Source organism: Pseudomonas sp. MWU12-2020, from assembly GCF_023100605.1.
GTDB classification, from domain to species: domain Bacteria; phylum Pseudomonadota; class Gammaproteobacteria; order Pseudomonadales; family Pseudomonadaceae; genus Aquipseudomonas; species Aquipseudomonas fluorescens_H.
Window position 1 is genome coordinate 115344 of record NZ_JALMEX010000009.1, and the last position, 57161, is coordinate 172504.

The 57161-nt window shown below is 58.7% G+C and carries 54 protein-coding genes, 2 tRNA genes and 1 pseudogene (1 of these 57 only partly in view); 24 read left to right on the plus strand and 33 right to left on the minus strand.

The window, feature by feature from the left end; all coding sequences use genetic code 11:
• Positions 1-334: 334 nt before the first annotated feature.
• Both M0814_RS20300 and M0814_RS20305 read right to left on the minus strand, forming a co-directional pair.
• Positions 335-1564, minus strand: coding sequence for a hypothetical protein (locus M0814_RS20300; RefSeq protein WP_103485620.1), 1230 nt, complete (start codon positions 1562-1564; stop codon positions 335-337).
• A 35-nt stretch (positions 1565-1599) separates the two neighbouring features.
• Positions 1600-2049 (minus strand): YcgN family cysteine cluster protein, encoded by a 450-nt coding sequence (locus tag M0814_RS20305; RefSeq protein ID WP_103485621.1) that lies wholly within the window; start codon positions 2047-2049, stop codon positions 1600-1602.
• Between the two features lie 165 nt (positions 2050-2214).
• Between M0814_RS20305 and M0814_RS20310 the strand changes: the two genes are divergently transcribed.
• Positions 2215-2808 carry a nitroreductase family protein gene (locus M0814_RS20310; protein ID WP_003222603.1) on the plus strand — a complete coding sequence of 198 codons (594 nt, stop codon included), beginning with the start codon at positions 2215-2217 and terminating at the stop codon, positions 2806-2808.
• Between the two features lie 125 nt (positions 2809-2933).
• On the opposite strand, the gene M0814_RS20315 is transcribed toward M0814_RS20310, so the two are convergent.
• The 3 genes from M0814_RS20315 to rnd form a co-directional block, all read right to left on the minus strand.
• A complete protein-coding gene (locus M0814_RS20315; protein WP_003222601.1) occupies positions 2934-3866 on the minus strand; it encodes a D-2-hydroxyacid dehydrogenase in 933 nt (310 codons plus the stop codon).
• A gap of 118 nt (positions 3867-3984) precedes the next feature.
• Positions 3985-4278: a YcgL domain-containing protein gene (locus M0814_RS20320; RefSeq protein ID WP_003222599.1), complete on the minus strand. Its 294-nt coding sequence runs from the start codon at positions 4276-4278 to the stop codon at positions 3985-3987.
• On the minus strand, positions 4275-5408 hold the full coding sequence (rnd, locus tag M0814_RS20325; protein WP_103485622.1) for a ribonuclease D: 1134 nt from the start codon (positions 5406-5408) through the stop codon (positions 4275-4277). The genes M0814_RS20320 and rnd overlap by 4 nt, the downstream gene beginning before the upstream one ends.
• Before the next feature lie 267 nt (positions 5409-5675).
• On the opposite strand from rnd, the pseudogene M0814_RS20330 reads away from it, so the two are divergent.
• A pseudogene (locus M0814_RS20330) lies at positions 5676-6851 on the plus strand (cyanate transporter); the annotation flags it as partial.
• A 204-nt stretch (positions 6852-7055) separates the two neighbouring features.
• Positions 7056-7991 carry a LysR family transcriptional regulator gene (locus M0814_RS20335; protein ID WP_045122326.1) on the plus strand — a complete coding sequence of 312 codons (936 nt, stop codon included), beginning with the start codon at positions 7056-7058 and terminating at the stop codon, positions 7989-7991.
• Positions 7992-7994: 3 nt separating this feature from the next.
• Here M0814_RS20335 and M0814_RS20340 read toward each other — a convergent pair whose 3' ends face one another.
• The 7 genes from M0814_RS20340 to M0814_RS20370 form a co-directional block, all read right to left on the minus strand.
• Positions 7995-8360 (minus strand): 5-carboxymethyl-2-hydroxymuconate Delta-isomerase, encoded by a 366-nt coding sequence (locus tag M0814_RS20340; RefSeq protein WP_003222593.1) that lies wholly within the window; start codon positions 8358-8360, stop codon positions 7995-7997.
• Positions 8361-8413: 53 nt separating this feature from the next.
• Positions 8414-9622, minus strand: a complete 1209-nt coding sequence (locus M0814_RS20345; RefSeq protein WP_103485623.1) for a low temperature requirement protein A — start codon at positions 9620-9622, stop codon at positions 8414-8416.
• Positions 9623-9797: 175 nt separating this feature from the next.
• The gene (locus M0814_RS20350; RefSeq protein ID WP_103485624.1) at positions 9798-10718 is read right to left on the minus strand and encodes a LysR substrate-binding domain-containing protein; all 921 of its coding nucleotides are present in this window, start codon (positions 10716-10718) and stop codon (positions 9798-9800) included.
• 73 nt (positions 10719-10791) lie between these two features.
• The gene (locus M0814_RS20355; protein WP_103485625.1) at positions 10792-12888 is read right to left on the minus strand and encodes a DUF6311 domain-containing protein; all 2097 of its coding nucleotides are present in this window, start codon (positions 12886-12888) and stop codon (positions 10792-10794) included.
• Complete coding sequence (locus M0814_RS20360; protein ID WP_103485626.1) at positions 12885-13271, minus strand: GtrA family protein; 387 nt, start codon at positions 13269-13271, stop codon at positions 12885-12887. Before M0814_RS20360 ends, M0814_RS20355 begins: the two co-directional genes overlap by 4 nt.
• The gene (locus tag M0814_RS20365) at positions 13268-13978 is read right to left on the minus strand and encodes a class I SAM-dependent methyltransferase (protein ID WP_103485627.1); all 711 of its coding nucleotides are present in this window, start codon (positions 13976-13978) and stop codon (positions 13268-13270) included. The genes M0814_RS20360 and M0814_RS20365 overlap by 4 nt, the downstream gene beginning before the upstream one ends.
• A 3-nt stretch (positions 13979-13981) precedes the next feature.
• Positions 13982-14947, minus strand: a complete 966-nt coding sequence (locus M0814_RS20370) for a glycosyltransferase family 2 protein (protein ID WP_103485628.1) — start codon at positions 14945-14947, stop codon at positions 13982-13984.
• A 275-nt stretch (positions 14948-15222) separates the two neighbouring features.
• Here M0814_RS20370 and M0814_RS20375 point away from each other — a divergent pair, with 275 nt between their 5' ends.
• Complete coding sequence (locus tag M0814_RS20375) at positions 15223-15414, plus strand: DUF1508 domain-containing protein (protein WP_003222582.1); 192 nt, start codon at positions 15223-15225, stop codon at positions 15412-15414.
• Positions 15415-15567: 153 nt separating this feature from the next.
• Positions 15568-15774, plus strand: coding sequence for a hypothetical protein (locus M0814_RS20380; RefSeq protein ID WP_003222579.1), 207 nt, complete (start codon positions 15568-15570; stop codon positions 15772-15774).
• Between the two features lie 81 nt (positions 15775-15855).
• Here the strand turns inward: M0814_RS20380 and M0814_RS20385 are convergent.
• The 5 genes from M0814_RS20385 to dapA all read right to left on the minus strand — a co-directional run bounded on the left by M0814_RS20385 (position 15856) and on the right by dapA (position 19549).
• Positions 15856-15945, minus strand: a tRNA-Ser gene (locus tag M0814_RS20385).
• An 84-nt stretch (positions 15946-16029) separates the two neighbouring features.
• Entirely contained in the window at positions 16030-16743 is a 714-nt protein-coding gene (gene purC / locus M0814_RS20390) for a phosphoribosylaminoimidazolesuccinocarboxamide synthase (RefSeq protein WP_003222578.1), read from the minus strand.
• A 28-nt stretch (positions 16744-16771) separates the two neighbouring features.
• The gene (locus M0814_RS20395; RefSeq protein ID WP_003222576.1) at positions 16772-17533 is read right to left on the minus strand and encodes an MBL fold metallo-hydrolase; all 762 of its coding nucleotides are present in this window, start codon (positions 17531-17533) and stop codon (positions 16772-16774) included.
• A 4-nt stretch (positions 17534-17537) separates the two neighbouring features.
• Positions 17538-18653: an outer membrane protein assembly factor BamC gene (bamC, locus tag M0814_RS20400; protein WP_003222574.1), complete on the minus strand. Its 1116-nt coding sequence runs from the start codon at positions 18651-18653 to the stop codon at positions 17538-17540.
• Between the two features lie 17 nt (positions 18654-18670).
• Positions 18671-19549, minus strand: coding sequence for a 4-hydroxy-tetrahydrodipicolinate synthase (gene dapA / locus M0814_RS20405; protein WP_103485629.1), 879 nt, complete (start codon positions 19547-19549; stop codon positions 18671-18673).
• A gap of 325 nt (positions 19550-19874) precedes the next feature.
• Here dapA and M0814_RS20410 point away from each other — a divergent pair, with 325 nt between their 5' ends.
• Both M0814_RS20410 and M0814_RS20415 read left to right on the plus strand, forming a co-directional pair.
• Positions 19875-20435, plus strand: coding sequence for a glycine cleavage system protein R (locus M0814_RS20410; protein ID WP_003222572.1), 561 nt, complete (start codon positions 19875-19877; stop codon positions 20433-20435).
• A 10-nt stretch (positions 20436-20445) separates the two neighbouring features.
• Positions 20446-20919: a peroxiredoxin gene (locus M0814_RS20415; RefSeq protein ID WP_003222570.1), complete on the plus strand. Its 474-nt coding sequence runs from the start codon at positions 20446-20448 to the stop codon at positions 20917-20919.
• A gap of 121 nt (positions 20920-21040) precedes the next feature.
• Here the strand turns inward: M0814_RS20415 and M0814_RS20420 are convergent, their stop codons facing one another.
• Both M0814_RS20420 and M0814_RS20425 read right to left on the minus strand, forming a co-directional pair.
• Positions 21041-22111, minus strand: coding sequence for an AI-2E family transporter (locus M0814_RS20420; RefSeq protein WP_003222568.1), 1071 nt, complete (start codon positions 22109-22111; stop codon positions 21041-21043).
• A 32-nt stretch (positions 22112-22143) separates the two neighbouring features.
• Positions 22144-22383: a sulfurtransferase TusA family protein gene (locus tag M0814_RS20425; RefSeq protein WP_103485630.1), complete on the minus strand. Its 240-nt coding sequence runs from the start codon at positions 22381-22383 to the stop codon at positions 22144-22146.
• A gap of 98 nt (positions 22384-22481) precedes the next feature.
• Here M0814_RS20425 and M0814_RS20430 point away from each other — a divergent pair, with 98 nt between their 5' ends.
• Complete coding sequence (locus tag M0814_RS20430) at positions 22482-23915, plus strand: M48 family metalloprotease (RefSeq protein WP_003222564.1); 1434 nt, start codon at positions 22482-22484, stop codon at positions 23913-23915.
• Between the two features lie 79 nt (positions 23916-23994).
• Here M0814_RS20430 and M0814_RS20435 read toward each other — a convergent pair whose 3' ends face one another.
• From M0814_RS20435 to rpoE, 4 genes are all read right to left on the minus strand, one after another.
• Complete coding sequence (locus M0814_RS20435) at positions 23995-25425, minus strand: DegQ family serine endoprotease (protein ID WP_003222562.1); 1431 nt, start codon at positions 25423-25425, stop codon at positions 23995-23997.
• A gap of 210 nt (positions 25426-25635) precedes the next feature.
• Complete coding sequence (locus tag M0814_RS20440; RefSeq protein ID WP_103485631.1) at positions 25636-26598, minus strand: MucB/RseB C-terminal domain-containing protein; 963 nt, start codon at positions 26596-26598, stop codon at positions 25636-25638.
• A gap of 8 nt (positions 26599-26606) precedes the next feature.
• Positions 26607-27194, minus strand: coding sequence for an RseA family anti-sigma factor (locus M0814_RS20445; protein ID WP_003222558.1), 588 nt, complete (start codon positions 27192-27194; stop codon positions 26607-26609).
• Positions 27195-27224: 30 nt separating this feature from the next.
• The gene (gene rpoE / locus M0814_RS20450) at positions 27225-27806 is read right to left on the minus strand and encodes an RNA polymerase sigma factor RpoE (RefSeq protein WP_003172477.1); all 582 of its coding nucleotides are present in this window, start codon (positions 27804-27806) and stop codon (positions 27225-27227) included.
• 558 nt (positions 27807-28364) lie between these two features.
• Between rpoE and nadB the strand changes: the two genes are divergently transcribed.
• A complete protein-coding gene (gene nadB / locus M0814_RS20455; RefSeq protein ID WP_003222555.1) occupies positions 28365-29981 on the plus strand; it encodes an L-aspartate oxidase in 1617 nt (538 codons plus the stop codon).
• Here nadB and M0814_RS20460 read toward each other — a convergent pair.
• Entirely contained in the window at positions 29950-30402 is a 453-nt protein-coding gene (locus M0814_RS20460) for a protein YgfX (protein ID WP_103485632.1), read from the minus strand. The two genes, nadB and M0814_RS20460, sit on opposite strands and share 32 nt — an antisense overlap.
• Positions 30386-30640 carry a succinate dehydrogenase assembly factor 2 gene (locus tag M0814_RS20465; RefSeq protein WP_003222550.1) on the minus strand — a complete coding sequence of 85 codons (255 nt, stop codon included), beginning with the start codon at positions 30638-30640 and terminating at the stop codon, positions 30386-30388. Before M0814_RS20465 ends, M0814_RS20460 begins: the two co-directional genes overlap by 17 nt.
• Before the next feature lie 149 nt (positions 30641-30789).
• Here M0814_RS20465 and M0814_RS20470 point away from each other — a divergent pair, with 149 nt between their 5' ends.
• Positions 30790-31731, plus strand: a complete 942-nt coding sequence (locus M0814_RS20470) for a folate-binding protein YgfZ (RefSeq protein ID WP_103485633.1) — start codon at positions 30790-30792, stop codon at positions 31729-31731.
• Positions 31732-31766: 35 nt separating this feature from the next.
• Positions 31767-32588 carry an HDOD domain-containing protein gene (locus tag M0814_RS20475; protein WP_003222547.1) on the plus strand — a complete coding sequence of 274 codons (822 nt, stop codon included), beginning with the start codon at positions 31767-31769 and terminating at the stop codon, positions 32586-32588.
• Between the two features lie 152 nt (positions 32589-32740).
• Here the strand turns inward: M0814_RS20475 and M0814_RS20480 are convergent, their stop codons facing one another.
• Together M0814_RS20480 and M0814_RS20485 are read right to left on the minus strand one after the other, a co-directional pair.
• Positions 32741-34126: a sensor histidine kinase gene (locus tag M0814_RS20480; RefSeq protein WP_003222546.1), complete on the minus strand. Its 1386-nt coding sequence runs from the start codon at positions 34124-34126 to the stop codon at positions 32741-32743.
• The gene (locus M0814_RS20485) at positions 34119-34790 is read right to left on the minus strand and encodes a response regulator (RefSeq protein WP_003222545.1); all 672 of its coding nucleotides are present in this window, start codon (positions 34788-34790) and stop codon (positions 34119-34121) included. Before M0814_RS20485 ends, M0814_RS20480 begins: the two co-directional genes overlap by 8 nt.
• A gap of 236 nt (positions 34791-35026) precedes the next feature.
• On the opposite strand from M0814_RS20485, the gene M0814_RS20490 reads away from it, so the two are divergent.
• The 5 genes from M0814_RS20490 to M0814_RS20510 are packed head-to-tail and all read left to right on the plus strand — an operon-like array spanning position 35027 to position 40396.
• Positions 35027-36319: an OprD family porin gene (locus tag M0814_RS20490; protein ID WP_003222544.1), complete on the plus strand. Its 1293-nt coding sequence runs from the start codon at positions 35027-35029 to the stop codon at positions 36317-36319.
• 39 nt (positions 36320-36358) lie between these two features.
• The gene (locus M0814_RS20495; RefSeq protein ID WP_103485701.1) at positions 36359-37336 is read left to right on the plus strand and encodes a tripartite tricarboxylate transporter substrate binding protein; all 978 of its coding nucleotides are present in this window, start codon (positions 36359-36361) and stop codon (positions 37334-37336) included.
• Positions 37337-37394: 58 nt separating this feature from the next.
• Positions 37395-37853, plus strand: a complete 459-nt coding sequence (locus tag M0814_RS20500) for a tripartite tricarboxylate transporter TctB family protein (protein ID WP_103485700.1) — start codon at positions 37395-37397, stop codon at positions 37851-37853.
• Position 37854: 1 nt separating this feature from the next.
• On the plus strand, positions 37855-39369 hold the full coding sequence (locus M0814_RS20505) for a tripartite tricarboxylate transporter permease (RefSeq protein ID WP_003222538.1): 1515 nt from the start codon (positions 37855-37857) through the stop codon (positions 39367-39369).
• Positions 39362-40396, plus strand: a complete 1035-nt coding sequence (locus M0814_RS20510) for an AbrB family transcriptional regulator (protein ID WP_007963258.1) — start codon at positions 39362-39364, stop codon at positions 40394-40396. The genes M0814_RS20505 and M0814_RS20510 overlap by 8 nt, the downstream gene beginning before the upstream one ends.
• A gap of 119 nt (positions 40397-40515) precedes the next feature.
• Here the strand turns inward: M0814_RS20510 and ung are convergent, their stop codons facing one another.
• The gene (ung, locus tag M0814_RS20515) at positions 40516-41208 is read right to left on the minus strand and encodes a uracil-DNA glycosylase (RefSeq protein WP_103485702.1); all 693 of its coding nucleotides are present in this window, start codon (positions 41206-41208) and stop codon (positions 40516-40518) included.
• Between the two features lie 132 nt (positions 41209-41340).
• Between ung and M0814_RS20520 the strand changes: the two genes are divergently transcribed.
• Positions 41341-42453: an enoyl-CoA hydratase/isomerase family protein gene (locus M0814_RS20520; RefSeq protein WP_103485699.1), complete on the plus strand. Its 1113-nt coding sequence runs from the start codon at positions 41341-41343 to the stop codon at positions 42451-42453.
• Positions 42454-42521: 68 nt separating this feature from the next.
• Here the strand turns inward: M0814_RS20520 and M0814_RS20525 are convergent, their stop codons facing one another.
• The 5 genes from M0814_RS20525 to M0814_RS20545 all read right to left on the minus strand — a co-directional run bounded on the left by M0814_RS20525 (position 42522) and on the right by M0814_RS20545 (position 51198).
• On the minus strand, positions 42522-48044 hold the full coding sequence (locus tag M0814_RS20525; RefSeq protein WP_103485698.1) for a calcium-binding protein: 5523 nt from the start codon (positions 48042-48044) through the stop codon (positions 42522-42524).
• Between the two features lie 2 nt (positions 48045-48046).
• Positions 48047-48907, minus strand: a complete 861-nt coding sequence (locus M0814_RS20530; RefSeq protein ID WP_103485697.1) for a hypothetical protein — start codon at positions 48905-48907, stop codon at positions 48047-48049.
• Between the two features lie 35 nt (positions 48908-48942).
• Positions 48943-50151, minus strand: a complete 1209-nt coding sequence (locus tag M0814_RS20535; protein ID WP_103485696.1) for a glycosyltransferase family 4 protein — start codon at positions 50149-50151, stop codon at positions 48943-48945.
• Positions 50152-50352: 201 nt separating this feature from the next.
• Positions 50353-50751: a hypothetical protein gene (locus M0814_RS20540; protein ID WP_003222524.1), complete on the minus strand. Its 399-nt coding sequence runs from the start codon at positions 50749-50751 to the stop codon at positions 50353-50355.
• Between the two features lie 180 nt (positions 50752-50931).
• Positions 50932-51198: a hypothetical protein gene (locus M0814_RS20545; RefSeq protein ID WP_003222522.1), complete on the minus strand. Its 267-nt coding sequence runs from the start codon at positions 51196-51198 to the stop codon at positions 50932-50934.
• A gap of 261 nt (positions 51199-51459) precedes the next feature.
• Between M0814_RS20545 and M0814_RS20550 the strand changes: the two genes are divergently transcribed.
• The 7 genes from M0814_RS20550 to M0814_RS20580 form a co-directional block, all read left to right on the plus strand.
• Positions 51460-52947 (plus strand): sensor domain-containing diguanylate cyclase, encoded by a 1488-nt coding sequence (locus M0814_RS20550; protein ID WP_103485695.1) that lies wholly within the window; start codon positions 51460-51462, stop codon positions 52945-52947.
• On the plus strand, positions 52940-53170 hold the full coding sequence (locus M0814_RS20555) for a cysteine-rich CWC family protein (protein ID WP_003222518.1): 231 nt from the start codon (positions 52940-52942) through the stop codon (positions 53168-53170). Before M0814_RS20550 ends, M0814_RS20555 begins: the two co-directional genes overlap by 8 nt.
• 33 nt (positions 53171-53203) lie before the next feature.
• Positions 53204-53896, plus strand: coding sequence for a pseudouridine synthase (locus M0814_RS20560; RefSeq protein ID WP_103485694.1), 693 nt, complete (start codon positions 53204-53206; stop codon positions 53894-53896).
• Positions 53897-54212: 316 nt separating this feature from the next.
• Positions 54213-55097 (plus strand): alpha/beta hydrolase, encoded by an 885-nt coding sequence (locus tag M0814_RS20565; protein WP_103485693.1) that lies wholly within the window; start codon positions 54213-54215, stop codon positions 55095-55097.
• Positions 55098-55255: 158 nt separating this feature from the next.
• Positions 55256-55329: transfer RNA gene (locus M0814_RS20570), tRNA-Gly, on the plus strand.
• A 289-nt stretch (positions 55330-55618) separates the two neighbouring features.
• Positions 55619-55936 (plus strand): helix-turn-helix transcriptional regulator, encoded by a 318-nt coding sequence (locus M0814_RS20575; RefSeq protein WP_003222513.1) that lies wholly within the window; start codon positions 55619-55621, stop codon positions 55934-55936.
• Positions 55929-57161, plus strand: the 5' portion of a protein-coding gene (locus M0814_RS20580; protein ID WP_103485692.1) for a type II toxin-antitoxin system HipA family toxin. Its footprint extends 27 nt past the window's final position; only the first 1233 of its 1260 coding nucleotides appear in the window; it begins with the start codon at positions 55929-55931; the stop codon falls past the right edge of the window. Before M0814_RS20575 ends, M0814_RS20580 begins: the two co-directional genes overlap by 8 nt.

A 57161-nucleotide genomic window follows, 5' to 3' on the forward strand; every position in this document is an offset into this window, starting at 1 on the left:
TTCTGGCCTCTTCGCGAGCAAGCCCGCTCCCACATTGAACCGGGTTCCGTCAGTTGGAATGCGATCATCGGTGAAATCACCAAAAACCGGGGTTTGATTCGAGATTTTCGTTGAGGCTTCCGGCCTCTTCGCGAGCAAGCCCGCTTCCACATTGAACCGGATTCCGTCAGTTGGAATGCGATCATCGGTGAAATCACCAAAAACCGGGGTTTGATTCGAGATTTTCGTTGAGGCTTCTGGCCTCTTCGCGAGCAAGCCCGCTTCCACATTGAACCGGATTCCGTCAGTTGGAATGCGATCAAATGTGGGAGCGGGCTTGCTCGCGAAAGCGGTATTACTGAAGCAATGCGCTATCGAGAACTTTCGAGGATTCGCCCAGAACATTCTCGGCCAGTTGCACAAACGCCTTGGTGTCCACCGTCCCGAGATGCATCGCCCCGCGCAACACATCATCCAGCGAACGCTTGTTGCGCGTCTTCAAGCGAATCTCGCGATCGAGTTCCTGCAGCACAACCACCGCTTTGGCAACTTGCGCCGGGCTGATCTGTTCGCCGCGCAGGGTCGTGACTTTCTGACTTTCCCTGTTCAGCTTCGCCTGTAACGCCTGATAGCGCTCATCGCTCATGCCACCCGCACGGCGTACCAGTTCGATCGCGTAATACTCGGCAAACCCTTCGCTGATCCAGTCGCTGCGATGCTCGTCGTTGATCCGGCCGAACACCTGCGCAAGCTCACGCACCAGCGCACTGCTACCGCTCTCGCTAACCAGCGGCAGACGTGTGTTCAAGTAGATCGATTCATGTGCGCCCAGACTGCCGCGCCACATCGGGTCGTTGGCGCCGACGATCAGCAGTTTTTTCGGATGCCGGGGATAGACCGCTTGCACCTGCGGCCAGACGAACGTCAGCAAGGTCAGCACGTCCATACGACGCATGCCCTGCCCTTGCGGCGAGGCCACGGTGACTTCGGTTTCTCCCAGTCGCGTACGGCGGCTGCCGAGGTGACCGGCGAGCATCCAGCCGGTCGGGCGGTCGAACAGCCGTGAGGGATTGTCGATGCGGAATTTGTTCTTGCCGATACGCGGCCAAGCGGTTTCGACGCTTTGCCAGCCGTTGGGCAGTTCGAATTGCAGGCGCGACACCAGCTCGACGCCATCCTGCTGATCGAGCCTGGCCGGCGGCACCAGGTCATCACCGCGCAGCAAAGCCCAGTTCGGGGTCATGCGCGTGTCGAAGCTGCCGCTCTTGCGGCCGTGGCTGATGCTGACGCGATAGGTCAGGCTGGCCTTGTCGCCGCTCGGACACCACAGGCCACGTGCCTGCTTGCCCGGGGTCAACTGCCACTGGCCGTCGGCCTTGAAGTCGCTGTAGTGGCTGCCGTCGCCGAGGTCGAAATCGAGACTGCGCACCGCTTCGCCTTTCGCCAGGGTCAGTCGTACTTCGGCCTGATCGCTTTGCGGCAGCAGGCGTACGTGGTAATCCAGATCGACTTTCTTCGCCGCCCACACTGGCGCGCTTAGCGCCAGCAGACCGATCAGCGATGCCCGCAGCAATCCCCCAGCCATACACACTCCTTGTTGAATCCTGGAACCCTTGGTGCTTAACCGGCGCGGAAAATCAGGTGATCTTCCCAGTCATCCTCCGGCACGCTGCCTTCGGCGAGCATGCGCCCGGACTGGGAAATCCGTTCGTGGTGCACCGCGTCACGGTCGCCGCACACCAGGTGGTGCCACAGCGGCAGGTCCTTGCCTTCGCTGACCAGGCGATAACCGCAGGTCGGCGGCAGCCATTTGAATTCTTCGGCCTGGCCCGGAGTGAGCTGAATGCAGTCCGGGACAAACTGGATGCGATTCGGGTAGTCGCTGCACTGGCAGGTTTTCAGGTCCAGCAGTTTGCAGGCGATGCGCGTGTAATAGACGCTGTTGTCTTCTTCATCTTCGAGTTTCTGCAGGCAGCACAGACCGCAGCCGTCGCACAGCGATTCCCATTCCTCGTGATCCAGTTGCTCGAGGGTTTTGCGTTTCCAGAACGGTTCGACTTTGGCGGCCATGGCTCAAGCATCAACATCAGGTGGTGAAAAGGCCGCCAGTCTAGTGCCCACGGCCTTGCGGGCCAAGCGCTGGCGACTGTCGGTAAATCCCGCTTGTCAGGCGAATCGCCGCCCAGTAGGGTTTTGCCACGAATTCATGACTCAAACACAGCAAGGAATCTTTCGATGAGTGCCAACCCTCGCGTTGCCGATTACGCCATTCACCCGCAGTTCACCGAGCGCTGGTCGCCCCGCGCCTTCACCGGCGAAGCGATCCCGGAAGAAACCCTGCTGAGCTTCTTCGAAGCCGCACGCTGGGCCCCATCGGCCTACAACTCGCAGCCGTGGCGCTTTCTGTATGCGCGCCGTGATACGCCGAACTGGGAGCGCTTCCTGGGTCTGCTGAACGAGTTCAACCGCAGCTGGGCGCAGCACGCATCGGCATTGGTGATCGTGATTTCGAAGACCACCTTCACCGCCCCCGGCGCCAGCGAAGAAACCCCGGCGCTGTGGCACACCTTCGACACCGGTTCGGCCTGGGGCCACCTGGCGCTGCAAGCGAGCATCAGCGGCTGGCACACCCACGGCATGGCCGGTTTCGATCAGGAGCTGACCCGCAAGGAGCTGAATATTCCGGAAGGTTATGCGCTGCACGCGGCGGTCGCTGTCGGCAAGCTGGGCGACAAGGCGACGCTGGCCGAGTACCTGCAGGCCCGTGAAACGCCGAGCCCGCGTCGTCCGCTGAGCGAGTTGGTGGCTGAAGGCAACTTCACCCTGTAAGCCAGCACAAAAAACAAATGTGGGAGCGAGCCTGCTCGCGAAAGCGCTGTGTCAGACAACGATGATGTTGGCTGACACTCCCCCTTCGCGAGCAGGCTCGCTCCCACAGTTTATTCGGCGAACATTCAGTAACCGCGGTTGAAATCCACTTCCCCGCGCAACGCTTCACCCGCTTGATACGCCTTCAGATTCTCGACAAACAATTGCACCATCAACGCCGGCGACGTCGGTGCCGAGCTGTGCCCGGTGAGCAACAAGCCCCAGGCGGTCCAGAACGGATGGCGTTGCGGCAACGGCTCCTGACGGCAGACGTCGATCACCGCGCCCGCCAGATGCCCTTCCTTCAAGGCTTCCACCAGATCCGCGTCAACCACTGCCACGCCGCGTCCGACGTTGATGAACAGCCCGGTCGGCTTGAACTGCTTGAACAGCGCCGCGTCGTAAATGTCGTGGGTGTGCTCGGTGTTCGGCAGCAGGTTGACCACGTAATCGACCGCGCCCACCAGCCGTGGCAGATCCGCCATCGAGCCGACCTCGACAAACGGCGCCTGCTCGCGCGCGCTGCTGGCGATGCCGTACAGCTCGACGCCAAACGGCAACAGGAACTGCGCCACGCTCTGGCCGATATCGCCGGTGCCGACGATCAGCACCTTGCGTCCGACCAGGCTCTGGCCGGTGCGATTGTCCCACTTGCGCTCGACCTGGCTGACCAGGCGCGCCAGCACTTCCCGCTCGTGACCGAGCATGTAGGTCAGCACGTATTCGGCCATCACCTGACCGAAGATCCCCACCGCACGGGTCAGGCGGTAATCGCGGCGCAAGCCGTCGGCGAGCAGCGGCGTGATGCCAGCCCAGGTCGATTGCAGCCATTGCGGCTGGTGGCCCTGACGCAGCAGGGTCGCCAGCAGATCCGGCTGTCCCAGCCACACCGGGCAATCGGCAGCCTGACGGGCCAGTTCGGCAGAGTCGCCACTGGTCAGTACTTCAAGTTCGGGGGCCGCCTGACGCAGCAGCCGGGCGTACACCGCGTGGTCGTGTTCAGCAATCAGAACGCGCATCTTCAAACCTTTCGCAAACCGTGCAGGCAACCGCCGAAAGAGCCGTGCTCCTTCGTGGCGGTCGTCGCCGTAAAATCAGTTCCAGGGTGGCAAGAGGCCCAGAACAGGGCCCCGCAGATCAGACCGGGTCGTTGCGTCGCAGCAACTCTTCGGGCAGGTGTTCGATGTACTCGTCCTCGGCCGGTGGCATTTGCAGGTGATAGCCCTGCTTGTCGAGGTTTTCCAGGACCACGGTGATGTCCTCGCGCGCCAGTGTGCGCTCAGGGGTCAGCACCAGGTCAAAGGAATGCTTCGCCTTGCCGAAGGCCGCCATCAGCGCTTCGGGCACGCGCTCCAGAGCATCGCTCTTGAGCACGTAAAGATACATCCCGGGTTTCTTCGAGCTTTGGTAAATGGAGCAAATACGTTTCAAGGCTGTTCTCCGGCGGTGGCCAGGCTGTCCAGCAGCTTCTGACCCATGAGTTCGCGGCGCCAGCCACGCAGCGACTCAGGCAATTGATAAGGGCCCTCGGGGAAGCCGCTTTTGACCAGCGCTTCGAGGGTTTTCTTGCGCAGCATCAGTTCCGGCGCGATGCCCAGGCGTTCGGCCTCGGCCTGGCCGAGGGCGCGCAGTTGCTTGATCAGCGCCGCCGCTTCGACCGGCAATGGCTCCGGCACCGCCGGCGGCCATTGATCAGGCCCCACACTGCCAGAGCGCTTGATCAGATCAAGCAGAAATTCGCCGTCCTGACGCACGGTACGCGGGTGCATGTCTTCGATCTTGCCCAGCGCGGCGAGGTTGTCCGGTTGCGTGCGGGCCAGCGGCCACAGCGAATGTTCACGGACGATGCGGTTGCGCGGCAGATTGCGCGCGCGGGCTTCACGCTCACGCCAGGCGCAGAGCTCACGCAGCACAGCCAGTTGCGCACGGGACAGTTTCCACGCCAGTTTGGCCTCGCGATAGACCTCGTATGGGTCGGTCTCGCGGCGCAGGTTGGCCACCAGTTCGGCGCCATCCTCCAGCACCCAGGCGAATTTGTCGTCGGACAGTTTCGGTCGCAGTTGTACGAAAACTTCCGCCAGATGCACCGCATCTTCGGCGGCGTAGCTGACTTGAGTGTCGGACAACGGACGCTGCAACCAGTCGGAGCGGGTTTCGCCCTTCGGCAGCTCGATACCGAGCACTTCCTGCACCAGCCGCGAATAGCCCATCGAGAACCCGAGGTTCAGGTAGGCCGCTGCCAATTGAGTATCGAACAGCGGCGCCGGCAGGCTGCCGGTCAGACGCAACAGCACTTCGAGGTCTTCGCTGCAGGCGTGCAGGACTTTGAGCACCGCCGGATTTTCCAGCAACGCTGCCAGCGGTTGCCAGGCGTCGATGGTCAGCGGATCGATCAGGTAGGCGCGTTTGCCGTCGCCGACCTGCAACAAACCGGCAATCGGGTAGAAGGTGTCGACCCGCATGAATTCGGTGTCGAGGGCAACGAACGGCAGCTGCTGCCACTCGGCGCAAAACTGCGCGAGGCTTTCGTTGTCGCGAATCCAGTGAATATCGATGGCCACACGGCTCTCCCTTGAAGAATGGCGCGCAGTATATATCGCCGCCGGCGTTTTACGCGCCTGCGCTGGGCCAGAGCTGTAACGAAATGTCCTGCCAGAGAGAAAGAATAGTCTTACAGCGAGGTTCGCAAGATTAATCCGAGCGTAACGATCCATGACGCGTTACCGGGAGAGCGGTATTTAGTTTTTAAATAACACTCGGGAAATCTGATTTGTCCGCACCGTGTGGCCGCGGCCTAATCGATAGCCTCCGCAATCCAGAGCCTACCGATGGAAAACGTCCGCGCTACCTCCCGTCCCGCTGTCTGGCTGATGATCGGCATCATCCTCGTCGCGCTCAATCTACGCCCCTCCATGGCCGCCATCGGGCCGTTGCTGTCGGCGATTCGCGGCGATATCCCGCTGAGCTTCAGCGTCGCTTCGCTGCTGACCATGCTGCCGGTGATGGCGATGGGGCTGGCGATGTTTTTCGGCATCGGCATCAGCCGCCGGCTGGGCGAGCAACGCACGGTGATCCTCTCGCTATGGATTATCGGTCTGGCGACACTGTCGCGACTGGTGCTCGATTCGGCACCGCAGTTGATTGGCAGCGCGGTGCTGGCCGGAATGGGTATCGCCCTGATTCAGGCCTTGATGCCCGCGCTGATCAAATCACGTTTCCCTGACCACGTGGCGCTGTGCATGGGCCTGTATGTCACGTCGATCATGGGCGGCGCCGCGCTGGCCGCCTCATTTTCGCCACTGGTGCTGGTACACACCGGCAGCTGGCGCACAGGCCTGGCGATCTGGGCAGGACTGGCCTTGCTCGCGTTGCTGGTCTGGTGGACACAGTCGCCCCCGGCATCCATCCAGAACACCCCTGTAGGAAAACAATCCTTCACGCGTAATTCCCGCGCCTGGCTGCTCGCTATCTTCTTCGGCCTCGGCACGGCGTCCTACACCTGCGTACTCGCCTGGCTGGCGCCGTACTACGTGGAACAAGGCTGGAGCGAACAGCAGGCCGGTTTGCTGTTGGGTTTTCTGACAGCAATGGAGGTGATTTCCGGGCTGGTGACGCCGGCCATCGCTAACCGCAGCCGTGATCGACGGGCAGTTCTGGCAGGGTTGCTGCTGCTGATCATCGGCGGCTTCTGCGGACTGATCCTCAGCCCGCAACACCTCAGCCTGCTGTGGCCGTGCCTGCTGGGGCTGGGGATTGGCGGCTTGTTTCCGATGAGCCTGATCGTCTCGCTCGATCACCTCGACCACCCGCAGCGTGCCGGCAGCCTGACCGCGTTCGTGCAAGGCATCGGCTACTTGATCGCCGGGCTTTCGCCGCTGCTGGCCGGAATGATCCGCGACCAGCTCGGCAGCTTCGAATGGGCCTGGTGGTCGCTGACTGCAGTGATGGTGGTGATGTTGCTGATAGTCCTGTGCTTTGACCCTCGGCACTACGCCCGACACATCCGGGAACCAAATACCATCGCCGGGCTAGAGGCTTGTTGCCATCTTTTTGCGGTTTATTTGCCGACGTCGTGTTGCTAAAAGTTTCTGTCCCACTGGCGACATTGAAACGTCCTACAGGGCTTTGTCCTGGCACCATCGTTCCGCTACGATCATGCGCACACGTTTGCGCGGATTCAGCGCAAGGAGCACAGCGAGACGGAACGGATGCTGAACAGTAACTTGCTTCGAAAGCTCGACATGCAGGATCTCATGGTGTTTATCGCCGTGTATGAGCAGAGCAGCGTCACGGATGTCTCGGAGACGCTGTGCGTCAGCCAGTCCACTGTCAGCTACTGCCTGAAAAAATTGCGCACCAGTTTCGAAGACGAGCTGTTCATCAACACCCGCACGGGCATGCGGCCCACCTACAAGGCCGGCACCATGTACGGCCATGTGCAGAAGATCCTCGAAAGCATCAACCTGTGCCACGCCGGCGCCCCGGTCTTCGATCCGACCCGGCAAGCGGTGACCTTCAATATCTGCGCCCCGGAATACTTCGAGCAACTGGTGTTGCCGCGCCTGTTGAAGCGTTTCGACTTCGACGATTTGCCGGTGGTGGTCAACATGCACAAGTTCGAGACCGACGTGCCTGCCGACGAATTGCGCGACGGCAGCCTCGATCTGGTGATCTGTTTCGGCCCCAACTTCCACCGCAGCCACACCGACCTCAAGTCGCGAATGCTGCTGGAAGATGATCTGGTCTGTGTCTTCGACAAACGCGCCACGCCGCTGGAACCGCGGCTGAGTCTGCAGGCCTTCACCGAACGGCGGCACGTGTTCCCGACACCGTGGACCTCCACCACCAACATGGTCGACGGCTGGCTGGCGCGTCAGGCGCAAAAGCGGCAGATCGTCGCGCGCTCCAACAGCTACAGCGCGGCATTGAAGATGATTACCGGGACCGACTTCATCCTCACCCTGCCCCGGCGCATCCAGCGCCTGCTGACCAACGACGCGGTGTTCAATCACTGCGAGGCGCCGAACGGCCTGCCGGGGTTCACCCTCGACATGCAGTGGAGCCAGAACGCTGATCAGGACAGCGCCAACGTCTGGCTGCGCGAGCAGGTGATCAAGGTGTGCAGTGAGCTGGAAGCGGCCTGATTCCTACACGCCGATGGCGGTCTTGGTGTAGGAATCGCGGTCGATATCGAGCAACTCCACACACAGTTGCACTTCGACCCCGGCCGGCCACTCGCACAGATCCTGCAACACCGCCAGCAGGCTCTCCGAGAGCTGCTTCTTGATCTGTGGCGAACGACCGCTGAGCAGCGCCAGCTTCACATGAACGAAGGCGCGCTCGCCCATACCGGTGCCGACCTTGAAGGTTTCGACCTTGACTGCGCGACTCTTGATGTCGAATTCCGCTGCGAACTGACCAGAACCCACCAGCGTATTGTTGAGCCGGATCAACGCTACGTCGGCATTGAGTTGCGGCAGATTGGCGGTGTATTCCAAATGCAGGTGTGGCATTCAAGTGCTCCAGTCAGTCGGCAGAAAGGTCGTACGTATACCACAGCACCGCCCTACTCTCCTGCGGCTTTTTCTGCGGTTATCGAGGCCGATGTCTGACGCAATGCCAGGCTTTCCCACAGCGCAACGAGCACCACGATCGCCGTGGTCAGCGCCCCGAGCATCAACGCCGAAACCCATTGGTTCAACGCCAGCGGCAGTGCCAGCGCGAGCAACACCAGCCCCGCCACATGCGACAAGGGCGGCAGCGGCCGGTCGGACATGACCCACTTGAACAGCGCATTGCCCAACAGAAACAGCCAAGGCCCGCCCACGATCACCAGGATCCCGGCGTCACTGGCGTGATCCGGATGCACCAGCACCAGTTCGTCGGCCACCGCACTGACAATCACCCCGGCAACAATCAGCACGTGCAGGTAGGTGTAGGCGATGCGCGCCTGGCGCCCCGGGTCGCTCGAATGCGCGATGCGGTGATGCGCGCGCTCGGCGCCGCTGTCGAAGTACACCCACCACATGCCGATGCTGCCCAGTACCGCCACCAGAAACGCGATGACCCCGGTGACGCTCAGCGTCAGTTCGGCAAAAGTCGCACCGGTGACCAGCAACGACTCGCCCAGGGCGATGATCACGAACAGTGCGCAACGCTCGGCCATGTGGTTGCCTTCGACGTTCCAGTCGCTCAACGACGAACGCCCCAGTCCCGGCACCCAGAAATACAGCGAAGGCGAGATCAGCTCGATCAACAGCGCCAGCGTCCAGCACAGTAGACGCTGCTGTCCGTCGAGAAAGGCTCCGGCGATCCAGAACACTGCGGAAAGTATCAACCACGCCAGAATCCGCTGGAAGTTGCGGGTCATGCTCAACGACTCGCCGCGCACCGCCCAGATCGCAAACAGCGTGCGCCCGACCTGCATGAACACGAACGCCGCGGCAAACATCAGCCCGCGCTCAGTGAAGGCCTTGGGGATCGAGGACGACAGCAGCAGACCGGCGATCATCAGCCCGAACAGGCCAAGACGAATCGGCAATTTTTCCGGGTCGAGCCAGTTGGTGATCCACGAAGTGAAAATCCACACCCACCACACCGCGACCATCAACAGCGCCACCTGCACCGCGCCCAGGATCGACAAATGCGCGAGCAGCGAATGCGAGAGCTGAGTCACGGCAAACACAAACACCAGATCGAAAAACAGCTCGACCATGCCGACCTTGCCACTGTCGAGACTGCCGCGCCCACGCAGCAACGAACGGGAAATGCTCATGGGGACAGGCCTCCGCCAAGGTTACTGCCATTGAGCAAAGCAGCCCGACCAGACGAACGCAAACCCTGTGGGAGCGAGCCTGCTCGCGAAGACGTCGTGTCAGGCGACATCAATGGTGTCTGACACAGCGCTTTCGCGAGCAGGCTCGCTCCCACAGGGGAGGTTTGTGGTGTTTTCAGGGCGCGGTCAGTGGCCGTTCACTCATGAACGCCTCAAGCCGCGAGCGCAGCCAGCGCTCGGCCGGATCGCTGTCGACATGGCTGAGCCAGACCATCGACAGATCCAGCATCGGCGTTTTGAACGGGAACGGTTCCTTGAACAGCAGCCCGGAGGCAGCCATGGCTTCGGCGGTATAGTCCGGCAGGCTGGCGATCAGATCAGTACCGGCCAGCAACGCCGGCAGCGCGCTGTATTGCGGCACCGACAACACCACATGCCGGGTACGACCGATTTCCGCGAGCCATTCATCGGCATAGCCGCTGATGTTGGCCGTATGCGACACCAGCACGTGCGGACGTGCGCAGTATTCATCGAGGGTCAGCGGCGAATCGGAGGCATCGGCGCGCAGGATGCTCGGCTGGATATGCCGTAGCAGTTTGCGCTTGGCATTGGCCGGCAAACCTCTGGTCTGGCTGATACCGACGGTGATGTCGCCGGCGGCCAGCAAGTCGGGGATGCGCCAGTAATCGACGTGTTGCACCACGAATACTACGCTGGGAGCCTCTTGGCGCAGCGCCCGCAACAACGGAGGCAACAGACCGAACTCGACGTCATCGGACAGGCCGATGCGAAACGTCATGTTACTCACGGCCGGGTCGAAGTCGTGGGTCAGGCTCAGGGCCACAGACAGTGAGTCGAGGGCCGGCGACAAGTATTTGAACAGTTCCTCGGCCCGGGCAGTCGGCTCCATGCGATGGCCGACGCGGATAAACAGCGGATCGTTGAACATCGCGCGCAAGCGATTGAGCGCCGAACTGATGGTCGGCTGGCCGAGAAACAGCTTTTCCGCCGCCCGGGTCACGTTGCGTTCGAGCATCAAGGTCTCGAACACCACCATCAGGTTGATGTCGGCCTTGCGTAATTCATTTCGATTCATCCATTGCCCCCCGGTCCCAGACTGGAGGGCAGTGTAGAAAGGCCTTGGGTACGGCGTCCATCACCACGATGGCTCAATCTACCGTCAGTTGCCTGATGCCAAGGGCCATGACCCTTGTATCGTCGTTGAGCCCCAACTGCTGCGGACTGATGGCGTCCGGCAGTTGCAGCTCGATCGTCAGTCGATCATCGTCCTTCAGGCGTTGACTGAGCGCAGCACTGATCGGAATGTCCAGACGGTTAGCCTGGAATTGCGTCAGTTGCGTGGACAGCACCTGCTGGCTATTCAAGCTCACAATGACCCGCTGGCCAGGGTGTTGTGGCTGGATGAATGCCAACGCATCGATGACGATTGAACGCGCTTGCGGCGACACCCGCAAAACGATTTGCGCCCGTTGCCCTTGTGACCATGTGCCCCAGTTCTCCGGCGTCGACCAGCCGTCGGCCAGTTGCCGCGCTTTATGATTGAACGTCAGCGCCTGCCCGGGTTGAAGAAGTGGAATCAGCGACATCTGCCGTCCTTCATCATGGACGGACAGGCATTGCGCACAACGTTTCCAGCCAGGTGCGAGCACTACCACGCCATCCACTCGCGTCAGCAGGTCGGTGTCGCTGTTGATGCTTTTGGCGGCTGCCTGCACCACCTCATCGTCGAGGATGTACAGCGAGTCCGTGTCGTACTGACCCGACTCAAGCATGCCTCGAGCCTTCTGTTGGGCCTCGGCCGTCGCCGATGTACTCATGCGCCCCAGATAGACTGCGTCGGTTTTCATGCCGTGGGTGGCTGCGAAACCGGCCACCATCTGCCAGCGATCCGGCTGATTCTGCGGCAGCAGAATACGCACCTTGGCGTAATGCGCAGCCGCGCTGGCCCAGAACGGATCCTGCATCGGCGTGCTCCAGACCGAGGCTGGCGCGACCGTTTTGCCCTGCCTCAGGCCCATCCAGCCGTTACGGGTGTCGACCACTTGCACCGTCACCGCCAACGCCAGCAAAGCGATGGCCACGCGCGGACGATAACCGCGCACCACCAGGAAAATCAGGGCCAGGCTCAGCGCATAGAACACGGGCCAGAACATTCGTCCCGACGCACGAAAGATATTCGCCAGGCCGATGATTTTTTTCGGCAGCGGGTAGTGAGCCGTCCATGCGCCGACTCCGATCTGGTTTGAAAGGGCAAACAGGAACAGGCCAAACAATGCCATCAACAGCCAGGGCCTGGCACGTAGTTCATTGCTCATGGCCTGCCTGTTCCTCAGCCAGGCAATCAACGACAGCGGCGCCAACAACAGCACGCCCAGGCCGAGGTAATTGAAGCCTTCGTAGTCGCCACTGGCCTTCGGCAGATCAGGCAGGATCAACGACCAGCCCGCCGGGTCGACGGGCGACAGCAGATTCATTCGGTACAGACCGAAACCTCCGGAGGCCGCGCCATCGGCAATGGCAAAATAGCCTGCCTGCCAGCAACACACACTCACCAGGGCGAAGAGCGTCACGCCCTCAATCAGACTCTGGCGACGGGTCAATTGTTGGCTGAACGTCTTGCCGAGCAGATCCGCCACCCAGATCAGCGCGACCATCGCCAGCAAGTACGCATGCACCAACGCTGTCACCGCCAATAGCGTGCCCCACGCCAGACGGCGGCGATGCAGATTCGGCAGGAGGGCCAGATACAGTGCGGCGAGGATCAGAAAATGTCCGGCAAGGGAAAGGTGTCCGCCCATGCGCAGGAACATTGGCGGCGAAAACACCAGCAACGCGGTGCCCAGCAAGCGAATCAGCGGCTGGGCGGTTATCAGCCCGAGCAGTTTCCAGGCGAACCAGGCTTGCAGTACAAAACACGCAAGCAGCCACATTCCGAAATACTGAAAGGTCTCCGGCAGCCATGCGCTGAACGGTTTGAACAGCAGCGCCAACAGCGGATTGGAGTCGGAAAAAATAATCGAACTGCCCAGTTCCAGACCATAGAACGGGTTGAGTCCGACCGGAAACGTCCAGGGCGAATGCCGAAAGAATTCCCAACCCAGATAATGCGTCGCTGGATCGCCCTGCTCCAGCCAGGCAATGTTTTGCGGATCCAGCGCCTGCGGCCCGATCACGACAAAAAACATCAGCGCACCAAACATCAGCGGCAGTAAAGAAAGTACCGAATGCTTTGGCGCAGGGCTCATCGATAGGTCCAGAAATTGTGCAAGACGAAGGTGAACGCTGGAATCGTCAGTGCCACCGCGACGATGCCCAACAGATAATTCAACCCGGCCATCTGAGCGGCCCAGGCGACAAACATCGCCAACAGAAAACCGCACGCCGATACCGATAAAAATCGCAGCAATGTTCTGCCGTGCAGTCGGGCCGAGAAACTCCAGGTGGTATTGATCACGTAAGACACCACCGTCGCCACGGCAAACGCCACACCGTTGGCCAGCGGCGGTTGAGGCGCAACGAAATTGATGAACAGCACCGCCACCAGCGCATGCAGCGCGGTGACGAACAGACCGGTCACGGCAAAGCGCAGACCGCGCTGGATCAGCGCTTTCCTGTCGCTTGAGGTCACGGTTTTTGCGCCAGCACAAACACGCTCAGGCCGGCCAGACGATTGTGGCCCATCAACGGCAGTTCAAGACTGCACAGCGTCTTGAGCACGCCGTTGACCAGCGGATGATGGCGCTTGAGCTGAGACTGCGGCGCTGCGGCCTGCGGCCCTTTGGGCAGCAAGCGCAACGCCGCCGCGATTGGAAACACCGCGCCGAAAAAGTAAGCGCCGCGCTGCACGCTCAAACCGGCATCACGGGCCAGGGTTTCAAACTGCGGCAGGGTGTAGCGGCGCTTGTGTTCGAGGAAGTCGTCGTGACCGCTCCACAGGAACTGAAACGCCGGCACGGTCATCAGGAAACGGCTGCCGGACGGCACCTTGTCAACGTAAGCCTTGAGCAGACCGAGGTCATCGTCGACATGCTCCAGCACATCCATGAGCAGCACCAGATCGGCGTCGATGGCGTCGATATCGCGGCGGTAATGCACCGGTTTTCCGGCGGTGGTCGCATCGGAATCGGCGGGGTAACTGATGTCGACGCACCACGCCTCGCGTGCAGCGGTTCGAGTCAGCAGGTGGTGGGAGAAAAAACCCGAGCCGGCACCCACGTCGAGAATCCGTGTGATCGGTGCATCACCGAGCAGACGCCGAGTCGCCGCCGCTTTGGAGCAGTAATACCAATGCTCATCGATGCTGTCGCCGAGGATGTCGGTTTCCTTGAGATCCATGTTTCAGTCCTTGGGGTCGTAGACGCGACGCACCAGAAAAACCGGCCGGCGTTTGGATTCGATATAAGTGCGGCCCAGGTACTCGCCGAGCACGCCGATGCCGATCAGTTGCAGGCCACCGAGGAACGTCACAGCCACCATCAGCGAGGCATAACCGGGCATGTCGATACCATAGATCAATGTGCGCAGCACAATAAAACTGGCAAAGGCGAAGGACACCAGCGATACCGCGGCGCCGATGTAAGTCCAGATCCGCAACGGTTCGGTACTGAAACTGGTGATGCCTTCCAGGGCAAAATTCCACAGCCGCCAGCCGTTGAATTTGCTCTGCCCCGCCACGCGCTCGGGCCGCTCGTAATCAACGTGGGTAGTCCGAAAACCGACCCAGGCGAACAGGCCCTTCATGAAGCGCCGGGACTCGGGCAAAGTCAGCAAGGCATCGACCACGCAACGATCCATCAGACGAAAATCACCGACGTTTTCCGGCAGCGGTTGCTCGGCGATCTTGTTGTGCAAACGATAGAACCAGTGCGCCGATGTCTGTTTGGCCCAGGTGTCGCTGCGGCGGCTGATGCGGTGACCGAGCACCACTTCATAGCCTTCGCGCCAACGCTCGATCATTTGCAGGATGACTTCGGGCGGGTCCTGCAAGTCGGCGTCAATGGGGACAACGATCTGCCCGGAGGCGATCTGCAGGCCAGCGGACAATGCCGCCTCCTTGCCGAAATTGCGGCTCAGATCGACGATGCGCAGCCGCGCATCGTGCTGCTGACGCTCCAGCAGCCGCTCTAGCGTGGCATCAGTGCTGCCGTCATTGACGAACACCAGCTCCAGCTCGATCGACGGCTGATGCTGAAACACTTCGTCAATGCGCAGGATGAATGCATTGAGACTGTCCTCCTCGTTAAAAACGGGGACAACCAGCGATAATCTGACCTGTGTGGCCTGTGGCGTTCCGTGCTCAGTCAATGGAGTGCTCTTTTTATAGTGATTGTCGGTCGTCGAAGATTTTCGACGCCATGAGCCGTCCCGTATTAAGCAGTAGCGCCGATAGCCTTGCAAGGTGGAATTGGCGACATTTTGGCCAATCCAGACGCCGATGCGTGCGCTCTAGTCCGCACTCTTCAGAAACATCTGCCAACGATTGGAAACAAATGCCCGATAGCGAAAAAAACTCGCTCCGCTAGGCTTGCGACGATGCGCCACACAGGTTGTCGCAAACACCATCGCAAGGAGCGAACTGAATGTATTTCGAGATCTACCGCCAATCCAGAGGCACCCCGAGCACCGGCAAAGGCCAATGGCGCTGGAGGCTGCGGGCGGGCAACCACGAGACGATCGCCAGTGGCGAGTCGTATGTGAACAAGGCCGATTGTTTACATGTGATCGAATTGATCAAGGGTGTGCAGGCGGAGACACCGGTGAAGGAGATCTGACCCGCCAGCCGATATGGCGCCGTTTCCTACAGCGTCTTCCTTTTTTGCCCGACCCACTGGCGAAGCACTTTTGCGCCCCTACGCTCTTCAGCGTATGGGGCGATCCAGCCCTGTTCCGCCACATGACATTCAACTCAAAAAAGGAGCCGCACCATGGCTAGAGACAAAGCGAAAGACGACAAGCACTTCAACTGCACCCAAACGCACGAAGCCGACTACGTCGCCAGCCTCTATCCGCACGCCAGGGACGAAGTGAAAACCTTCCTGGCCTCGGCTTGCAAGGACAACACCCTGCGCAACTCGACGCACAAGCAAGTGTATGACCTGATCAAACAGAAGCTGGGGCACTCGCAACCGTGAGTGACTGAGGCGGGTGCTCGATAAAACCCGCAGAAACAAAAAAGCCCCGCAGCTTCTCAGCTACGGGGCTTTTTCTATGTATGGCGGAGAGATAGGGATTCGAACCCTAGGTACCGGTGAAGGTACAACGGATTTCGAATCCGTCCCATTCGGCCACTCTGGCATCTCTCCAACGGCGCGCATCATAACAACACTTCTGCGGAAAGCAAACCCTCTTTCGCAAATTTTCTCCGTGCTATCAGATGCTTGCGTCGATTAAAGCGGTACACCCAGACGCTTGGCGACTTCTTCGTAGGCTTCGATGACGTCACCGAGGCCCTGGCGGAAGCGGTCCTTGTCCATTTTCTTCTTGGTGTCCTTGTCCCACAGACGGCAGCCGTCCGGGCTGAACTCGTCGCCCAGGACGATGGAGCCGTCGCTGAACACGCCGAACTCAAGCTTGAAATCGACCAGCAGCAGGCCGGCGTCGTCGAACAGTTTGCTCAGGACTTCGTTGACCTTGAGCGACAGTTCTTTCATGCGCGCCAGTTGCTCGGCGGTGCCCCAGCCGAATGCCACGACGTGGGATTCGTTGATGAACGGGTCGCCCTTGGCGTCGTCCTTCAGGAACAGTTCGAAGGTGTACGGATTGAGCTTCATGCCCTCTTCGACGCCCAAGCGTTTTACCAGGCTGCCGGCGGCGTAGTTACGCACGACGCACTCGACCGGGATCATGTCGAGTTTCTTCACCAGGCACTCGTTGTCGCCCAGCAGTTTGTCGAATTGGGTCGGAATGCCGGCCGCTTCGAGTTTCTGCATGATGAAGGCGTTGAACTTGTTGTTCACCATGCCTTTGCGGTCGAGCTGCTCGATGCGCTTGCCGTCGAACGCCGAGGTGTCGTTGCGAAACAGCAGGATCAAGCGGTCAGCGTCGTCGGTCTTGTAAACCGATTTGGCTTTGCCGCGGTAGAGTTCTTCACGTTTTTCCATGATGGGCTCCGCTTGCTAAGTAGATGGGCTAGGCGATATGGCGCCAGTCGAGCCCTGAATCTTGATCGGCCAGTTGCAGCCAGTCCGGGTCGCACCCGAGGGTGTCGACGAAACATTGCCGGGCCAGCTGCGGCAGGTTGTTCTTGCTGCTCAGGTGGGCGAGAACCAGATGCTGCAAGCCCTGCCACCCCAACTCGGCCACCAGGAATGCCGCCTGATGGTTGTTCAAATGTCCCAGCTCGCCACCCACCCGTTGCTTGAGAAAATACGGATAGTGACCACGGGCCAGCATGTCGCGGCAGTGGTTGGACTCGATCATCAACGCATCGAGATCCCGATAGCCGTCCAGCACCCGCTCGCAGTAGGAACCCAGGTCGGTCAGCAGGCCGAAGCGCCGCTGCTCGTTATCACTGAATACATACTGTGTCGGCTCTTGCGCATCATGGGCCACGGCAATGACCCCGATGTTCAGTGCGCCGATCTGCAGTTGCTCGCCGCCGGCCAGAAAGCCTGCGGGTTCGATCGGTTTGCGCATCCCGCGCAGTGTGCCGCGACTGAGGTAGACCGGAAGATTGTAGCGCCGAGACAGCAAACCCACGCCATGCACGTGGTCGGCATGTTCGTGGGTTACGAGTATCGCGCTCAGTTGCTCCGGGTTCACACCCAGGCGCAACAGGCGTTTTTCGGTTTCCCGCAGGGAAAAACCACAATCCACCAGCACATACGTATCAGCGCTGGCGATCAGCGTGCCGTTCCCTTGGCTACCGCTGCCGAGAACGGCAAAGCGCATGTGATCAGCCCAGGTTGTCCTGAATCACGCTCAACACTTTGCGCGCCACATCGGCAGGCGCAACGGTGTTGATGTTCTTCTCGACGGTTACCTGAACGTTTTCACCGACCTTGCTCAGGCGAACCTGATAACGCTCGGCGCGGGCTTCAACTTCTTCCTTGGTCGGCGCACTGCCGAACAGGCTGCTGAAGAAACCAGGCTTGTCGTCTTTCTTCTCGGCTTTTTCGGCCAGGTTGATGTAGTACAGGCCCAGGCTGCGGTTGATGTCTTCAACACGCCACTGACCTTGCTCCAGCGCACGACCGACGCTCGACCAGGCACGATCCAGGTCCGGACCGACGTTCAGTACCGGGTTGCCGCTGCCGTCTTCGCTGAGGCTGACACGGCTTGGGGTATCGAAGTCACGCGAAGCCAGCATCGACACCGAACCGCCCTTCTCGGAGATCCGGCTCATGCTCGCGAGCATGTCGTCGACCAGCGCGGCGTCCAGGCCAGTGTTGACCGAACGGTTGGTGAAATCGACATCGGCGGTGCTGCCGGCAGGACGCTCGGCGCTGACCACGTAGATCTCACTGGTGTTGCGCTGCACGCCTGGCTCGATACGCACCCGCACGCGGGTTTCGCTGTCGGCACCGACACCGGCTGCGCTCAGGCGCTTGGCCATGGCGGCGGACAGTTCGTCGGAATGCTGCCATTTAGTCGTGAACTCGCCGGTTTGCGGGCGCTGTTCATCCAGACGGAAACCGTTGTCCTGGAAGAACTGCACCGCCACTGGCCAGACTTCGGCAGGCTGATGCTGGGCCATGACCCAACGCGAGTCGCCGCTCTTCTGCAACGAGTAGTCGGTCGCGTCGGCAATCGCCGACAGCGGTTGTGGACGCGGCACCACGTACTCGCCCTTGGCGGTGTCATCAGCCACGTTGCGCGGGATCGGCAACAGCGGATCCAGACGCTTGGAGGTGCTGACATTCGGTGGCAGTTGCATCGGTGGAGTCTGTTGCGCTTCCAGGTAATCGCTACCACGGTCACGGAAATAACCTTCCGGGCCCCAGACCCATCCGCAGCCACTGGTGCTGGAGATAATCAAGGCAAGTGCGGAAAGTCCGGCCATTCGCTTCATGCGTTGTACTTCCTCAATTAAACCAGGACGCTGCACTGGCGCAGGGCCGTGCGAAGCGTTTCATGACAAGGAGCGCTCAGCCAGGTCAGCGGCAAGCGGATGCCTTCGTGCATCAGGCCCATTTCAACCAAAGCCCACTTCACCGGAATCGGGTTGGCTTCGATGAACAGGTCCTTGTGCAGCGGCATCAGTTTTTCGTTGATCGCCCGTGCGGTGTCGGCGTCGCCATTCAGCGCAGCCTCGCACAGATCAGCCATTTCGCGCGGGGCGACGTTGGCGGTCACGGAGATATTGCCTTTGCCGCCCAGCAGGATCAGCTCGACCGCGGTCGGATCATCGCCGGACAGCACGATGAAGTCCTTGCTCACGCCGTCGATGATGGCTTTGGCGCGTTTCAGGTCGCCGGTGGCTTCCTTGATGCCGATGATGTTCGGCACAGTGGACAGGCGAATCACAGTCTCGGCCTGCATGTCGCAGGAGGTGCGGCCGGGAACGTTGTAGAGAATCTGGGGAATGTCGACCGCTTCGGCAATGTGCTTGAAGTGCTGGTACAGGCCTTCCTGGGTCGGCTTGTTGTAGTAAGGAACCACCAGCAGGCAGGCATCGGCGCCGGCTTCCTTGGCGTTGCGGGTCAGTTCGACGGCTTCGCGGGTCGAATTGGCGCCGGTACCGGCGATCACCGGGATACGGCCGGCAACCTGTTTGACCACGGCTTTGATGACGGCGATGTGTTCTTCTACATCAAGGGTTGCCGACTCGCCGGTGGTACCGACCGCGACAATGGCATGGGTGCCGTTTTCAAGGTGGAAGTCCACGAGTTTTCGGAGGCTGTCCCAGTCAAGACGCCCTTGTGCATCCATGGGTGTGACCAGTGCCACCATACTGCCCCGAATCATGAAAACGCTCCTGCCGGAAAAAGAGAGCGGTAATGGTACTGGCGCCAAGATGCTTGCACAAGCGAAGTACTGCGCCGCCATTCCCCTTGGCGTCGGTTTTCGCTACCCTTCAGACTTTGATCGGTACAGATCAGCTTGTACGTCGGGCTCCAGCCTCCCCTGTCGGCCACCCAGGCCCCGTTCCAGTGTCGCTGCTGCACGCTCTCCCTATATTGGAGCGAATTGCGAGCCATGGCCCGGGGCTTTCTGAATCGGCACGCGCAGACGCATCCCGACGGCCAACGCCCATCGACCTACCGACCGCTCATCGCTTTAGGAATGCTGCATGTCCACCCCCACAGTTCGCGAACAATTCCTTGTCATCAGTGCCCTTGGCGCCAACCCCATGGAGCTGACTAACGTCCTGTGCCGCGCCAGCCATGAAAATCGCTGCGCCGTCGTCACCTCCCGTCTGACTCGCCATGGCGAATGCAGCGCCCTGGTGCTGGAAATCTCCGGCAGTTGGGACGCCCTGGCCCGTCTCGAAGGCAGCCTGTCGGGCCTGGCCAAGCGCCACGCCTTTACCGTCAACGTGGTGCGCAGTGCCGCGCTGGAAAATCGCCCACAGGCCCTGCCGTACGTGGCCTATGTCAGCTCGGCGTATCGCCCGGACATCATCAACGAGCTGTGCCAGTTCTTCATGGATCACAACGTCGAGCTGGAAAACCTGACCTGCGATACCTATCAGGCGCCGCAGACCGGCGGCACCATGCTCAATGCCACATTCACTGTGACGCTGCCGGCCGGCACCCAGATCAGCTGGCTGCGCGACCAGTTCCTGGACTTCGCCGACGCAATGAACCTGGACGCGCTGATCGAACCCTGGCGCCCACAAAACCCAATGTAAGGAAGCTTTCATGGCCGTTGTCATCGACCAACCGGTTGCGGATTTCGAAGCACCTGCCACCAGCGGGCAGACCGTCAGCCTGTCCGCCCTGAAGGGCAAGCAAGTGGTGATCTACTTCTATCCGAAGGACAGCACCCCGGGCTGCACCACCGAAGGCCAGGGTTTTCGTGACCAGTACGCGGCGTTCCAGGCTGCCAACACGGAAATCTTCGGTATTTCCCGCGACAGCCTGAAATCCCACGAGAACTTCAAGTGCAAGCAGGAATTCCCGTTCGAGCTGATCAGCGACAAGGATGAAGCCGTCTGCCAACTGTTCGACGTGATCAAGCTGAAGAAGCTGTACGGCAAGGAATACCTGGGCGTTGATCGCAGCACGTTCCTGATCGACAAGAACGGTGTACTGCGTCAGGAATGGCGCGGCGTGAAAGTGCCGGGGCATGTTGATGCGGTGCTGGCTGCGGCTCAGGCCCTGAATAAAGCCTGATATTTCTGCGTCGTTTTCACTGACGCTTTCGCGAGCAAGCCCGCTCCCACATAGACCTCGGTCAACAGTGGGAGCGGGCTTGCTCGCGAAGGGGCCATAAGCCTCAACGAATAATTCGGTTCTAAAGCAATGGAGCTACTACTGGCTCCTTGCGCGGCCACGCATCCAGCACTGCCTTGAACAGCGTCGCCAGCGGAATCGCGAAGAACACTCCCCAGAATCCCCATAGCCCGCCAAACAACAGCACCGCGCAGATGATCGCTACCGGGTGCAGGTTAACCGCCTCGGAAAACAGCAACGGCACCAGCACGTTGCCATCCAGGGTCTGAATGATCCCGTAGACCGCCATCAGATAGATGAACTGATCGCTCCAGCCCCACTGGAACAAGGCAATCAGCAGCACCGGCACGGTCACCACCACCGCGCCGACGTACGGCACCACCACTGACACCCCGACCAGCAACGCCAGCAGCGCCGCATAGTTGAGGCCAAGGGCGACGAAGGCGATATAGGTCACACCGCCACAAATCACGATCTCGATGACCTTGCCGCGAATGTAATTGGCGATCTGCCGATTCATTTCCTGCGCCACGCGGGTGATCAGCGCCCGCTCACGGGGCAGATAGCCGCGCACCCACTCGCCGATCATGGCCCGATCCTTGAGGAAGAAGAACACCAGGATCGGTACCAGCACCAGATAGATCATGATGTTGACCAGCAGCGGCAGGCTCGACAGCGAGAAGGTCAGCGCCCATTGGCCGAACTTGCCGATCTCGCCACGCGCCGCTTCGATGGCCTGCAGTACCTGCTCGTCGGAGACCAGATGCGGATAGCGCTCCGGCAGCAGCAACAGCAGCGACTGCCACTTGGCGAGCATGCCCGGCAGTTCGTTGAACAGCGTGATCAACTGATGCCACAGCAGCGGCAAGACCACCACGATGAACACCAGCAACACGCCCATGAACAGCGCGAACACCAGCCCCACCGCCGCCGCACCAGGCAAGCGCATGCGCTCAAGAGCGAGCACCAGTCCTTGCATCAGATACGCCAGCACCATCCCGGCCAATACCGGCGCGAGCATCCCTCCGAGGGTGAGCACCGCGGTAAAGGCGAGAAACAGCAGCACCGCCAGCACCACCGCTTCTTCATCGGAAAAGTAGCGCTGAATCCAGTCGCGTAACACTTTGAACATCAATAATCCTTAGGTCTTTTACGCTGTCGGTTTCAGGCTTTCTTCAACCAGTAACGGTAGACGCCTGCTTCGTCTTCTTCGCGCAGCAGCGTATGACCGGCCAGACGGGCAAAGGTGCGGAAGTCGCGCTGCGAGCCGGCATCCGTGGCGATCACCTTGAGCACGGCGCCACTGGGCAGCTTGTTGAGTTCCATTTTGGCCTTGAGCAACGGCAACGGGCAATTCAGACCACTGGCGTCCAGTTCACAGTCATGGGTTACAGGGTCGGTCATTGCGTCACTCCGGTTCGGGTAATTGAGCTGCCTAGAATATCTGGTCGCAAGCCCGGTGTCCGGCTACAGTAAGGTCTTTGTCTTCTAAGGCTTTGTGCATGACATTTCTGCGCCCTACCCTGCTGACGCTCGCTTGCCTGCTCGCCTCACCGGGCTTTGCCGACGATCTGCCGTCACTTGGCGACGCCAGTTCTGCCATTGTCTCACCGCAACAGGAATACCAGCTCGGCCGCGCCTGGCTGGCCATGTTGCGCAGCCAGGTTGCACAGCTCAACGACCCGCAGCTCAAGGACTACGTCGAGTCCAGCGTCTATAAGCTGGTGGAAACCAGCCAAGTGACTGACCGCCGTCTGGAGTTCATCCTGATCAACAGCCCGCAACTCAACGCCTTCGCGGCGCCGGGTGGCGTGGTCGGGGTCAACGGCGGGCTGTTCCTCAACGCGCAGACTGAAGGCGAATACGCTTCGGTACTGGCCCACGAACTGGCTCACTTGTCGCAACGCCACTTCGCGCGCGGCGTCGAGGCTTCGCAGCGGATGCAGGTGCCGATGATGGCGGCGCTGCTCGCCGGGATCGTGATTGCCGCCGCCGGGGGCGGTGATGCCGGGATCGCGACCATCGCCGGCACTCAGGCCGCGGCGATTCAATCGCAACGCACCTTCTCGCGCCAGAACGAACAGGAAGCCGACCGCATCGGCATCCTCAACCTGGAAAAGGCCGGCTACGACCCACGTTCGATGCCGACCATGTTCGAGCGCCTGATGCGCCAGTATCGCTTCGACGCGAAGCCGCCGGAATTTCTGCTGACTCACCCGGTCACCGAATCGCGTATCGCCGACACCCGCAACCGCGCCGAGCAGGCACCACAGGGCGGTATTGAAGACAGCATGCGCTATCAGCTGATTCGTGCCCGCGTCCAACTGATCTATGAAGAAACTCCGGGCCTGGGCGCCAAGCGCTTCCGCGCCCAACTGGACGAGAACCCGAAAAACGACGTGGCGCGCTATGGCCTGGCGATCGCCCAGATCAAAGGCGCTCAGCTCAATGAAGCGCGGGAGAACCTCAAGCAGTTGCTGGCCAAGTCGCCGAACGAGATCATCTATAACCTCGCGCAGATCGACCTGGACATCACCAACAACCGCCTGCCGGATGCGCAAACGCGGGTTGACCGGATGCTCACGCAATATCCGGGCAACTACCCGCTGAATCAGGTCCGCGTCGATCTGCTGCTGAAACAGAATCGCACCGCCGACGCGGAGAAAGCCCTTGAAGGCCTGCTCAAATCCCGCCCGAATGATCCGGACGTGTGGTATCAGGTTGCCGAAACCCGTGGCTTGTCAGGGAACATCATCGGCTTGCATCAGGCTCGCGCCGAATACTTCGCGCTGGTGGGTGATTATCGTCAGGCGATCCAGCAGCTCGACTTTGCCAAACGCAAGGCTGGCAGCAACTTCCCGCTGTCCTCGCGGATCGATGCACGCCAGCGTGAGCTGATGGAGCAGGAGCGCATGATCAAGGACATGATGGGCTGAGTTTTCCTCCTCGAAACATTGTTTCAGGCATAAAAAAACCGCCTCTTTCGAGGCGGTTTTTTATTTCACCGCAACCGGATTATTCAGCCAGTTTGAAGGTGATGAAGCTGGCCCGGCCTTGACGCAGAACGCGCATCGACACCGAACGATTCTTCGGCAGCGCCTTGGCGATCTCGCCGAACTCCTTGGTGGAGCCGATGGCCTGGTTGTTCAGGTGAGTGATCACATCACCCGGCTGCAGACCGATCAGGGCTGCAGGACCATCCTGGACGTCCTTGATGACCACGCCGCCTTTGAGGTCGTAGGCTTTCTTCTGTTCATCGGTCAATTCGACCACCGACACACCGAGGCGGTTGCTGCTGCTTTCCGCGCCGGATTTCGGTAGCGATGCCAGCTCTTTGTCTTCGTCCGGAATTGCGCCGACTGTCAGCTCGACATTCTTGCGCTTGCCGTCACGAATCACTTCGAGGTTGGCCTTGGCGCCAGCCTTCAGCGCACCGACCAGGTGTGGCAGGTCGGCGGACATGACGATCGGCTGACCGTTCATGCTCAGGATCACGTCACCCACTTGCAGGCCGCCCTTGGCTGCCGGACCGTCATCCTGAATCTGCGCAACCAGCGCACCGGCCGGCTTATCAAGACCGAACGACTCGGCCAGATCCTTGTTTACTTCCTGGATGACCACACCCAGCCAACCGCGACTGACCTTGCCACCGCTTTTCAGCTGATTGGAAACGTCCATGGCTACGTCAATCGGGATGGCGAACGACACACCCATGAAACCACCGGAACGGGTGTAGATCTGCGAGTTGATCCCGACCACTTCACCGTTCAGATTGAACAGCGGACCACCGGAGTTACCCGGGTTGATCGGCACGTCGGTCTGGATGAACGGCACGTAGTTTTCGTTCGGCAGGCTACGGCCGACGGCGCTGACGATGCCCTGAGTCACGGTATGGTCAAAGCCGAACGGCGAACCGATCGCTACGACCCACTGACCAGCCTTCAGGTCCTGGGACTTGCCGAGCTTGAGCACCGGCAGATCCTTGCCATCGATTTTCAGCAGGGCCACGTCGGAACGCGGGTCGGTGCCGATCAGCTTGGCTTTCATTTCACTGCGATCAGCCAGACGCACGAGGATTTCGTCGGCATCGGCAATCACATGGTTGTTGGTCAGGATGTAGCCATCCGATGAAATGATGAAGCCCGAACCCAGCGATTGCGCTTCACGCTGGCGATCACCGCGTGGCGAACGCTGCTGAGGCGGCATGCCGCGCTCGAAGAACTCGCGCAACATAGGCGGCAAGCCTTCCAGGTCAGGCATCTGCTGGTTCACTTTGCGATCCGGCAGCTTCTGTGTGGTACTGATGTTCACCACCGCAGGCGAGGCCTGTTCAACCAGTTGGGTGAAGTCCGGCAAGTCGGCCGCCTGGGCAGCGGGAACAGCCTGACCGAGCACCAGCACGGTGGCGAAAATGGAGAGATAAGACTTCAAGCTAAGTATCGACATACAGCTCCCGTTACGACGAGCAGGGTTAAGCGATATGGAGCAAGGAACACCGGGAACCGCGGGCCGGCATTTTTGTTCCGGGAACAACAGACAAGGCCAGAGCCGTGAGGCTCTGACCTATAAAAAACTTTCGGGTGATTTGCAAATGAAAATGCTGAGCAAACATTTCATCTACGTCTCGACGAAGAGGTGGAAATGACTGAAATCAGCTCACTGCTTGCTGGTTGCAGCGCCATCGTTACGCATCGACAGGGCAATCCGTTCGGCCGTGCCAATGGGTATTTCACCGACCACCGTCACCATCATCTCGCCTTCAGGCGTGGTCAGACGGCGGGAAACAGCGACGGTCGGCCCGAGCTGTGTGCGGGTATCGGTGACTGTCGCGCCGTTCAACGGCTCGAGAAACACCGAAAACCGCGCCAGCCCGTCGTCATACATCAGGCTGCTGACCTGAGTCTTGGTTTCCGGGTCTTTGTGCGAGGTACTGCTGGTCAGCACAAACCCCGGAGGCAGCCAGTCCGAATGCCAGACCTGGGCCGTCTTAACGGCGGAGGCCTTGTCACTGTCGAGGGTGATTGCCTTGCAATCGGTGCCAGGTTGCAGATCTTTGTCAGAAGGGGCATCAGCGGTATCAAGGCTGGTGAACTGGAAGCGCTCGAGTAACTGCCCCTTGTCATTGAGCAGCAACGACTTGAGTGGCAAACCAGTCTGTTTATCCAGATGCAGTTCGAAGCCGTAGCGATGCTGGTCACGAGGCGTCAGCGAAACGATTACCGCATCACGCCCGGCCACGCGCGACTTGCCGATGACAGCAAGGTCATACCAGTTTTTCAGCTTTTGGGGATCAAGCGAACGAGCGGTCGAGTTGGGTGAGTCTCCCAACCCCGCAATCAGGGTGCCGCTGACGCATTGAGTATGTCCATCAACGCGCACGACTTCCTGAGCCGAGCCATCGAGCTGAAGCAAACGCTCGCGGACCTGGCCATTCTGGACACGATGCCAGATGTTGTGGGTAGAAAAACTACCGTTACGCTCGTATACGAAAGTGCCGTGGAAGCTTTGCTGCTGCTCGGCCTGGCCCAGGCGGGTCAACCAGTCCTGAGCCTCGTCGGCATGGGCTGGAACAACGAACCAGCCACCAAGCAGAAGCGAAAGTAGAGGTATGGCGCGCATGATCCTCCTTAACGGTTTTCCATGCTTGCTGCACGCGCATAAGGCAGTGCGCTTTCAGTACCTTTCAGTGCAGCCTGCTGGGCATGCTGACGCAGATAGCCTGGCAGACGCTGATCGTGCCAGCCTGGCTGACCTTGCAGTACGCCGTTGGCCATCGGGCCTGTGGTTTCCGAGCTTTCCTTGTAGCCTGCCAGAACAGCCGGGCCTTTGACCTGAGGCGCAACCAGCGAAGGCTGATTGGACTGCTGGGCCAGCTCGACGCCAGCGATTTCGTCCTGATTGTACAGGCGCACACCGGCCAGCACCGCAACAGTCACCGACGCTGCAACGGCCAGACGGCCAAGATTGCGCCATGGGCCACGGGATACTTTGGCTGGAGCCGTTTCGTCTTCCAGCGCAGCAGAAACTGCCGCAGCAATGTCCAGACGCGGAAGTAGCAGATCCTTGTGCATCGCTGCCCGAGCGATCTGATAACGAGCCCAGGTCTCACGGGTTTCAACATCGTCCAGTGCATTGATCACTCGACGCAATTCCAGTTCGTCCGCTTCGTTATCCATCACTGCGGACAGCGATTCCTGCAGGGCTTCACGACTCATGGCGTTCCTCTCTTGGCTGTCGCCGCTGTCTCAGTTTTCCTGCAACAACGGCTGCAGGGCTTTATCGATGGCCTCCCGGGCGCGGAAAATCCGGGAGCGCACGGTACCCACCGGACACTGCATGACGCTCGCAATGTCCTCGTAACTCAGACCATCGAATTCACGTAAAGTTAAAGCCGTACGTAAATCCTCTGGCAGTTGCTGAATGGTTCGATGGACGGTGCCTTCGATCTCATCCCGCAGCAATGCGCGTTCCGGTGATTCGAGATCCTTGAGGCCATGATCGCCGTCGTAGAACTCCGCATCTTCAGAACTTACATCGCTATCCGGCGGCCGGCGGCCGCGTGAAACCAGATAGTTTTTTGCCGTGTTGATGGCAATGCGGTAAAGCCACGTATAGAACGCGCTGTCTCCGCGAAAGTTTCCTAGCGCTCTGTAGGCCTTGATAAAGGCTTCCTGAGCCACATCCTGGGCTTCATGGGTGTCGTGCACGAAACGCACGATCAACCCGAGAATTTTGTGCTGATACTTCAGCACCAGCAGATCGAAAGCTCGCTTGTCGCCACGCTGAACGCGCTCGACCAGCTGCTGATCCTCTTCCTGGGTTAGCATGAACACTCCTCGATAAGCATGGAGGAGGCTTGCATAACTAAACGACCAGACTTGCAAACATAGACTCGGGCTTTTCGCAAAAGTTCTCCCCCTCCAGGCAAGTTTCCTGCGGGCTCTGATTTGGCACGCACGAAAAACGCAGCGCGGGATAAACCGGCTGCGCGAATAATCTTGTCATCGGTTCGCCGGCAAAACCCAATTCGCAGGTTTTGCATTGAAGCCGACACTGTCCCGTGCTTCAGGCAACGGACTATTGATCTTGGGCCTCTGGCAAAAGTTCCAATTATTTATAGCCGCGCTCAAGCGACATTGAGCGACCGTGCGCGGAAAAAGCCTGTTTCATCCTCGATACAGTCGCCTTTTCCCAAAACGACGGAAAAAAACGTCCGACGAAGCGTCAAGCTTTTGTCGTCACAGTAGTTTCACAATGCCATACGAGCCCGGCTATTGTGCCGCTCCCCCCCTCTATATACTAGTGGGCTGTGTGGCTGTCTTGACTCGCCGATCCAGCTGTCTTGCGCCACCCCCGATCCGGGTCGCTTTGAGCGGAATCCTGAAATGAGCCAACAGTTTCAACACGATGTTCTGGTCATTGGCAGCGGCGCTGCCGGTTTGAGTCTCGCGCTGACCCTGCCGGGTCACTTGCGCATTGCCGTATTGAGCAAAGGCGATCTGGCCAACGGCTCGACCTATTGGGCCCAGGGCGGTGTCGCTGCCGTGCTGGACGATACCGATACTGTCGAATCCCACGTCGACGACACCCTTAACGCCGGCGGCGGTCTGTGCCATGAAGACGCGGTGCGCTTCACCGTCGAGCACAGCCGCGAAGCCATCCAGTGGCTGATCGACCAAGGCGTGCCCTTCACCCGCGACGAACAGTCCGGGACCGAAGACGGCGGTTTCGAATTCCACCTGACCCGTGAAGGCGGTCACAGCCATCGGCGCATCATCCACGCAGCCGATGCGACCGGTGCAGCGATTTTCACCACCCTCCTCGCCCAGGCCAGAGAGCGCGCCAATATCGAGTTGCTTGAGCAACGGGTTGCCGTTGATCTGATCACTGAGCGCCGTCTGGGCATGGACGGCGAGCGCTGCCTTGGCGCCTATGTGCTGAATCGCGCGACCGGCGAAGTCGACACCTACGGCGCGCGCTTCGTGATCCTCGCGTCAGGCGGCGCGGCCAAGGTCTACCTCTATACCAGCAACCCCGACGGCGCCTGCGGTGATGGCATCGCCATGGCCTGGCGCTCGGGTTGCCGGGTAGCGAACCTGGAATTCAATCAGTTCCACCCCACTTGCCTGTATCACCCGCAGGCCAAGAGCTTCCTGATCACAGAAGCACTACGTGGCGAAGGCGCGCACCTGAAGCTGCCCAACGGCGAACGTTTCATGCCGCGTTTCGATAAACGTGCCGAACTGGCGCCGCGCGACATCGTCGCCCGGGCCATCGACCATGAAATGAAGCGCCTGGGCGTCGACTGCGTCTATCTCGATATCAGCCACAAGCCTGAAGCTTTCATCAAAAGCCACTTCCCGACCGTCTACGAACGTTGCCTGGGTTTCGGCATCGACATCACCAAGCAACCGATCCCGGTCGTACCGGCGGCGCACTACACCTGTGGTGGGGTGATGGTCGACCAGCACGGTCGCACCGACGTGCCGGGGCTGTACGCGATCGGCGAAACCAGCTTCACCGGTCTGCATGGTGCCAACCGCATGGCCAGCAACTCGCTGCTCGAATGTTTCGTCTATGCCCGCTCGGCGGCAGCGGACATTCTTGCGCAACTGGATGACGTCGCCGCGCCGAACGCCCTGCCCGAATGGGACGCCAGCCAGGTGACCGATTCCGACGAAGACGTGATCATCGCCCACAACTGGGACGAGCTGCGTCGGTTCATGTGGGACTACGTAGGCATTGTGCGCACCAACAAGCGCCTGCAACGGGCTCAGCACCGCGTGCGTCTGTTGCTGGACGAGATCGACGAGTTTTACAGCAACTATAAAGTCAGCCGCGACCTGATTGAGCTGCGTAATCTGGCGCAAGTAGCCGAACTGATGATCTGCTCGGCCATGGAACGCAAGGAAAGTCGTGGACTGCATTACACCCTCGACTACCCGAACCTGCTGCCCGAGGCGCTCGACACTATTCTGGTGCCGCCCACCTACGCCGGCTGAACTTGAGCCGTACCCGCAGGCGTCGATGCACATCGGCTGCCTGCGAGTCTCGCGGCACGCAGATCGAGCGCACCCGCCGCTCCCCGCGCAAACGAAAACGCAGCACCACAATCAGTGGCAACGCCAGGCTGTCGGGGCGCAACTGAACCGCTTGCCAGCCACCCGCCTGATTCCATAACTGCCAGCCATCGGCGTCGCGGCGCAATCCGCAAAAAGCCTGCGGATGCTTCAGCAGAATCTGCCGTGGCACCACCCACGCGGCGTGTAGCAGACAGGCGAAAGCCCCGAGCAGACTGGCCCAAAGTGGAATCGACAGAAGAAACAAGGCACCCAAAGCGAACGCCTGGGCCAACAGATACGCCGCCAGCAACTGCCGTGAGGCATGCCAGCGGCATTCGAAGGTGTTACTTGGGCTGAACACGGTCCAGGATCATCCGCACCATGCGCTGCAGCTCAGGGTCTTCGGACTCGCTGCGCTCCATGAACCAGCCGAACATATCCTGATCCTCACAGGTCAGCAGACGGACATACAAGTCGCGATCGACCTGGTTGAGGTGCGGATAGACCTCTTTCACGAACGGCACCAGCAGCACGTCAAGTTCCAGCATGCCACGGCGGCTGTGCCAGAAGAGGCGATTGAGTTCAACTTGTTCGACCATGGAGCCCTCCTCAAATAGGCGCGCAGTATACAGCCCCGACGCGGGTCGCACAGTCGGCTTTGGTCGGGCACCACCGATCCTTTATCAACTACCCATTTCAACAACGCGCCCTTATGATGTGCCCCAGACTTTTTACCCTGCGATGACCCATGGCCGATTCTGCTTTTTTCTGCACCCTGTCTCATGAAGGCGTACTCGCGGTTCGCGGCGTGGATGCCGGCAAATTCCTGCAAGGCCAATTGACCTGCAACATCAATTACCTCAGCGACAGCCAGGCCAGCCTGGGCGCGCGCTGCACGCAAAAAGGCCGGATGCAGTCGAGCTTCCGCATTCTGCTCGAAGGTGACGGCCTGCTGCTGGCGATGGCCAGCGAACTGCTGGAGCCACAACTGGCGGATCTGAAAAAGTACGCGGTGTTCTCCAAATCCAAACTGACCGACGAAAGCGCCGCCTGGGTGCGTTTTGGCCTGGAGCACGGCGACGCTGCGTTGGCCAGCCTGGGTCTGAACCTGCCAGGCGTAACCGACAGCGTGGTGCGCAACGCAGGTCTGATCGCGATTCGCGTCTCGCCGGATCGCGCCGAACTCTGGGTTCCGGCCGATCAAGTCGATGCCATCAAGGCCAAATTGGCCGCCGCCCTGTCCGAGGGCAATCTGAACCAATGGCTGCTGGGGCAGATCCGCGCCGGTATCGGCCAGGTCATGCCGACCACCCGCGAGCTGTTCATCCCGCAGATGCTCAACCTGCAGGCCGTCGGTGGCGTGAGTTTCAAGAAAGGCTGCTACACCGGCCAGGAAATCGTCGCGCGCATGCAGTACCTCGGCAAGCTCAAGCGTCGTCTCTACCGCGTGCAGCTGGACGCGAGCGAACTGCCGGAGCCGGGCACCCCGCTATTCGCCCCAAGCCATGGCAGTGCCATCGGCGAAGTGGTGATTGCTGCCCGCGCCGAAGAAAAAATTGAACTGCTGGCGGTGTTGCAGGCCGAAGCTGCCGAAGCGGGTGATTTGCACTTGGGCGCCCTCGAAGGGCCAGCCCTGCATTTGCTCGACTTGCCCTACGAACTGGATCGCGACCGCGAAATCCAGCGCTGATCGCAGCTTTTGTTGCAACACCCTAGAGAGTCCACATGAGCGAGCTGGCGGATAAGGTCCAACAGGATTTGGTTGAGGCCATCGATAACGATGACCTGGTTCTGCCAACGTTACCGGAAGTGGCCCTGCAAATTCGCAAGGCCGCCGAAGACCCGGAAATCAGCGTCAGCACCCTGAGCAAAGTGATTGGCCGCGACACGGCGCTGTCGGCGCGCCTGATCAAAGTGGTCAACAGCCCGTTGCTGCGCGCGACCCAGGAAGTCACCGATCTGCACACCGCGATCACCCGGCTGGGGGTCAACTACAGCAGCAACCTGGCGATCGGTCTGGTGATGGAACAGATCTTCCACGCCCGCTCCGAAGTGGTCGAACAGAAGATGCGCGAAGTCTGGCGCAAGAGTCTGGAAATCGCCGGTGTCAGTTATGCGTTGTGCCGTCGGCATACCCAACTCAAGCCTGATCAGGCAGCGCTCGGCGGACTGGTGCATCAGATCGGCGTGCTGCCGATCCTGACCTACGCCGAAGATCACTACGAACTGCTGTCGGATCCGGTCAGCCTCAATCATGTGATCGACCATATTCATCCGCTACTGGGCGATAAACTGTTGCGGGTCTGGGAGTTTCCCGAGCAACTGGTGGCGTTGCCGGGACTGTACCTGGATTTCAAACGCGACTCGGCGCACATCGATTACGTCGATCTGGTGCAGGTGGCGAGTCTGTATTGCCACAAAGACAGCGATCATCCGATTTCACGGATTGATCCGCTCAGTGTGCCGGCGTTCAGGAAACTGGGGATCGATCCGGAGAACAAGGAATTGTGCGCGGATCTGGAAGAGTCGCGGACGATGTTTTACTGACCTGTGGCGAGGGAGCTTGCTCCCGCTGGGCTGCGAAGCGGCCCCAAAACCAGGCAGCCTCCCTTCATCAGGCAAACCTTGCACTCAGGGATCACGACTGCTGCGCAGCCGAGCGGGAGCAAGCTCCCTCGCCACAAAAGCCATCTCGGCTGCTATCCAGCAATAAAACTCACTCGAACCTTCAAACCGGCCTGCTCGCCATCATGCAACGTGATCTGCGCCAGATGCGCCCGGCAGATTTCCCCGACAATCGCCAGCCCCAACCCTGAACCTGCGACCTGCTGATTGCGCCGGTAGAAGCGTTCAAACACTCGATCACGCTCCTCCAGCGGAATCCCCGGCCCGTCATCTTCAACCTCAAGCACCGCCGGTGCCGCGACCCGCAGAATCACATTGCCGCCCGGCGGCGTATGCGCCAGCGCGTTGTCCACCAGGTTGCTCAGCAGTTCATTGAGCAACGTCGGTTCACCCCGCAACCAAACCGGCTCATCCGCCTCCAGCGCCAGCGCGACCCCACGAGCATGCGCCAAGGGTGCCATGGCCATGCCCAATTCGCGGGCCAATTGACTCAGATCCAACAGTTGCGCGCCGCCCTCGGCGATCGCCCGGGCACCGTTTTCCACGCGAGCCAGCGACAGCAGTTGATTGGCCAGATGGGTCAGGCGATCGGTGCTTTGCGCAGAGGATTCCAGGGTACTGCGCCAGGTTTGCGGTTCCGTCGAACGCAGCCCCAACTCCAGCCGCGCCTTCAACGCCGCCAGCGGCGTACGCAGTTCGTGTGCGGCATCAGCGATGAACTGCGCCTGCCGTTCGAACTGCCCGCGCAACCGCTCGGTGAAATGGTTGAGTGCACGCACCAGCGGCCACAATTCGCGCTGCACTTCCACCAGCGGCAGCGGCCGGAGGTCGTCCGACTGTCGTTCTTCCACCGCCGTGCGCAAACGCTCCAGCGGACGCAGCGCCGCACTCACTGCAAACCACACCAGCAACAAGGCGCCGATCGCGAGCATGCCCAAGCGCAGCAGCGTATCAGCCGCCAGACTGCGAGCCATGGCGACTCGCGCCTCGTCGGTTTCCGCGACACGGATTTCCGCCATGCCATTCATGTTCGGTTCGGTGACGGCCTTGAGCAGACTGACCACACGCACGTTCTGCCCGCGATACGTCGCGTTATAGAAACGCGCCAGCGCTGGATAGCTGTCGGTTCTCGGGGTGCCGGGTGGCGGCCCGGGGAGGTTTTCGTAGCCGGAAATCAGCTTCTGATGGATGTCGTTGACCTGGTAGTAAATCCGCCCGGCGCTGTCGTAGGCGAAGGTATCGAGGGCCACGTAGGGCACGTCGGCACTGAGCGTGCCGTCGCGTTGCGAGAGACCGGCGGCGATGGTTCGCGCCGAGGCCAACAGGGTTCGGTCGTAGGCCGTGTCGGCGGCTTCGCGCCCGTTCCAGTACGCGCTCAAACCACTGGCGAGCATCAACACCACCAGCAACAACGCGAGGTTCCACAGCAACCGCCAGCGCAGGCTGCTGGGCTTATGCATCGCGGCTTTCCAACAAGTAACCGAGGCCACGGAAAGTCACGATCGCCACCGGTTGGCCGTCGAGTTTCTTGCGCAGGCGATGCACGTAGATTTCGATCGCGTCGGGGCTGGCTTCTTCGTCGAGACCAAATACCTGTGCGGCCAGTTGCTCTTTGCTCATCACCCGCCCCGGACGGGCGATCAACGCTTCGAGCACCGCCTGTTCGCGAGAGGTCAACGTGAGCAGTTCTTCGCCGAGGCTGAAGCGCCGGGTGTCGAGATCGTAGGCCAGCACACCGCAGCGCTGTTGACGCTCGCCACCGAGCACGCTGCGCCGCAGCAGAGCTTTGACCCGCGCTTCGAGTTCGGTCAGTTCGAACGGTTTGGCCAGGTAATCGTCGGCGCCGAGATTCAAGCCGTGGACCCGGTCCTTCACATCGCTGCGCGCCGTCAGCATCAACACCGGCAGGTTCTTGCCGCGTGCGCGCAAGCGCGCCAGCACCTCGAAACCGTCCATGCGCGGCAGACCGACATCAAGGATCGCCATCGCGTATTCCTCGCTGCCCAGCGCCAGGTCGGCAGCCACACCGTCGTGCAATACGTCCACGGTCAGACCGGTGCTCTTGAGCGCCTGAGCGACACTTTCGGCCAGTTGCAGATGGTCTTCGACGAGCAGGACACGCATGGATCGTTACCTCATTCACGGATGGCCGACGCCATTCTTTGCCGCGGAGTTTACAGCCGCAACCGCCGCTGTGAAGCCCGAAAACCGCGAAATCCGGCTGAAAGGTTAGTGAAAGGTTAGCCCGCTAGAGTCCGCCCACTGACAGTTCCGACTGCCGTCGCTGCTGCCACACAGCGATACGAAAAACGCCCCGATGCGTTTTCGACCAATAAGAACAATAAACGGAGTACACCCGCATGCCGTCCTTGCAGACCAAGGCTCTCAAGCCTGTTCGTCCTTCTCGTTTGCGCCACGCCACCCTCGCCAGCACTGCTGCCCTCGCCGGTTTTTCGCCGCTGAGCTACGCCGACTTCATCGAAGACAGTTCCGCCACCTTCGAAACCCGCAACATGTACTTCAACCGCGACTTTCGTGATGGCACCAGTGCCCAGCAATCCAAGCGCGATGAATGGGCGCAGGGATTCATGCTCAATCTGCAATCGGGTTACACCGACGGCACCGTGGGGTTCGGTGTCGATGCGCTGGGCATGTTGGGAGTCAAACTTGATTCGAGCCCGGATCGCACCGGCACCGGCCTGCTGCCGACCCACGATGACGGGCGAGCGGCGAACGAATACTCGAAAGTCGGCCTGACCGGCAAAGTGAAAATCTCCGCCACCGAACTGAAAATCGGCAGCCTGATTCCGGAACTGCCGATCCTCAAACCGAATGACGGACGCATCCTGCCGCAGACCTTTGAAGGTGGTTTGCTGACCTCCAAAGAGATCAAGAACCTGACCTTCACCGGCGGGCGTCTGGAGAAAGCCAAGGATCGCGACAGCACCGATTTCGAGGACATCGCCCTCAACAACAAGAACAGCCGTTTCGCTGGCACCGTGGCCGGCAAGCATTTCGATTTCGCCGGCGTGGATTACAAGTTCACCGACAAGATCACCGGCAGTTACCACTTCGCCCAGCTCGACGAAGTCTATAACCAGCACTTCTTCGGTCTGGTCGCCTCGCGGCCAATGGGGCCGGGCACGTTCGCCACCGACCTGCGCTTTGCGGTCAGTGACGATCAGGGCGCGGCCCGCGGTGGCGAGATCGACAACCGCTCGCTCAACGGTCTGGTCAGCTATGCCCTGAGCGGCCACAAGTTCACTGCCGGTTATCAGCACATGTCCGGCGACAGCGCGTTCCCGTATGTCGATGGCAGCGACCCGTACCTGGTCAACTTCGTGCAGATCAATGACTTCGCCGGCGCCGAAGAACGCTCGTGGCAGGCGCGTTACGATTTCGACTTCGCCCGCCTCGGCATCCCGGGCCTGTCGTTCATGAGCCGTTACCTGAGCGGTGACAACATCAAGCTCAAGAATGGCGACGAAGGCAAAGAGTGGGAGCGCAACACCGAGATCAAATATGTAGTACAAAGCGGCGCGCTGAAGGACGTTGCCGTGCGTCTGCGCAATGCCACTTACCGTTCCAACTACTCCGCTCGCGATGCCGATGAAGTGCGGCTGCTGGTGAGCTATAGCGTTGCCCTTTGGTAATTCAGTACGTCCATAACAACAACTCCCAAGGAGACATAGATGAACTTATCACTGCGTAAAGTTGCTCTAGCCGCCGGCGTCATGCTGTTCGCCGGCCAACTGATGGCCGAACCGAAACGCCCCGAATGCATCGCACCGGCCTCTCCCGGTGGTGGTTTCGACCTGACCTGCAAACTGGCGCAAAGCGCGCTGGTCAACGAAAAACTGCTGACCAAACCGATGCGCGTGACCTACATGCCCGGTGGTGTCGGCGCGGTGGCGTACAACGCGGTCGTCGCCCAGCGCCCGGCCGACGCCGGGACGCTGGTGGCATGGTCCAGCGGTTCGTTGCTGAACCTGGCGCAAGGCAAGTTCGGTCGTTTCGATGAAACCAACGTGCGCTGGCTGGCCGCCGTCGGCACCAGTTACGGCGCCATCGCGGTGAAAAGCGATTCGCCCTACAAGACCCTCGACGATCTCGTTCAGGCGCTGAAGAAAGATCCGAGCAAAGTGGTGATCGGTTCCGGCGGTACGGTCGGCAGTCAGGACTGGATGCAGACCGCACTGATCGCCAAGGCCGCCGGAATCAACCCGCGAGACCTGCGTTACGTCGCCCTCGAAGGCGGCGGCGAAATCGCTACTGCACTGCTCGGCGGTCACATCCAGGTCGGCAGCACCGACATCTCCGACTCCATGCCGCACATCCAGAGCGGTGATATGCGTCTGCTCGCGGTGTTCGCCGATAAACGCATCGACGAACCGGAAATGAAAGACATCCCGACCGCGCGCGAGCAGGGCTACGACATCGTCTGGCCGGTAGTGCGCGGTTTCTACCTGGGGCCAAAAGTCAGCGACGAAGACTACGCCTGGTGGAAAGACGCCTTCGACAAACTGCTGGCCTCGGACGATTTCGCCAAGCTGCGCGATCAACGTGAACTGTTCCCGTTCGCCATGACCGGCCCGGAGCTGGACACCTACGTGAAGAAGCAGGTGGCGGACTACAAAGTGCTGGCCAAAGAGTTCGGCCTGATTCAGTGATCGTCTCTCTCTAGCCGCCGTGGCCTCGCGCATCGAGGCCTCGGCACAGGAGTTTCCCATGCTCTTACAACGCATTTTCGCCTCGGTGCTATTGCTGGCCTGCGTCGGCCTGGCGCTGATGGCGTGGCCGTATCAAGCGGCTTTTTCTTATGAACCGGTCGGCCCGCGTGCCTTTCCCCTGCTGATGCTCGGCTTGATGGGCGTGGCGCTGCTGTACATGGTGTTCCGCCCGGCACCGATCAAACACAGCGAAGACGAGCCACCGCTGGATCGCGAAACCCTGACCAAGATCGGCATCTGCGTCGTCCTGCTGCTGGTGTTCGCCGGCCTGTTCGAACCGCTGGGCTTCATCCTCAGCAGCATCCTGATCGGCATCCCGATGGCGCGCCTGTACGGCGGTCGCTGGCTGCCCAGCATCGTGGTGACAACGTTGATGGCCATCGGTCTGTACCTGCTGTTCGACCGTCTGATGGACGTTCCACTGCCGCTGGGCCTGCTCGACGTTCTGGAGAACTGATATGGATACTCTCGGTTATTTGGGTCAGGGCTTCGGCGTCGCGCTGAGCCCGTACAACCTGGTCACGGCCCTGACCGGCACGCTGATCGGCACCGTGGTCGGGCTGTTGCCGGGCCTGGGCCCGATCAATGGCGTGGCCCTGCTGATCCCGATCGCGTTCGCCCTTGGCCTGCCACCGGAGTCGGCGCTGATTCTGCTGGCGGCGGTGTATCTGGGCTGCGAATACGGCGGGCGGATCAGCTCGATCCTGCTGAACATTCCGGGCGAAGCCTCCACCGTGATGACCACCCTCGACGGTTATCCGATGGCGCGTCAGGGTCTGGCCGGTGTCGCCCTGTCGCTGTCGGCGTGGAGTTCGTTCATCGGTGCGTTCATCGCCACCTGCGGCATGGTGCTGTTCGCCCCGCTGCTGGCGAAATGGGCGATTGCCTTCGGCCCGGCGGAATACTTCGTGCTGATGGTGTTCGCGATTGTCTGCCTCGGCGGCATGGCCGGTGATCGACCGCTGAAGACCTTTATTGCGGCGCTGATCGGGCTGTTCCTGTCGACCGTCGGCATCGACGCCAACAGCGGCGTGTACCGCTTCACCGGCAACAACATTCACCTGACCGACGGTATCCAGTTCGTGGTGTTGGTGCTGGGGCTGTTCTCGGTCAGTGAAATCCTCCTGCTGCTGGAAAAAACCCATCGCGGCCAGGAAGCGGTGAAGGCCACCGGGCGCATGATGTTCAACTTCAAGGAAGCGGCGTCGGTGTTCGTGGTGAACATCCGTTGCGGCCTGCTGGGTTTCATCATGGGCGTGTTGCCGGGTGCCGGTGCGACGCTGGCCAGCGCCGTGGCCTACATGACCGAAAAACGCATTGCCGGTGCCGGCGGCAAATTCGGTCAGGGTGACGCCCGTGGCCTCGCCGCTCCGGAGACCGCGATCGGCGCTTCGGCCTGTGGCGCGCTGGTGCCGATGCTGACCCTCGGCGTACCCGGTTCCGGCACTACCGCCGTGATGATCGGCGCGCTGTCGCTGTACAACATCACCCCGGGGCCGCTGTTGTTCCAACAACAACCGGACATCGTCTGGGGCCTGATTGCCTCGTTGTTCATTGCCAACATCATGCTGGTGATCCTCAACATCCCGATGATCCGCATCTTCACCCGCATCCTCGCCGTGCCGAACTGGGCACTGGTGCCGGTGATCGCAATCATCACCGGGATCGGCGTGTACGCCGTGCATGCGACCACCTTCGACCTGTTCCTGATGGTCGGCATCGGCATCTTCGGTTACATCCTGCGCAAGCTGGATTTCCCGCTGTCGCCGGTGCTGCTCGGGTTCATTCTCGGTGGGCTGATGGAGCAGAACCTGCGTCGTGCGCTATCGATCTCCAACGGTGCGCTGGAAATCCTCTGGTCGAGCCCGATCACCTTCGGTGTCTGGGTCCTGACCGCGATCATGTTGCTGATGCCGCTGCTGCGCATCTGGCGCAAACGCTCGGCAGCGCAACGCGCCATCGCCGATGTCTGATCGCTCCTCCCTCAGAAGCTGGTGGGCCACCCCGCTGGTCGGTCTGCTTGGCGGTTTTATCGCCAGCCAGATCGGCTGGCCACTGCCGTGGATGGTCGGCTCGCTGCTGGCGATCATCCTGGTGCGCTGCCTGACACCCTGGCAATTGACCGAGATCCCTGGCGGGCGCAAATGCGGCCAATGGATCGTCGGCATCGGCATCGGCCTGCACTTCACCCCGGTGGTGATGGAGCAGGTGCTGAGTCATTTCGGTTTGATCTTCTTCGGTGCGCTGGTCACCAGTCTGTCGGCGGTGGTCGGCGTGTGGTTGATGCGCCGTACCGGCGAGGATCGCGCCACGGCGTTTTTCTCGAGCATGCCCGGCGGCTCAGGCGAGATGGTCAACCTCGGCGCACGCAATGGCGCGCTGCTCAGCCATGTGGCGGCGGGGCAAAGTCTGCGGGTGCTGGTGGTGGTGCTGTGCGTGCCGGCCGCGTTCAAATATCTGCTGGGTGACGGTACGCCGATATCTCACGCCGGCAACGTCGATTGGCGCTGGCTGGCGATTCTGTTTCCCACGGGCGCCCTGCTCGCCTGGCTCTGGCAGCGTTTGCGTCAGCCCAATCCGTGGCTGTTCGGGCCGCTGCTGGTCAGTGCCACGGTGAGCATTGCCTGGGATTTGCACATCGGCCTGCCGGATGGCGGCAGCCAGATCGGCCAGTGGCTGATCGGCAGCGGGCTGGGCTGTCACTTCAACCGACAGTTCTTCCGCCGCGCGCCGTCATTCATGGGACGTACGCTGATCGGCACGGCACTGACCATGTTGATCGCGACATTGGCGGCGTTGGGTTTGAGTGCGCTGACCCATCTGGATTTGCGTTCGCTGACGCTGGGCATGATGCCCGGCGGCATTGCCGAAATGAGCCTGACGGCGGAGACCCTGCAACTGTCGGTACCGCTGGTGACGGCGATGCAGGTAATGCGGTTGCTGTTTGTGCTGTTTCTGGCGGAGCCGTTGTTCAAGTATTGGAACCGTAATCCCGAGTAACACCGATAGACCGAGTTGCCTTCTTCGCGAGCAAGCCCGCTCCCACATTGGTTATGTGCATGCCGCAAAACCAATGTGGGAGCGGGCTTGCTCGCGAAGGGGCCGGTCCGGTCAGCCGATCAAACCGGCGGCAACCGCCACTCGATCGGCGCCTCGCCATTCTGCTCAAGAAACTTGTTGGTCCGGCTGAAATGCCCGCAACCGAGGAAGCCTCGATAAGCCGACAACGGCGACGGATGCACCGACGTCAGCACCAGGTGCTTGGTCGCGTCGATCAGCTTCTGCTTGCTCTGCGCATGTGCGCCCCACAGCATGAACACCAGATGCGGCTGGCGTTCGCTGACCACTTCAATGATCCGGTCGGTGAAGAACTGCCAGCCCTTGTCCTTGTGCGCGTTGGCATTGGCCCGCTCGACGGTCATGGTGGTGTTGAGCATCAACACGCCCTGATCGGCCCAGCTCTGCAGGTAGCCGTGGTTGGGAATGTCGATGTTCAGGTCGCGCTTCAACTCTTTATAGATGTTGACCAGCGACGGCGGAGCCGGCACGCCGGGTTGCACCGAAAAGCACAGGCCATGGGCCTGGCCCGGGCCGTGGTACGGGTCCTGGCCGAGGATCACCACTTTGACTTTATCCAGCGGCGTCGAATTCAGCGCGTTGAAAATCAGCGGTCCCGGCGGATAGATTTCCTTGCCGGCCGACCGCTCCTGCTGCAGAAAAGTGCGCAACTCTGCCATGTATGGCTGGTCGAACTCAGCACGCAGTGCCTCCTTCCAGCTCGGTTCGAGTTTGATACGGTCGTCAGCAGTCATGGTCATACCCGGCAAAAACAATGGGGCGAACCCTAGGAAAGCCGACCACGCTTGTCAATTGATCTGACGCAGATCCGGCACTTTCCCACACAGCGATCATACTGAACGCTCAATTTCCCGATCGAGGTCACGATGAATCTGCACTTCGAAGAACTCACCGGCACCGACGGCGCCCGCCTCGGGATCGCCAGCCTGGACGCTGAAAAGTCGCTCAATGCGCTGTCCTTGCCGATGATCAACGCCCTGAGCGACAAGTTGAACGCCTGGGCCAAGGATCCACAAATCGTCTGCGTATTGCTGCGCGGCAACGGCGCCAAGGCGTTCTGCGCCGGCGGCGAAGTGCGCAGCCTGGTGGAAGCCTGTCGCGCCCATCCCGGTGAAGTCCCACCGCTGGCCGCGCAGTTTTTCGCCGCCGAATATCGCCTGGACTACAGCCTGCACACCTACCCCAAACCGCTGATCTGCTGGGGCCACGGTTACGTGCTCGGCGGCGGCATGGGCCTGTTGCAAGGCGCCAGCACGCGGATCGTCACGCCGAGCAGTCGCCTGGCGATGCCGGAGATCACCATCGGTCTGTATCCGGACGTCGGGGCCAGTTGGTTTTTGTCACGGTTGCCGGGCAAGCTCGGCTTGTTCCTTGGTCTGACCGGAGCGCACATGAACGGGCGTGATGCGATCGATCTCGATCTGGCCGACCGCTTTCTGCTTGAAGAGCAGCAACCACAGCTGATCGAAGGCCTGCTGCAACTCAACTGGCAGGAACAGACCGACATGCAGCTCAACAGTCTGCTCAAGGCCCTGCAACAGGAAGCCGTGGGGCAGATGCCCGAGGCGCAGTGGTTGCCGCGCCGCCGGCAGATCGACGAACTGCTCGACGTCAGCGACGTCACCTGCGCCTGGAAAGCCATCAGCCTGCAACGTGACAGCAGCGACCCGCTGATCGCCCGTGCTGCGAAAACCATGAGCGAGGGTTCGCCGCTGACCGCGCACCTGGTCTGGGAGCAAATCATCCGTGCGCGCCACCTGTCGCTGGCCGAAGTCTTTCAGATGGAATACACCCTGAGCCTCAACTGCTGCCGGCATCCGGAATTCAGTGAAGGGGTGCGGGCGCGACTGATCGACAAGGATCAGAAACCGCACTGGCATTGGCCGGACATCAATACCGTGCCGGACGCGGTGGTGGAAGCGCACTTTCACAAGGTCTGGGAAGGTCGGCATCCGTTGGCGGATCTGTCGCAGTATTAATTGGCAACTGCCCGCGATAGTCCCGCTTGTCGCCTATCGCGGGCAAGCTTTAACTGACCGTATTAAACCTAAACATTCAACTCGTAAAACTTAACTATTTCCGCAATAGCGATTGACGACTCCTCGTTATTCTTAATCAAGATATCCTCCACATCTCTTAACGGAGGAAGAGGATGCAAACGTTCAGCAATTTCAGTGGCAGTATAGTCCTGAGTCGCTTTACCTTCGCCTCTAACCCTTATATAGCCGATGGCGCTTTCCCCTGCAGAAAAATGATTGGCCACTCGCATCTTCGGTGAAACACCGTAATTCACAACTATTACCAGATCATCACCTTCGCGATGGAATTTCAATTGCCCGATATTCAAGTCAACATCTGAAAAATCGATTCCATCAATACCACCGCCCGAGTTATCAATCACGTCTCTGCCAAGACCATCATATTTATAAACATCATCGCCCGCCCCGCCGGACAACGTGTCATTACCTGGCCCACCCAGCAGCACATCCTCGCCAGAGCTACCAGTCAGCAAATCATTACCGTGACCGCCCACCAGCGGCAGCGTTTGAGCATCTCGAATAGATTGGGCGGGCGTCGCATTATCAATGACGACGGCATTATGGTAAGTATCCGGGGCAGGGCCCAGTTGACTAGACTCCAGAAGAGTCTTCAGGCTGGCGCTGGTGCCGTCGGCAAACCTTATGACTTCGATCCCGGAGCCCTGGAGATCCCCTGCATTGGGTAAAACGATACGAACCTGCTGAGCCCCCCATTTGATATCGAGGGTCGAATAGAGCATCTTCGCCCGAGGTGGATGGCGATAGTTGTCACGTGACGGATTGGGGGCCAATTCGATATTGACTGTTTCAATCAACACCGCCCCCCAACTTAACTGCAGCTCTTCCAGCCTTGCCCCATCTGGAAGAATGACAACATCTTGATCGATCAGCCCATACTCGTCTTTCCACCCCGTCACACCCACTTCCGGGCGCTGAAAAACAGGACTCAGTACATCCGCAATAATGGTCGTTGCGCCAGCGTGTGCTTGCACAGTGTAGGTATCGGCACCATTTTCACCGTAGAGCCAATCAATCCCTGAACCGCTGATTAAATAATCGGCCCCCTCGGATCCGAGCAGCGTATCGTTGCCCGCTCCAGCCGATAGTATGGCCCCCGGTAATCTGTCATTTACCGAACCATAATCAAGTGGGGTAAGCGCATAAGCGACTATCAGGTCATCACCCTTACCGCCATGAAAGGTATTCCCGACTTCCAGGTTCACTCGTCCGCCGCCGGCGTCACCTTGTACAGTCTTGTGCTTGATGGTTTCGGTCTTTACATCCCGGCGAAATTCTTTACGGACAGTTTCGCCAGAGTTGAAGCTTGCTGCAGGATAGATGTACCAACCTTCGATAGTTCCTGACTTGTTTCTATCCTCTACCAGCACGTCTCCTGCTTTAAACGAAAACCCGCTACTCGAACCAGATCGATAATATTGAGGTTTATGGTTCGATGGGTTTGCTGCCCCCTCAACCTTTGTATTTTTGAAATAGGAGTGGGATGCAGAGCTCGTCTGCCTGTCGCTGTACACAGCTCTGCCAGATGGAGCGTTCATCCACTGCGGTGTGTCAGACAAGGATCCGTTTTCGATGCTTTCGTCAATCAAGTCGGAATAAGTGATGAAACCCGTATCAGTCGTGAAAATGTGATTTCTGACCCAGACACCTTGATCATTGAGGGTGAAACCCGTGGCTTGCCTGTTTTTCGAACGTCTTCCTTGAATTTCCCCAAGGAATTTTTCCACCCCTTCAATGCCATTACCCAATTCAGCCTCATTTCCTTCGCTCGAAACATCAATGGCTGACTCGACGGGAACGCTTGCGATACCGCTGTATTCACTCGTGTCTTCTGTTTCTTCTATGTCTGCCTTGTCCACCACTTCCATTACCGGCGGTTCGATCACAACTACCGGAGCAAGCGTTTTTTTGATGACATCCTGGTAGCTCAAGACCACTCCATCACTGAAACTGAAAGTTGAGTCTCGCCACGTCTCGTGATTTTTTATCAGAACGGCGTCACCCACTCCGTTGGCCAGCCGCAATACCAGACCGATTTCAATATCGATAATTTCAATCTTCAGATTGTCCGCAAAAAAACCGGCTCCGAACTTCATGACATTGTTGCCACCGTCGTCTACAACTACATCAAGCCCATCACCGGCGCCGAAATAGTAAATATCATCTCCGCCCCCCGCTTCCAGGTAGTCGTTACCGGCCCCGCCATCAAACACATTATTTCCTGAGTGACCGCGCAGATAGTCCACACCCTCCCCGCCAAATAACGTGTCGTTTCCACCGCCGCCCAGCAACGTGTCGTTGCCTGAACCACCGTCCAGATAATCTGCACCCTGTTCGCTTTCAGGCGTCTGCTCGTAGTCGCCAGACATCAAGTCATCGTCAGCACCGCCGTAAAGCGTATCGGCGCCCAAGCCCCCCCAAAGGGTGTCGTTTCCGGCACCGCCTCGAACGAGGTCATCATTGGTGCCGCCGGATTGCAGGTTTGGCTGGTCACCATCCAGAGCATCAGCGCCCGGCCCGCCTATCAGTGTGTCGGAGCCACCCAATCCCTGGAGCGTGTCGTCACCCATACCGCCATCAAGGAAATCATCACCGTGGTGGCGAATCGGATGGTCGTAGTAATCGCCAACCAGCTCGTCATTTCCTGCCCCACCAAACAGCAAATCATCAGCACCGCCGCCCCAAAGGGTGTCATCGCCCGCACCACCGTCCAGAAAGTCACGTCCGAAGAAATGGCTAGCGTCACCCGCCACACCATCCAATACGTCGTCATCCCCCTTCAGGGCATCATTGCCGGGGCCGCCATACAAGACGTCGCTACCGCCGTTGCCAGCGAGAGCGTCGTCGCCACTGCCTCCCTCCAGCAGATCGTTGCCATGGTGTCCGCTTTGGAGTCCTCCACCCCAATCAAGGTTGTCTCCGAACAATGTGTCGTTGCCACTGCCGCCCGTCAGGGTGTCGTCCCCCCCGTCGCCGCTCAGCTGATCATCTTCAGTTCCGCCATCCAACACATCCTCGCCCCAACCGCCGCAGAGAACATCTCTCCCGCCTTGGCCGTACAGAACGTCGTTGCCTCCTTCCAATGCATCTTTCACGGAGGATTTGTCGAAGGTGGTGCGCAAGCTGATGACGCCTTGGGCAAGAACGACTTCATGTCGTTTATATTTCCAGTTTTGCTCCAGTACCCCAGTGGTATCGTCGCCGTGCAAGAAGTCATCACCCGCCCCCCCAGCCAGTGTGTCTCGACCGTTGCCACCGAGCAGCACGTCTCCAGAGGCAGTACCCACCAGCAGATCATCGCCCTGCCCACCATCCAGCCAATCGCCACGACCGACCTTCCCCTTGGCGACACCATCAGCCAGAGCTTTTTCAAGGGTTGACTGTTTGTCTCCAAACAATTGATCGTTTCCAGCTTGCCCGAACAGTCGATCAGAGCCGCCAAGCCCAAGGAGGATGTCGTCTTTGGGCGATCCGTAAAGTGCGTCGGCCTTATTCCTCTGTTTTACATTTGGCAACAGCACAACGTTACCCAAGTCATCGTAGGAAAGCTGATCACCGGGAACACTGGGGTCCGTATCGGCAGCTCTCCAGTCACCCTGGATAACCAGATCGGGTGTTGAAAAGGTGTGGCCATCGAAGTCGGGGAGCTGAACACCCAGCATCCCCGGCCTGTAGTGCTTGATTACGATCAGATCGCTCTGGCCGTAGCGGATGTTCAGTGTGTTTTCCGTGAGTTCTTCAATGAGCGTCAACGTTATGGATCGGTCTTGCGTGAACCATGTGTTGCTCAGAAGAGCACTGCGTTTGAGGGCGGGAATCGGACGGTCATTTATCAATAACTGCCCATCAGCATTTGCATCGAACATTTCATCGATTCCGTCACCACTATAAAACGCGTACCGATCATTACCCTCGCCACCGGTCAGAGAATCGTTACCCTTGCCGCCGATCAAAACATCATCACCCGCCATCCCGTATAGCGCGTCATTGCCGTCGCCACCGCTTAACGAGTCGTTACCGCGAGCACCTTCAATAACGTCATTACCTGCCAGTCCACTGATCGAGTCATTGCCCTCACCGCCATACAGATGATCGGCATTTATCGCACCACCGAAAGATCGCCCTCCGTCGTCACCGAACATCACCAGCGGATTGGATACGCCAGTCGTCATGGGCGCTTGTTTGCCCGATGCGAGATCGGTGAAGGAAAACTTCTGGAGTGTGTTTTCTCCGAACGAACCATGGGTTCTGGATATCAACCGGGCCAACATTTCTGCGCGATCAAAAATCCACTGCTCAGTAATAAAGCCTTCACCCGTGGCAGGATCATAGAGTTCCAAGCCACGACCGGGAAAACCGTCATCTTTTTCTATGACTATTTCACTTAGCTGTTTCAGAGAATTGCGCAAAGCCAAGCCAACCGGTGTGTCTTGCGCGGCGAGCTTGGCCCATGCTGTAGCACTGCCATATTCGCTGATGGTCTTGGTAACGATGCTTTGGGATTGAATTGGTGTAACCGCTGAGAAAAATGCGTAAACATTGGACGCAAACATTTCCTCGGTGGTGGGCGCGGCATTAGAGTCGCCGTCGTATGTTCGCTTGAACATGTCAAAAAAAACATTTACGCCATATCGCAAGATCAGATCAACGATAGGCGAAACAGGTGTGCCTTTCACCACGTACTGGGTCAAGGGATTGGTGTTTCCACTGGCCATTGCAATTTTGATTTGCTCAGGCACTACCGAAAACACGCTCTCAAGCACATTGACACCAAAGTTATTGACCGCCGCGCGTAGGCCGACACTGTATGAGTCAATGGCAAATAGAATATTCTTGAAATCATCGAGCCTGTTAACTTTAGCCAGTTCATGATTGCCTTTGATTTCTGAGCCGGGGTCGCCTGCAGAAATCAGTCTCCAGGTTTCATACGGGGGTTTGCCACCTAACAGGCTGAAACCGATGGTTCCAGACCAACCTGCGTTACGGCTTGTAGCGGTATCGTCTTTGCCAAGATCATCAAGGAATAAAACCTCTCCAATAGCGCTCGCATCAATACCTGCGATTTGACTGATTGAGGGCACTCTCCAAGGGGCCAAATCGCCCTTAACCGATCCATATAACAGTATATTCATGAAATTTACTGCAACCTGATTTGAGGAGGCCTGCATTTTCGACTCTGTAAACCTCTTACGTAATCGAAGTTCTCCTTGCCGCATGGTGTAGGCGCGAATCAAAGCGGAGTAAGCCCCCTGCCCACCATTAGCATCAATTGCGACATCAAGCCAAAGTCTGGCACTCTTCAAAACATCAATTACATCTTTCTCGAAGAGAATATCCTCAGAAAATTTTTCGCCAATGATTTTAGATAAAACCCGATAAAAGGAAGCACAGTTTCGCCCCTGTTCCGCAGAGGCTATATACCTCTCAGCATCCTGATCAAACCACATCCCCTCAGAAGTATTCGCAACCTGTAGCACCATTGACTTTTCTAAATCATCAAAAACATAACTCATAGTTACTTCCCTGTAATTATGGAGCGTGAAAGATAGTCGCTTACAAATTTAATCGCTTCAGGCGCACCTCGTAACGAACTTGTGTCCAGCCCGATACGTCCGTCCCCACCTGCAAAATCAAAACTGTAGAGCTCGACTGTGCAGTAGGTCTGTAACACTCCAAAGTCCAAATTTTCCAACTGTTCTTTGTTAAGCTTCAACAAGTCTTGTTTGCCCAAACCAGCGGTCTGAATCTTGTCGCCAGGATGATTCAATCCATCACAACTTATCGTCCGAGGTGTTCCGTCATGCCGGCGCCAATTACGCATAACAAATGTGGTAATGGAAAACTCATTCTTGAAATGAGGCGGAGGAGCATTAAGCCAAAGCTCTAATCCTGGATAATTTTTTAGTTCCACAATCAGATCATCCGGCCAATCTGCATGTCGATACCCCATGCTGTGCGGCTCAGTGCGTTCCTTCCGGGTGTAGAGTCTGGCCGCAAGCCGGAAATACCCCCAACTGGAAGGCTTTTCTATCCCGCTCATCTCATACTCCGTACGAAGTTCGGTACCCGTCCACCAAAATGATCCCTCGAGAGTCTCGGCTATACATGACCCGTCACTTCTCAAATTCGATCCGAAATAAAATCCGGGTATCCGACTCCGATCAAGAAGACTCCCGCCCGGTATTGGCACCTGTTCCATACCCGCCAGTTTTTTACTGCAGTCACCTTGTTCCTTTTGGTAAATCGCCCTGCGTTCTGCCGCCTCCTCCCATTCAATATAAAAATCCACCACCCAATAGCACACCAGCAAAACCAGACCATACTTCAGTAAGGCTTTACAACGTCTAAAGGCTTCCTTGCGTGACATTTTGAACATTTCAAATCTCCCTTTTAAAATGACGAAAACTCTAGTTAGAATCGACCAGCCATCGCATCTTCAAAAACCTGAAAATAGCCCTTCAGACCAGCACTGACATCAAAACTGTTTGCCGTTAGCCGCGCAGCTTTTCTGATAGATTCAAAATCACCGGGATAATTTAAAACGCTGCATACATTGGCAGCTATTGATTCAACCTGGAAAAAATCGACAAGAATCCCATTGCACCCGTGAACAACGACCTCCTTCACCGGAGCTGTATCAGAAGCGACTACCACACAGCCAGCCGACATGGCCTCCAATAAGGACCAGGACAAAACGAACGGATACGTCAAGTAAACATGCACCGTTGAAACTTGCAGAACAGCTCTATATTTCTGGTAAGGCAGCTTCCCGGTGAAATGCACATTGGAAACATCGCAATCCACCTCCGATAACATCTTGTCTCGCCAATTCTCATACCCAACAGGCCTCCGCCCATAGCTGACTTCATCTCCACCCACAATGACTATTTGAGCGGTCGGACACTCAGCCTGAATATGGCTAATGGACCTCATAAATGTATGAAATCCACGATAGGGTTCAAGGTTTCTGGCAACGTACGTCACTATTGGCTGATGTGCCTTAAGTACACAGCCACTGGTTAAAGTTACAGCCTTAACTTTCTCGGCATGAGGCGCTTGGATGACACCTTCATGAATCACGCGAATTTTGGACTGATAGCTTTTCGGAAAAAGACTTCGTTGCCACTCTGTTGGGGCAATTCCAATATCACACTGTTCCAGATTCAACAGATGCATTGAGTTCAAAATTCTTAATTTTGAGGAAGCATCGGACGCACGTGGAAATTCAGGGTCAAAACCTGAGTCTGCCCCCTGCGCTCGATAATAATATTCACAGAGGTGAATCAGTGGTGCATTCGGATATACATCCTTGATAAATAACGTTTCACCCCACCCGGGATGAGCAAGAATCACATCGGGGCGATAACCCTGCTGCTTAAGTTTCTTCAACAAAACCAAAACACGCTGCCCATCCAACACAGCCGCTTGATATCCATGCAAATAAACATGGCTACTATTCGAGTCTCTTATTGAAGACCGATACCGAAGCAGTTTCACCCCGGCAATACCCGGTGCCGTATCACGACCAATTGCAAGTACTTTGAACCCCCTCTGACGCGCCTCCAATGCAACATGGCGAAATTGACCGGGAAAATTTTGATGAATGATAAGTAAATGCATGCCTGAAAAACTTCCGTGTTTATATAGCTCCGTAAATTGAAAGCTTCCAGCTTCAATAGGCGCATACAAACGCTAACAATTATTCAGAAATAAAACTGTAGGAGGCTTCCGAGAACTTCCTAGGAGATGGAGCAACATACGAATTTTCAACAGGTACAAAAAAAGCGGCGCTCAATGCGCCGCTTTTTTGTTTGCGGATGATTACCAGCGACCGCCTCGCCCGCCGTGGTCACCCCGATCACCGTGATGATCTCGGCCGCCGCGGTCACGGTCCCAACCACCACCGCGGTGGCCGTCCCAGCGCCCGCGATCATTGTCGTGCCAGCGACGGCTTTCGTAATAGCGCGGGGCCGGCTGGTAGTAGCGCGGTTGCGAGTAATACCGTGGCGCGGGCTGGTAGTAACGCGGCGCAGGCTGATAGTAGCGCGGTGCCGAGTAATAAGTGCTGCCACCGCTGTAATACGTGCCACCAGTGTTGTAGTACGCCGGAGCGGGTGAGGTGTAGACCTCCGAGCTGTAATAGCTATCTGCGTAGGAGTAGGGAGCGCAACCGGCAACGGAAAACATCATCGCAGCAAGCAGTAGAATTCGTCGATACATGGCGGCCTCCTGGACCGCGAGTGAGCCACACCAGCGACGCTGGCAGGCATCAGTCGGTTATTCGGTGACTGACGAATGATCTGACAGCGTTTTCCGAATCTGGTGCGCTTCCGTAACAAGTTGAAACATGTGATTGATGAAATCCTGTTCATTTGCAAAACACTGTCATTCAGCCGTCGCTCAGTGGTGTCCACCGTGATAGCCGCCGCCGTGGTAACCGCGACCATAACCACCGCGATAGCCGTAACCACCGTAATAGTAACGGGCGCCGCCGTAGTAGCGCGGGCCGTAATATCCGCCGTAGTAATAAGGTGAGTAGTAGCCGGGATAGTAGTAGGGAGCGGCGTAGTAAACATCGGCGGGAGGCCCGTAGTAATAACATCCGGACAGCCCAAGCCCGAGCACTGCACCGAGCAACACTCGACGAAACAGTTTCTGAACACGCATGACGGCCTCCTGAAAGACCCACGACCGCAGCAGGACAGCGCAGCCGACACAGTTTTGACTGTCAGGCCCGGGGCAAGTGCCGGACTCAGCCAAGCTTCAGATCAGCGGTGTCACTCCCCCTGAGAATCCCCCTGTGGGAGCGTTGAACGGTGCAAATGCCCAGAAATACAGGAACGACCATTTGCGCCGCGTATGGAGCAGTTATTTCCCGGCAGTGCCACTAGAATGCTGCCATCGGCTCATCTGCCAACGGAACCGCCCATGCCGCACAGATCTGCGCTGTACTCCCAACGCTCGCTGGTGCTGACTCTGGTCGCACTGCTTGGTGCCGGCTTCCTCGCCACTTCCTTGCTCAGCTATTACGCCTCACGGGCGTCGATCCGCGACAGCATCGTCAACACCGAACTGCCGCTGACATCCGACACCGTTTATTCGGAAATCCAGAAAGACCTCGTCAGACCGATCCTGATTTCCTCGATGATGTCCCGCGATACGTTCATGCGCGACTGGGTGGTGAACGGTGAAAAAGACCCGGTAAAAATGACCCGCTACCTCGACGAGGTCATGACCCACTACGGCGCCTACACCGCGTTCTTCGTCTCCGACAGCAGCCACACGTACTACCACGCCAAAGGCGTGCTCAAGCAGGTCAGGATCGATGAGCCGCGCGACGCCTGGTACTTCCGCGTGCGCGACATGAAAGACCCGTACGAGATCAACGTCGACCCGGATCTGGCCAACAAGGACAACCTGACTTTCTTCATCAACTACAAGGTCTACGACTACGACAACCGCTTCATTGGTGCCGCGGGCGTAGGCCTGACGGTGGACGCGGTGATCAAGCTCATCGACAAGTACCAGCAGCGTTATCAACGCAGCGTCTACTTCGTCGATGCCTTCGGGCGACTGGTGCTCACCGGTGCCAGCGGCGGCCCGGAAGGTGCGCACATCGGGCAAAGCCTCAGCGAACTCGCCAGTATGAAAAGCCTGATCAGCCAGTTACCCAAGCCCCACAGCGGCAGTTACGAATACTCCGCCCACGGTCAGGGACATTTTCTCAACGTACGTTACATCCCGGAGTTGCACTGGTATCTGTTCGTCGACAAGCGCGAGGATGGCGCGCTCAGTGACATCCGTCAGTCGCTGTACCTCAATCTGCTGATCTGCCTGCTGGTGACACTGGGCGTGCTGGCCCTGCTCAATCGGGTGATCCGGCGTTATCAGCGCAAGATTCAGACGCAGGCCACGCTCGACAGCCTCACTGAATTGCCGAACCGCCGCGGCTTCGACCTGCTCGCCGTGCAGGCCCTGCACGAAGCGCAACGCGAGCCGAAGCCCCTGACGGCACTGTTGCTGGACCTGGATCACTTCAAAACATTGAACGACACCTACGGGCACATGGCCGGCGATCAGGTGCTGATCGGCTTCGCCCGCGACCTGCAAAGTTGCCTGCGCCATTCCGACATTGTCTGCCGTTGGGGCGGTGAGGAATTTATCGTATTGCTGAAGGACACCGACGGCGAAACCGCTCAGAAGATTGCCGAGAAGATCCGCCGACACGTCGAACAACAGGCGTATTCCTACGATGGCCACAGCCTGAGTCTGACCGTGAGCATCGGCGCCACCACCCTGCAAGCGGATGACACCTTGCACACGCTGCTGTCCCGGGCCGATCATGCGATGTACCGAGCCAAACAAACCGGCCGTAACCGCACCTGCGTGGAAATGCCTCATTCGACTTATGCCTGATACCAACGCTAAACCCGACCTCTGCCCGGCCTGCGGCGCCCGCAACGACTGCACCCTGGCCGACCCGCGCACTGCCGACCAGACCTGCTGGTGCTATGGCGTGAGCATCGACCCGGCAGTGCTCGAAGCCCTGCCGGCCGAACTGCGCAATAAATCCTGCCTGTGCCCGCGCTGCGCGCAGGTCGAGGCGCAACTGCAAGCAGCGGCGCGGCCGATCCCGTAAGATACGCGCCCCTTTATCCGCCGATTCCTGACCATGCGCGTCGACCGTTTCCTCAGCAACCTGCCCCGCTACAACCGTCAGCAGGTTCGTCTGTTGCTGGTGGAAAAGCGTGTGCGGATCGACGGAAAAGTTGTCAGCGACCCGCACAGCGAAGTGTTGGAATTCAGCCGCGTCGAAGTCGACGAAGAAGTCTTGCAACTCGGCAAACCGGCGCGCTACTTCATGCTGCACAAACCGCCGGGGTGCGTCAGCGCCACCCGCGATCCGCAGCACCCGACCGTGCTCGATCTGATCCACGAGCCGGACAAGGACGACCTGCACATCGCCGGTCGCCTCGACTTCAACACCACCGGGCTGATGCTGATCACCAACGATGGCGGCTGGTCGCGACGGCTGACCCAACCGCAGACCAAACTGCCGAAGGTCTATTACGTCGAGACCGAACAGGAGATCGGGCCGGAGTATGCAGTCACGTTTGCCGAGGGCATCTACTTCGCCTTCGAGAACCTGACCACGCAACCGGCGCAACTCGAAGTGCTCGGCCCGAGGGCGGGGCGTCTGAGCATCGTCGAGGGTCGATACCATCAGGTGAAGCGCATGTTTGGTCACTTCAACAACAAAGTGTTGCGCCTGCACCGCGAATCCATGGGCCCGCTGTTGCTCGATAACGCGCTAAAACCGGGCGAGTACCGCGCATTGCGCACCGAAGAGATCCATTTGTTCTAAGCCGGCGACCGCTCAGCAGAAGTTGTCGAACAATTCACCAACGGCACTTGCGCGATCCTGATCCCCCTGCTTGAATCAGGACGTCGGCCAAATTGTGACCGATTAGTCACGCAGTACATCAAAGCAACCTTTTTGCCGGTAGAGAGCCTCAAAGGCTCCACCTCCCCCGGCAGACTGCCCGCCAATAATAATACCCGTCGACCTGCCGTTCCGGATCGACATGGGCCCCAAACTCCAGGCGTATGCCTACCTGTCACAAAGCTCGTGCAATCTCTATTTGCGCGCATACCCGCTTGCTTGCCAGGAGTCTTATGACATGAGGCCAGAAATCGCTGTGCTGGATATACAGGGTCAGTATCGGGTTTACACGGAGTTCTATCGCGCAGACGCCGCAGAAAAGACCATCATCCTGGTCAACGGCTCGATGGCCACGACTGCGTCGTTTGCTCAAACCGTGAAAAATCTGCACCCGCAATTCAACGTGGTTTGCTACGACCAGCCCTACGCGGGCAGGTCTAAAATCCACAACCGCCACGAGAAACATCTGACGAAGGAAGTCGAAGGGCAGATTCTGCTGGAGCTGATCGACCATTTCGGTGCCGAACACGTGCTGTCGTTTTCCTGGGGCGGCGCGGCCACCCTGGTTGCCTTGGCCCAGCAGCCGCGGCGCATCGAAAAAGCCGTGATCAGCTCGTTCTCGCCGGTGATCAACGCGCACATGCTGGATTACCTGGAGCGCGGTGTCGATTATCTCGGCCAGCGCGACGGCGACCGGGTCGGGCACCTGGTCAACAACACTATCGGCAAACACCTGCCGTCACTGTTCAAGCGCTTCAACTATCGCCACGTCAGCAGTCTGGCCGAGCACGAATACGGGCAGATGCACTTTCACATCAACGACGTGTTGCACAGTGATCGTCAGTGCTACCTGAATGCGGCGAAAAGGATCAACGTGCCGGTGCTGTTCCTCAACGGCGAATGGGATGAGTACACCGCCGCCGAAGACGCACGGATATTCGGCAACCACGTGGCACAAAGCACCTTCACCACGCTGCAGGCCACCGGGCATTTTCTCGACATGGAGCACAAGGCGGCTTGCCGTGACAGCCAGAATGCCCTGCTTGGTTTCCTGAAACCGTCACAGCAGTCGAGCCGAACGCGTTACTCGTTCGTCCAGGATCACCATGCATCGGCCATTTGAAAAAGCGTCGTCGCGAGTGAGTCTGTGGGGCTGAGAAGCCAGCGCTGATTACCTGCAGATTCGCCCGCGAATGACCGTTTTCAATGCTGTAACGCGCTGCGGGCAAAAGAAAAACTTCAAATCCGCGCTCGACTCTGGTACAAAGTCAGCCGCTCTGAGCGGGTATAGTTTAGTGGCAAAACGAAAGCTTCCCAAGCTTTAGTTGAGGGTTCGATTCCCTCTACCCGCTCCACTCAATCGGGTCTCACGTCGTGGTTGTGACGGGGGATGCAGAAACAGAAAAAACCGGCCTACAGGGCCGGTTTTTTTGTGTCCGGGATTTGTGGGAACACACCATGAATGATGATTCTCCTGACTCGAACCTCTCCTCAACCCAAATTTGGATAATTCCATTTTTCTGTGGGTTATTGCGATTTTCAAAAGATAAGCCACAATAATCAGGAATAGTGCATGAATGACAAGTTCCTGGATAAATCCAGAATTACCGGCTTTAAAGTAGCTTTTGAGGTGTAAGACCCATTATGTTGGATTTAAGCCTTAGCAAGCCAAGTGAGATCGTCAAGCGGATCTGTGAACGTCTACGCACTGATCGACTCGCTCTGGAAATGACACAAGCGGACGTGGCCGCACGTGCCGGCATCGGAACCAATACGGTATCCAATCTTGAAGCCGGGCGTAATGTGGGCTTCGAAAATCTGGTACGTGTTGCCATGGTACTTGGGCGCAGTAAGGAACTCGAAAACCTGTTCTTGCCAAAGCTTGAAACTCTGGACGACATCCTGCGCTACGAAAACAGTGCCAAGCGTTACCGCATCAAAAGGAAATCCGACAATGCTTGAGAAAGTAGACGTCTACTACGAGGGCTGGGGTGAACATTGGCAGTGGGGCACGCTGGCTTCCACCACAGCGCTGACCGGTCGGCCGCTGGTGGTGTTTGAGTACAGCGACGAAGCGAAAAAAAGAGGACTCGAACTTTCGTCCCTGAAACTTCCTTTGCAAGGCGCCAAATTAAGCCGGGATTTCCCGCCACATCAGTTGGGATTGCCAGGCCCCGTCTATGACTCGCTGCCCGACGGCTGGGGCATGCTGCTGATGGATCGTCTATTCAAACGTCGCGGCCTGAATCCCGCACGCATCGGACCTTTGGAGCGACTGGCCTACATCGGCAACAATGCCATGGGTGCCATGTCGTTCAAGCCTGTGGCACCTGACGTACTAGAACCACAAATGCATGTTCCCATTGAGTTACTTGCAGCCGAAGTGCGGCAAGTGCTGAAAGGTGAAGGGGGCGAGCTTCTTCATAAGTTGCTGCTGGTTGGAGGCTCTCCGCAAGGTGCCAGACCCAAGGCTCTGGTCTATCGCGCCCCCGACACCGGGACGTTCACCACAGCTGCCACTCCAGGTTTTGAAGCATGGCTGGTGAAATTCCCTGCCCAACACGAACATCCCGAAGTGTGCGCCATCGAAATGGTTTATGCCGCTTGCTTGCGCCTCTGCGGCATTCAAACGCCGGATACGCAGTACTTCAGTCTGTCAGATGGAATGGCTGCCTTCGCCAGCAGACGGTTTGATCGACAAGACGGACTACGCGTCCCCATGCAAAGCCTCGCAGCCTTTACCGGTGCAGATTTTCGCTCTCCGGGGGCATTGGACTATGTCAACTTCCTGCGCGCCACCCAAAGATGTACCAATGATGTACGTGAAAAAGCACGGGCGTTCGAGCGTGCTGTTTTCAACGTTGCGTTCCACAACCGGGATGATCATCCCAAGAACTTTGCCTACACCATGTCGCGAGCTGGCGATTGGAAATTAGCCCCGGCCTACGATGTGACCTTTTGCGAGGGGCCGGGTGGGTATCACCAGATGGATGTGATGGGCGAAGCGCTGGAAATCGACCGAAAGGCCATGCTTGGACTGGCAGAAGAAGCGGAGGTGGGTGCCTATGAGGCAGGAGTTATCATTGAGCGCTTTTGCGACGTATCCAGCCAATTCTCGACTATGGCAAATGATCTTTATCCTGGCGTGATCACTCAGGAAACCCTGCGTACCATTCAAAGCCGAATT

Excerpts from the sequence above, each read along its gene's own strand:
- M0814_RS20300 (WP_103485620.1), bottom strand. The coding sequence starts at position 1,564 with ATGGCTGGGGGATTGCTGCGGGCATCGCTGATCGGTCTGCTGGCGCTA.
- M0814_RS20305 (WP_103485621.1), bottom strand. The coding sequence starts at position 2,049 with ATGGCCGCCAAAGTCGAACCGTTCTGGAAACGCAAAACCCTCGAGCAA.
- M0814_RS20310 (WP_003222603.1), top strand. The coding sequence starts at position 2,215 with ATGAGTGCCAACCCTCGCGTTGCCGATTACGCCATTCACCCGCAGTTC.
- M0814_RS20315 (WP_003222601.1), bottom strand. The coding sequence starts at position 3,866 with ATGCGCGTTCTGATTGCTGAACACGACCACGCGGTGTACGCCCGGCTG.
- M0814_RS20335 (WP_045122326.1), top strand. The coding sequence starts at position 7,056 with ATGCTGAACAGTAACTTGCTTCGAAAGCTCGACATGCAGGATCTCATG.
- M0814_RS20340 (WP_003222593.1), bottom strand. The coding sequence starts at position 8,360 with ATGCCACACCTGCATTTGGAATACACCGCCAATCTGCCGCAACTCAAT.
- M0814_RS20345 (WP_103485623.1), bottom strand. The coding sequence starts at position 9,622 with ATGAGCATTTCCCGTTCGTTGCTGCGTGGGCGCGGCAGTCTCGACAGT.
- M0814_RS20350 (WP_103485624.1), bottom strand. The coding sequence starts at position 10,718 with ATGAATCGAAATGAATTACGCAAGGCCGACATCAACCTGATGGTGGTG.
- M0814_RS20355 (WP_103485625.1), bottom strand. The coding sequence starts at position 12,888 with ATGAGCCCTGCGCCAAAGCATTCGGTACTTTCTTTACTGCCGCTGATG.
- M0814_RS20365 (WP_103485627.1), bottom strand. The coding sequence starts at position 13,978 with ATGGATCTCAAGGAAACCGACATCCTCGGCGACAGCATCGATGAGCAT.
- M0814_RS20375 (WP_003222582.1), top strand. The coding sequence starts at position 15,223 with ATGTATTTCGAGATCTACCGCCAATCCAGAGGCACCCCGAGCACCGGC.
- M0814_RS20380 (WP_003222579.1), top strand. The coding sequence starts at position 15,568 with ATGGCTAGAGACAAAGCGAAAGACGACAAGCACTTCAACTGCACCCAA.
- purC (WP_003222578.1), bottom strand. The coding sequence starts at position 16,743 with ATGGAAAAACGTGAAGAACTCTACCGCGGCAAAGCCAAATCGGTTTAC.
- M0814_RS20395 (WP_003222576.1), bottom strand. The coding sequence starts at position 17,533 with ATGCGCTTTGCCGTTCTCGGCAGCGGTAGCCAAGGGAACGGCACGCTG.
- bamC (WP_003222574.1), bottom strand. The coding sequence starts at position 18,653 with ATGAAGCGAATGGCCGGACTTTCCGCACTTGCCTTGATTATCTCCAGC.
- dapA (WP_103485629.1), bottom strand. The coding sequence starts at position 19,549 with ATGATTCGGGGCAGTATGGTGGCACTGGTCACACCCATGGATGCACAA.
- M0814_RS20410 (WP_003222572.1), top strand. The coding sequence starts at position 19,875 with ATGTCCACCCCCACAGTTCGCGAACAATTCCTTGTCATCAGTGCCCTT.
- M0814_RS20415 (WP_003222570.1), top strand. The coding sequence starts at position 20,446 with ATGGCCGTTGTCATCGACCAACCGGTTGCGGATTTCGAAGCACCTGCC.
- M0814_RS20420 (WP_003222568.1), bottom strand. The coding sequence starts at position 22,111 with ATGTTCAAAGTGTTACGCGACTGGATTCAGCGCTACTTTTCCGATGAA.
- M0814_RS20425 (WP_103485630.1), bottom strand. The coding sequence starts at position 22,383 with ATGACCGACCCTGTAACCCATGACTGTGAACTGGACGCCAGTGGTCTG.
- M0814_RS20430 (WP_003222564.1), top strand. The coding sequence starts at position 22,482 with ATGACATTTCTGCGCCCTACCCTGCTGACGCTCGCTTGCCTGCTCGCC.
- M0814_RS20435 (WP_003222562.1), bottom strand. The coding sequence starts at position 25,425 with ATGTCGATACTTAGCTTGAAGTCTTATCTCTCCATTTTCGCCACCGTG.
- M0814_RS20440 (WP_103485631.1), bottom strand. The coding sequence starts at position 26,598 with ATGCGCGCCATACCTCTACTTTCGCTTCTGCTTGGTGGCTGGTTCGTT.
- M0814_RS20445 (WP_003222558.1), bottom strand. The coding sequence starts at position 27,194 with ATGAGTCGTGAAGCCCTGCAGGAATCGCTGTCCGCAGTGATGGATAAC.
- rpoE (WP_003172477.1), bottom strand. The coding sequence starts at position 27,806 with ATGCTAACCCAGGAAGAGGATCAGCAGCTGGTCGAGCGCGTTCAGCGT.
- nadB (WP_003222555.1), top strand. The coding sequence starts at position 28,365 with ATGAGCCAACAGTTTCAACACGATGTTCTGGTCATTGGCAGCGGCGCT.
- M0814_RS20465 (WP_003222550.1), bottom strand. The coding sequence starts at position 30,640 with ATGGTCGAACAAGTTGAACTCAATCGCCTCTTCTGGCACAGCCGCCGT.
- M0814_RS20470 (WP_103485633.1), top strand. The coding sequence starts at position 30,790 with ATGGCCGATTCTGCTTTTTTCTGCACCCTGTCTCATGAAGGCGTACTC.
- M0814_RS20475 (WP_003222547.1), top strand. The coding sequence starts at position 31,767 with ATGAGCGAGCTGGCGGATAAGGTCCAACAGGATTTGGTTGAGGCCATC.
- M0814_RS20480 (WP_003222546.1), bottom strand. The coding sequence starts at position 34,126 with ATGCATAAGCCCAGCAGCCTGCGCTGGCGGTTGCTGTGGAACCTCGCG.
- M0814_RS20485 (WP_003222545.1), bottom strand. The coding sequence starts at position 34,790 with ATGCGTGTCCTGCTCGTCGAAGACCATCTGCAACTGGCCGAAAGTGTC.
- M0814_RS20490 (WP_003222544.1), top strand. The coding sequence starts at position 35,027 with ATGCCGTCCTTGCAGACCAAGGCTCTCAAGCCTGTTCGTCCTTCTCGT.
- M0814_RS20495 (WP_103485701.1), top strand. The coding sequence starts at position 36,359 with ATGAACTTATCACTGCGTAAAGTTGCTCTAGCCGCCGGCGTCATGCTG.
- M0814_RS20500 (WP_103485700.1), top strand. The coding sequence starts at position 37,395 with ATGCTCTTACAACGCATTTTCGCCTCGGTGCTATTGCTGGCCTGCGTC.
- M0814_RS20505 (WP_003222538.1), top strand. The coding sequence starts at position 37,855 with ATGGATACTCTCGGTTATTTGGGTCAGGGCTTCGGCGTCGCGCTGAGC.
- M0814_RS20510 (WP_007963258.1), top strand. The coding sequence starts at position 39,362 with ATGTCTGATCGCTCCTCCCTCAGAAGCTGGTGGGCCACCCCGCTGGTC.
- ung (WP_103485702.1), bottom strand. The coding sequence starts at position 41,208 with ATGACTGCTGACGACCGTATCAAACTCGAACCGAGCTGGAAGGAGGCA.
- M0814_RS20520 (WP_103485699.1), top strand. The coding sequence starts at position 41,341 with ATGAATCTGCACTTCGAAGAACTCACCGGCACCGACGGCGCCCGCCTC.
- M0814_RS20525 (WP_103485698.1), bottom strand. The coding sequence starts at position 48,044 with ATGAGTTATGTTTTTGATGATTTAGAAAAGTCAATGGTGCTACAGGTT.
- M0814_RS20530 (WP_103485697.1), bottom strand. The coding sequence starts at position 48,907 with ATGTTCAAAATGTCACGCAAGGAAGCCTTTAGACGTTGTAAAGCCTTA.
- M0814_RS20535 (WP_103485696.1), bottom strand. The coding sequence starts at position 50,151 with ATGCATTTACTTATCATTCATCAAAATTTTCCCGGTCAATTTCGCCAT.
- M0814_RS20540 (WP_003222524.1), bottom strand. The coding sequence starts at position 50,751 with ATGTATCGACGAATTCTACTGCTTGCTGCGATGATGTTTTCCGTTGCC.
- M0814_RS20545 (WP_003222522.1), bottom strand. The coding sequence starts at position 51,198 with ATGCGTGTTCAGAAACTGTTTCGTCGAGTGTTGCTCGGTGCAGTGCTC.
- M0814_RS20550 (WP_103485695.1), top strand. The coding sequence starts at position 51,460 with ATGCCGCACAGATCTGCGCTGTACTCCCAACGCTCGCTGGTGCTGACT.
- M0814_RS20555 (WP_003222518.1), top strand. The coding sequence starts at position 52,940 with ATGCCTGATACCAACGCTAAACCCGACCTCTGCCCGGCCTGCGGCGCC.
- M0814_RS20560 (WP_103485694.1), top strand. The coding sequence starts at position 53,204 with ATGCGCGTCGACCGTTTCCTCAGCAACCTGCCCCGCTACAACCGTCAG.
- M0814_RS20565 (WP_103485693.1), top strand. The coding sequence starts at position 54,213 with ATGAGGCCAGAAATCGCTGTGCTGGATATACAGGGTCAGTATCGGGTT.
- M0814_RS20575 (WP_003222513.1), top strand. The coding sequence starts at position 55,619 with ATGTTGGATTTAAGCCTTAGCAAGCCAAGTGAGATCGTCAAGCGGATC.